48 protein-coding genes and 1 pseudogene (1 of these 49 cut by a window edge) are annotated in these 57,671 nt (G+C 58.3%); 18 read left to right on the top strand and 31 right to left on the bottom strand.

Going from position 1 to position 57,671, the window contains the following annotated elements; genetic code table 11:
• Positions 1-6,871: the 5' portion of an Ig-like domain-containing protein gene (locus tag L463_RS07965; RefSeq protein ID WP_032673213.1), read on the bottom strand. The gene continues 9,338 nt to the left of window position 1, outside the view; only the first 6,871 of its 16,209 coding nucleotides appear in the window; it begins with the start codon at positions 6,869-6,871; the stop codon falls past the left edge of the window.
• Positions 6,872-6,992: 121 nt separating this feature from the next.
• A complete protein-coding gene (locus L463_RS07970) occupies positions 6,993-8,330 on the bottom strand; it encodes a TolC family outer membrane protein (RefSeq protein WP_023296579.1) in 1,338 nt (445 codons plus the stop codon).
• 732 nt (positions 8,331-9,062) lie between these two features.
• Between L463_RS07970 and L463_RS07975 the strand changes: the two genes are divergently transcribed.
• Positions 9,063-9,806: a DeoR/GlpR family DNA-binding transcription regulator gene (locus L463_RS07975; RefSeq protein ID WP_015570569.1), complete on the top strand. Its 744-nt coding sequence runs from the start codon at positions 9,063-9,065 to the stop codon at positions 9,804-9,806.
• A gap of 13 nt (positions 9,807-9,819) precedes the next feature.
• The gene (locus L463_RS07980) at positions 9,820-10,887 is read left to right on the top strand and encodes an oxidoreductase (RefSeq protein ID WP_032103737.1); all 1,068 of its coding nucleotides are present in this window, start codon (positions 9,820-9,822) and stop codon (positions 10,885-10,887) included.
• A gap of 41 nt (positions 10,888-10,928) precedes the next feature.
• Here the strand turns inward: L463_RS07980 and cybB are convergent, their stop codons facing one another.
• The 3 genes from cybB to L463_RS07995 all read right to left on the bottom strand — a co-directional run bounded on the left by cybB (position 10,929) and on the right by L463_RS07995 (position 13,979).
• Positions 10,929-11,459, bottom strand: coding sequence for a cytochrome b561 (gene cybB / locus L463_RS07985; protein ID WP_032103739.1), 531 nt, complete (start codon positions 11,457-11,459; stop codon positions 10,929-10,931).
• 87 nt (positions 11,460-11,546) lie between these two features.
• A complete protein-coding gene (gene aldA / locus L463_RS07990; protein WP_032103740.1) occupies positions 11,547-12,986 on the bottom strand; it encodes an aldehyde dehydrogenase in 1,440 nt (479 codons plus the stop codon).
• A 198-nt stretch (positions 12,987-13,184) separates the two neighbouring features.
• Positions 13,185-13,979: a YdcF family protein gene (locus tag L463_RS07995; RefSeq protein ID WP_017384495.1), complete on the bottom strand. Its 795-nt coding sequence runs from the start codon at positions 13,977-13,979 to the stop codon at positions 13,185-13,187.
• A 214-nt stretch (positions 13,980-14,193) separates the two neighbouring features.
• Between L463_RS07995 and L463_RS08000 the strand changes: the two genes are divergently transcribed.
• The 3 genes from L463_RS08000 to L463_RS08010 are packed head-to-tail and all read left to right on the top strand — an operon-like array spanning position 14,194 to position 18,327.
• A complete protein-coding gene (locus tag L463_RS08000) occupies positions 14,194-15,846 on the top strand; it encodes an MFS transporter (protein ID WP_023303698.1) in 1,653 nt (550 codons plus the stop codon).
• Between the two features lie 22 nt (positions 15,847-15,868).
• Complete coding sequence (locus tag L463_RS08005; RefSeq protein ID WP_017693458.1) at positions 15,869-16,951, top strand: HlyD family secretion protein; 1,083 nt, start codon at positions 15,869-15,871, stop codon at positions 16,949-16,951.
• Positions 16,948-18,327 (top strand): efflux transporter outer membrane subunit, encoded by a 1,380-nt coding sequence (locus L463_RS08010; RefSeq protein WP_032103742.1) that lies wholly within the window; start codon positions 16,948-16,950, stop codon positions 18,325-18,327. The genes L463_RS08005 and L463_RS08010 overlap by 4 nt, the downstream gene beginning before the upstream one ends.
• 204 nt (positions 18,328-18,531) lie before the next feature.
• On the opposite strand, the gene hrpA is transcribed toward L463_RS08010, so the two are convergent.
• The gene (gene hrpA / locus L463_RS08015) at positions 18,532-22,434 is read right to left on the bottom strand and encodes an ATP-dependent RNA helicase HrpA (RefSeq protein WP_032103743.1); all 3,903 of its coding nucleotides are present in this window, start codon (positions 22,432-22,434) and stop codon (positions 18,532-18,534) included.
• 203 nt (positions 22,435-22,637) lie between these two features.
• On the opposite strand from hrpA, the gene azoR reads away from it, so the two are divergent.
• Together azoR and L463_RS08025 are read left to right on the top strand one after the other, a co-directional pair.
• Positions 22,638-23,243 (top strand): FMN-dependent NADH-azoreductase, encoded by a 606-nt coding sequence (azoR, locus tag L463_RS08020; protein WP_032103745.1) that lies wholly within the window; start codon positions 22,638-22,640, stop codon positions 23,241-23,243.
• A 90-nt stretch (positions 23,244-23,333) separates the two neighbouring features.
• On the top strand, positions 23,334-24,020 hold the full coding sequence (locus L463_RS08025; RefSeq protein ID WP_023296572.1) for an RluA family pseudouridine synthase: 687 nt from the start codon (positions 23,334-23,336) through the stop codon (positions 24,018-24,020).
• A gap of 7 nt (positions 24,021-24,027) precedes the next feature.
• Here L463_RS08025 and L463_RS08030 read toward each other — a convergent pair whose 3' ends face one another.
• On the bottom strand, positions 24,028-24,567 hold the full coding sequence (locus tag L463_RS08030) for a DUF2058 domain-containing protein (RefSeq protein WP_017384500.1): 540 nt from the start codon (positions 24,565-24,567) through the stop codon (positions 24,028-24,030).
• Between the two features lie 168 nt (positions 24,568-24,735).
• Here L463_RS08030 and L463_RS08035 point away from each other — a divergent pair, with 168 nt between their 5' ends.
• Together L463_RS08035 and L463_RS08040 are read left to right on the top strand one after the other, a co-directional pair.
• Positions 24,736-25,710 (top strand): DUF1852 domain-containing protein, encoded by a 975-nt coding sequence (locus L463_RS08035; protein WP_023296571.1) that lies wholly within the window; start codon positions 24,736-24,738, stop codon positions 25,708-25,710.
• Between the two features lie 25 nt (positions 25,711-25,735).
• Positions 25,736-26,764 (top strand): methionine synthase, encoded by a 1,029-nt coding sequence (locus tag L463_RS08040; protein WP_003857302.1) that lies wholly within the window; start codon positions 25,736-25,738, stop codon positions 26,762-26,764.
• A gap of 3 nt (positions 26,765-26,767) precedes the next feature.
• On the opposite strand, the gene L463_RS08045 is transcribed toward L463_RS08040, so the two are convergent.
• Positions 26,768-27,700 carry a LysR family transcriptional regulator gene (locus L463_RS08045; protein WP_023296570.1) on the bottom strand — a complete coding sequence of 311 codons (933 nt, stop codon included), beginning with the start codon at positions 27,698-27,700 and terminating at the stop codon, positions 26,768-26,770.
• Between the two features lie 98 nt (positions 27,701-27,798).
• Between L463_RS08045 and L463_RS08050 the strand changes: the two genes are divergently transcribed.
• Together L463_RS08050 and L463_RS08055 are read left to right on the top strand one after the other, a co-directional pair.
• Positions 27,799-28,233, top strand: coding sequence for a DMT family transporter (locus L463_RS08050; RefSeq protein ID WP_003857304.1), 435 nt, complete (start codon positions 27,799-27,801; stop codon positions 28,231-28,233).
• Positions 28,234-28,237: 4 nt separating this feature from the next.
• Entirely contained in the window at positions 28,238-28,696 is a 459-nt protein-coding gene (locus tag L463_RS08055) for a DMT family transporter (protein WP_023296569.1), read from the top strand.
• On the opposite strand, the gene L463_RS08060 is transcribed toward L463_RS08055, so the two are convergent.
• The 8 genes and pseudogenes from L463_RS08060 to L463_RS08090 all read right to left on the bottom strand — a co-directional run bounded on the left by L463_RS08060 (position 28,693) and on the right by L463_RS08090 (position 34,041).
• The gene (locus tag L463_RS08060) at positions 28,693-29,226 is read right to left on the bottom strand and encodes a DUF3833 domain-containing protein (protein WP_023303692.1); all 534 of its coding nucleotides are present in this window, start codon (positions 29,224-29,226) and stop codon (positions 28,693-28,695) included. The genes L463_RS08055 and L463_RS08060 overlap by 4 nt on opposite strands.
• A 23-nt stretch (positions 29,227-29,249) precedes the next feature.
• Positions 29,250-29,462 (bottom strand): annotated as a pseudogene (locus L463_RS24740) (hypothetical protein); the annotation flags it as partial.
• Positions 29,389-29,697 carry a DUF2878 family protein gene (locus L463_RS08065; RefSeq protein ID WP_032103746.1) on the bottom strand — a complete coding sequence of 103 codons (309 nt, stop codon included), beginning with the start codon at positions 29,695-29,697 and terminating at the stop codon, positions 29,389-29,391. The pseudogene L463_RS24740 and the gene L463_RS08065, both read right to left, overlap by 74 nt.
• Complete coding sequence (locus L463_RS08070) at positions 29,694-30,914, bottom strand: SAM-dependent methyltransferase (RefSeq protein ID WP_032103748.1); 1,221 nt, start codon at positions 30,912-30,914, stop codon at positions 29,694-29,696. Before L463_RS08070 ends, L463_RS08065 begins: the two co-directional genes overlap by 4 nt.
• Positions 30,911-31,633, bottom strand: coding sequence for a DUF1365 domain-containing protein (locus L463_RS08075; protein WP_023296566.1), 723 nt, complete (start codon positions 31,631-31,633; stop codon positions 30,911-30,913). The genes L463_RS08070 and L463_RS08075 overlap by 4 nt, the downstream gene beginning before the upstream one ends.
• A 1-nt stretch (position 31,634) precedes the next feature.
• Positions 31,635-32,894, bottom strand: a complete 1,260-nt coding sequence (locus L463_RS08080; RefSeq protein ID WP_017693469.1) for an NAD(P)/FAD-dependent oxidoreductase — start codon at positions 32,892-32,894, stop codon at positions 31,635-31,637.
• Positions 32,891-33,610, bottom strand: coding sequence for an SDR family NAD(P)-dependent oxidoreductase (locus L463_RS08085; RefSeq protein WP_017693470.1), 720 nt, complete (start codon positions 33,608-33,610; stop codon positions 32,891-32,893). The genes L463_RS08080 and L463_RS08085 overlap by 4 nt, the downstream gene beginning before the upstream one ends.
• Complete coding sequence (locus tag L463_RS08090) at positions 33,607-34,041, bottom strand: nuclear transport factor 2 family protein (protein ID WP_017384507.1); 435 nt, start codon at positions 34,039-34,041, stop codon at positions 33,607-33,609. Before L463_RS08090 ends, L463_RS08085 begins: the two co-directional genes overlap by 4 nt.
• Before the next feature lie 258 nt (positions 34,042-34,299).
• On the opposite strand from L463_RS08090, the gene L463_RS08095 reads away from it, so the two are divergent.
• A complete protein-coding gene (locus tag L463_RS08095) occupies positions 34,300-34,497 on the top strand; it encodes a hypothetical protein (RefSeq protein ID WP_003857318.1) in 198 nt (65 codons plus the stop codon).
• Position 34,498: 1 nt separating this feature from the next.
• A complete protein-coding gene (locus L463_RS08100) occupies positions 34,499-35,251 on the top strand; it encodes a hypothetical protein (protein ID WP_017384508.1) in 753 nt (250 codons plus the stop codon).
• Between the two features lie 57 nt (positions 35,252-35,308).
• Here the strand turns inward: L463_RS08100 and L463_RS08105 are convergent, their stop codons facing one another.
• Positions 35,309-37,285, bottom strand: coding sequence for an alkyl/aryl-sulfatase (locus L463_RS08105; protein WP_017693471.1), 1,977 nt, complete (start codon positions 37,283-37,285; stop codon positions 35,309-35,311).
• A 202-nt stretch (positions 37,286-37,487) separates the two neighbouring features.
• On the opposite strand from L463_RS08105, the gene L463_RS08110 reads away from it, so the two are divergent.
• Positions 37,488-38,123: a helix-turn-helix domain-containing protein gene (locus L463_RS08110; protein ID WP_032103750.1), complete on the top strand. Its 636-nt coding sequence runs from the start codon at positions 37,488-37,490 to the stop codon at positions 38,121-38,123.
• A gap of 42 nt (positions 38,124-38,165) precedes the next feature.
• Here L463_RS08110 and paaY read toward each other — a convergent pair whose 3' ends face one another.
• From paaY to paaA, 13 genes are all read right to left on the bottom strand, one after another.
• On the bottom strand, positions 38,166-38,771 hold the full coding sequence (paaY, locus tag L463_RS08115) for a phenylacetic acid degradation protein PaaY (RefSeq protein WP_006810541.1): 606 nt from the start codon (positions 38,769-38,771) through the stop codon (positions 38,166-38,168).
• A 9-nt stretch (positions 38,772-38,780) separates the two neighbouring features.
• Positions 38,781-39,716, bottom strand: coding sequence for a phenylacetic acid degradation operon negative regulatory protein PaaX (paaX, locus tag L463_RS08120; RefSeq protein WP_032103751.1), 936 nt, complete (start codon positions 39,714-39,716; stop codon positions 38,781-38,783).
• Positions 39,717-39,849: 133 nt separating this feature from the next.
• Positions 39,850-41,166, bottom strand: a complete 1,317-nt coding sequence (paaK, locus tag L463_RS08125; RefSeq protein ID WP_023303684.1) for a phenylacetate--CoA ligase PaaK — start codon at positions 41,164-41,166, stop codon at positions 39,850-39,852.
• Positions 41,167-41,192: 26 nt separating this feature from the next.
• Positions 41,193-42,398 (bottom strand): 3-oxoadipyl-CoA thiolase, encoded by a 1,206-nt coding sequence (gene pcaF, locus L463_RS08130; protein WP_032103752.1) that lies wholly within the window; start codon positions 42,396-42,398, stop codon positions 41,193-41,195.
• The gene (gene paaI / locus L463_RS08135; RefSeq protein WP_017693477.1) at positions 42,398-42,820 is read right to left on the bottom strand and encodes a hydroxyphenylacetyl-CoA thioesterase PaaI; all 423 of its coding nucleotides are present in this window, start codon (positions 42,818-42,820) and stop codon (positions 42,398-42,400) included. Before paaI ends, pcaF begins: the two co-directional genes overlap by 1 nt.
• Complete coding sequence (gene paaH / locus L463_RS08140; RefSeq protein WP_032103753.1) at positions 42,810-44,234, bottom strand: 3-hydroxyacyl-CoA dehydrogenase PaaH; 1,425 nt, start codon at positions 44,232-44,234, stop codon at positions 42,810-42,812. Before paaH ends, paaI begins: the two co-directional genes overlap by 11 nt.
• A 1-nt stretch (position 44,235) precedes the next feature.
• Positions 44,236-45,024 carry a 2-(1,2-epoxy-1,2-dihydrophenyl)acetyl-CoA isomerase PaaG gene (gene paaG / locus L463_RS08145; protein ID WP_026080707.1) on the bottom strand — a complete coding sequence of 263 codons (789 nt, stop codon included), beginning with the start codon at positions 45,022-45,024 and terminating at the stop codon, positions 44,236-44,238.
• Positions 45,024-45,791 carry a 2,3-dehydroadipyl-CoA hydratase PaaF gene (gene paaF / locus L463_RS08150; RefSeq protein ID WP_032673210.1) on the bottom strand — a complete coding sequence of 256 codons (768 nt, stop codon included), beginning with the start codon at positions 45,789-45,791 and terminating at the stop codon, positions 45,024-45,026. The genes paaG and paaF overlap by 1 nt, the downstream gene beginning before the upstream one ends.
• Positions 45,788-46,858: a 1,2-phenylacetyl-CoA epoxidase subunit PaaE gene (gene paaE / locus L463_RS08155; protein ID WP_032103755.1), complete on the bottom strand. Its 1,071-nt coding sequence runs from the start codon at positions 46,856-46,858 to the stop codon at positions 45,788-45,790. The genes paaF and paaE overlap by 4 nt, the downstream gene beginning before the upstream one ends.
• A gap of 7 nt (positions 46,859-46,865) precedes the next feature.
• Entirely contained in the window at positions 46,866-47,363 is a 498-nt protein-coding gene (gene paaD / locus L463_RS08160) for a 1,2-phenylacetyl-CoA epoxidase subunit PaaD (protein WP_003857347.1), read from the bottom strand.
• A gap of 11 nt (positions 47,364-47,374) precedes the next feature.
• A complete protein-coding gene (gene paaC / locus L463_RS08165; protein ID WP_015570597.1) occupies positions 47,375-48,121 on the bottom strand; it encodes a 1,2-phenylacetyl-CoA epoxidase subunit PaaC in 747 nt (248 codons plus the stop codon).
• 8 nt (positions 48,122-48,129) lie between these two features.
• Positions 48,130-48,417 carry a 1,2-phenylacetyl-CoA epoxidase subunit PaaB gene (gene paaB, locus L463_RS08170; RefSeq protein WP_003857353.1) on the bottom strand — a complete coding sequence of 96 codons (288 nt, stop codon included), beginning with the start codon at positions 48,415-48,417 and terminating at the stop codon, positions 48,130-48,132.
• A gap of 12 nt (positions 48,418-48,429) precedes the next feature.
• The gene (gene paaA / locus L463_RS08175) at positions 48,430-49,359 is read right to left on the bottom strand and encodes a 1,2-phenylacetyl-CoA epoxidase subunit PaaA (RefSeq protein WP_032103760.1); all 930 of its coding nucleotides are present in this window, start codon (positions 49,357-49,359) and stop codon (positions 48,430-48,432) included.
• A 285-nt stretch (positions 49,360-49,644) separates the two neighbouring features.
• On the opposite strand from paaA, the gene paaZ reads away from it, so the two are divergent.
• The 4 genes from paaZ (at position 49,645) to L463_RS08195 (ending at position 57,454) form a co-directional block, all read left to right on the top strand.
• A complete protein-coding gene (gene paaZ, locus L463_RS08180; RefSeq protein ID WP_032673209.1) occupies positions 49,645-51,684 on the top strand; it encodes a phenylacetic acid degradation bifunctional protein PaaZ in 2,040 nt (679 codons plus the stop codon).
• Positions 51,685-51,880: 196 nt separating this feature from the next.
• Entirely contained in the window at positions 51,881-54,154 is a 2,274-nt protein-coding gene (gene tynA / locus L463_RS08185) for a primary-amine oxidase (protein WP_023296556.1), read from the top strand.
• A gap of 168 nt (positions 54,155-54,322) precedes the next feature.
• The gene (locus L463_RS08190; RefSeq protein WP_023296555.1) at positions 54,323-56,296 is read left to right on the top strand and encodes an alkyl/aryl-sulfatase; all 1,974 of its coding nucleotides are present in this window, start codon (positions 54,323-54,325) and stop codon (positions 56,294-56,296) included.
• Positions 56,297-56,347: 51 nt separating this feature from the next.
• Positions 56,348-57,454 (top strand): GGDEF domain-containing protein, encoded by a 1,107-nt coding sequence (locus tag L463_RS08195; protein WP_023296554.1) that lies wholly within the window; start codon positions 56,348-56,350, stop codon positions 57,452-57,454.
• A 31-nt stretch (positions 57,455-57,485) separates the two neighbouring features.
• On the opposite strand, the gene L463_RS24490 is transcribed toward L463_RS08195, so the two are convergent.
• Positions 57,486-57,671, bottom strand: a 186-nt coding sequence (locus L463_RS24490; protein WP_219810774.1) for a hypothetical protein, incomplete at its 5' end; no start/stop codon positions are given.

Below are 57,671 nucleotides of genomic sequence, written 5' to 3'. Positions count from 1 at the left end.
TAATCTGCGCCTGATTGTGTTCAGCCACGTTAATCACATCGTCACCTGCAACGGTGTGGATGGTCACCGCAGGTACGGTGACGTCCACCGTCAGGGTGTGGTCAACCGACGCCGGGTTACCCGCCTTGTCGCTGACGGCCGCGGTCACGGTGACGCTGCCGTCGGTTAATCCTGCAAGGTCAGCTGCCGGCACGTTCAGCGTCCAGCTGCCGTTCGCGCTGACGGTTGTGGTGTAATCTTTGCCGTTCAGCGATACGGTCACCGTCTGGCCTGCTTCGGCGGTGCTGGTGCCGGAGATTGCCAGGTCGGACTGCGCTTCTGAGGCGTTCAGGATATCGTCGGTGGCAATCGTGTTGATGGTCACGGACGGCGCGGTAGCATCCACGCTGTACTCGCGGCCCGCAGACGCGCTGTTGCCGTTCACGTTGGTGACGCTGACCTGCACGCTGGCGTCGCCGTCTTTCAGTCCGCCCAAATCGGCAGACGGTACGGTCGCCGTCCAGTTGCCGCTGGCATCCACCGTCGCGGTGTACAACTTGCCGCCGAAGGTGATGGTAACGGTCTGGTTTTCTTCCACGTTGGTGGTCGAGCCAGACAGCACCAGATCCGCGCCTTTCTCAGCCGCGTTGATTACGTCGTCAGAAGCAATCGGATTAATGCTGATGGCGACTGCCGCCAGATCCACTTTCACGTCGTGGCTGATGGAAACCGGGTTACCCGCCGCGCTCTGGCCGTCAACGGTCACGGTGATCGTGCCTGCGCTCAGCGCGCCGACGTCCGCCGCCGGAATAGCCGCCGTCCAGGTGCCGTCCGCCAGCACGGTTGCCGCGTAGATTTTGCCGTTGACGGTGACCGTCAGCGCCGATCCGCTCGCCAGCCCGTCGCTGGAGCCGGTGATAATCAGGTTTTGACCATGTTCGATGCTGTTGATCACATCGTCGCCTGCTACGGTATCCACGCGCAGGCCCGGCAGGCTGGCATCAATCGTGATGTCGCGTTCGCCGGTGCCGGTGTTGCCGTGGCCATTGGTCACGCTCGCTGTTACGGTGAGATCGCCGTTACCGATAGCGGTTAAGACGTCAGACGCCACGTTAACCGACCAGCTCAGGTCGTCCTGAACCGTCGCGGTATAGGTGTTGCCCCCGATACCGATCGTGACAGTGTCACCGCTCGCCGCGCCGCTCACTTTCCCGCTCAGGGTTTGTCCGGAAGCCACTTCCGCCCCGTTAATCACGTCGTCGGTGGCAACCGCATTAATGGTGACCTGCGGCAGCGCGCTGTCGACCAGCACGCTATGGCTGGTATTCGCGCTATTACCCGCGGTATCGGTCACGCTGGCCGTCACGCTGTAGCTCGCTTCGCCCAGTACCGAGACGTTTGCCGCCGGAACGGTGACGCTCCAGTTACCGCTGGCATCGGTGGTGGCGGCGTAACTGATACCGTTCAGGGTTACGGTGATGCGGGTCCCGTCCGGCTGGTTGCTGGTGCCGGAGATCAACAGGTCCTGGCCTTTTTCGGTCGCGTTGATCACGTCGTCAACCGCCAGGGTATTGATGGCAATCACCGGCGCGGTCAGGGAGACGTCAAACGCGTGCGTCGCGCTGGTGCTGTTGCCCGCTTTATCGGTGAGTGTCGCGGAGATCGTCTGATCGCCGTTAGCCAGCGCGCCCACGTCCGTCGCCGGAACGCCCACGCTCCAGTTGCCGGACGCATCCAGCATCGCGGTGTAGTCTTTCCCGTTCAGGCTCAGGGTAATCACATCGCCCGCCTGCGCGCCCGTCACCTTGCCGGTGACAATCAGCGCCTGGCCGTGCTCGGCAATATTAACAATGTCGTCGCCCGCCACAATGTTGAAGATAATCTGCGGCACGGTAGTGTCGACCAGCACGGACGCCCCCGCGCTGGCCGGGTTGCCCGCTTTATCGGACACAGTCACCGTGACCGCCGCGCTGCCGTCGGCGATCCCCGCCAGATCCGCCGCCGGAACGTCCAGCGTCCAGCTGCCGTTCGCCTGCACCTGGGCGGTGTACTGATTGCCGTTGAAGGTCACGGTGACCGTCTGGCCTGCTTCGGCAGTAGACGTCCCGCTCAGGGTCAGATCCTGCGCCGCCTCTGCCGCATTCAGCATGTTGTCGCCGCTGATGGTGTTGATGGTGACCGCTGGCGCGGCGGTATCGACGCTGAATGCCTGCGAGGAAGAGGCCGCGTTGCCGTTCACGTTGGTGACGCTGACCTGTACGCTGGCGTCGCCGTCCTTCAGGCCGCTTAGATCGGCAGCCGGTACGGTGCAGGTCCAGTCGCCGTTGGCATCGACCGTCGTGGTCCAGGTTTTACCCGCTAAGATAATGGTAACGGTCTGGCCCGCTTCAACGTTCGAGGAGGAGCCGGACAGCACCAGATCCTGGCCTTTTTCTGCCGCGTTAAGCACGTTGTCGTCCGTCACGCTGTTGATGCTTATCGCCACCGGGGCGAGATCGACATCCACAACGGTACCGATATTCACCGGGTTGCCGGAGGTATCCTGCGCGCTGGCGCTGATGGTGAGCGACCCGTCTGCCCACCGGGAGACGTCGGCGGCCGGAACCGCAGCCTGCCAGGTGCCATCCGCCAGTACCGAGGCGGAATAACTCTTGCCGTTGATGGTCACGGTGACGGTGCTACCCGCCGCCAGGTCGGTGCTGGTGCCGGAGATAACCAGGTTCTGCGCGTGTTCAATAACGTTAATGACGTCGTCACCGGCGACGGTATCAATGCGCAGGCCGGGCAGCTGGGCGTCAATGGTGACATCCAGGGAAGACGATCCGGTATTGCCGTGCGCGTTCGTTACGCTGGCCGATACGGTCAGGTCGCCGTTGCCGAGCGCGGTTAACTGACTCTGGGTTAACGGCAGGCTCCAGGTGAGATCGTCCTGTACGGTGGCCGTGTATGTCTGCCCGCCGAGGATAATCGTGACGGTATCGCCCGATGCCGCGTTAGAAACCTTTCCGGTCAGGGTTTGCCCTGCGGCCACTTCCGCCGCGTTGACGATATTGTCGCCCGCGAAGTTGTTGAGGGTAACAACCGGCAGCGAGCTGTCCACCAGTACATCGTGCGTGGCAGCGGCGCTGTTGCCCACATTATCGGTGACGCTCGCCGTCACGGTGTAATTGGCTTCACCCAGCGCGCTCACCGCAGAGGCGGGGACGGTAACGCTCCAGTTGCCGCTGGCGTCGGTGGTGGCGGTGTAGTTGATACCGTTCAGATTAACGGTGATGGTGGTTCCTTCCGGCTGGTTGCTGGTACCGGAAAGCAGCAGATCTGCGCCCTTCTCTGCCGCATTGATCACGTCATCCGCGGCCAGCGTGTTAATACCGATAACGGGCGTCACAGTATTGACCACCACATCCACTGAACTGCTGCCGGTGTTGCCGGATTGGTCGGTCACGGAGACGTTAATGGTCCAGGTGCCGTCCGTCAGCCCCTGAACGACGGACGCAGGCAGGCCGAGGCTCCAGTTGCCTGCCGCATCCACCACGGTGGTGTAGTCCACGTTATTGATGGTGATGGTGACCAAATCGCCCGCCGCCGCGCCGGTGACGGAGCCGCTCAGGATCTGCGCCTGAGCATGGGCCAGCTGGTTAACGGTGTTGGTGTCGGTGACGAAATCGTTGATGGTCACCTGCGGCACGGTGGCATCCACCAGCCCAACGCGGTCCGCGCTGCTGCTGTTGCCCGCCACGTCACTGACGGTGGCCGTCACGGTGACATTGCCATCGGTCAGCGCGCCTACGTCGGCGGCAGGCACGTTCAGCTGCCAGCGACCGTCCGCCTGTACCGTGGTCTGGTAAGATTTACCGTTCAGCGTCACGGTGACCGTCTGGCCCGCTTCAGCGGTTGTGCTGCCGCTGAGCACCAGATCCTGCTGCGCTTCTGCCGCATTAATGATGTTGTCGTCGGTCAGGTTATCAAGCGTAATGGCTGGCGGCTGCGTATCGACGATCACCACGCGTGAGGCGTCCGCGCTGTTGCCGTTGACGTTAGTCACGCTGACGCTCACCTGCGCACGCCCGTCGTTCAGCGTTTCCATCGCGCTCGCCGGAACGGTCAGGTGCCAGGAGCCGTCCTGCTGCACCTGTGCAGTAAAGGTTTGATCCGCGAATTTCACCACCACGGTCTGCCCGGCCTCCACGCCCTGCGTCTGACCAGAAAGCGTGACATCCGCACCTTTTTCCGCCGCGTTGAGCATATCGTCAGTGGTTACGGTATCGATGGTGACGGCCACCGCATTCAGGTCAAGCTCGATCGGGTGTTCAGCCGCCACAGTGTTGCCCCAGGCATCTTCCGCGCTGACGCTGACGGTCATGCCTCCCGCCGTCCATGCCTGAAGGTCCGCCGCCGGCACGCCAATCTGCCAGTTGCCGCTGGCGTTAACCGTGGTGACGTATTCGACATTATTGATGGTAACGGTGATCTGTGTGCCTTCGGCCAGATGAGTGCTGGAGCCGGTTACGGCCAGATCCTGCTGCTGCTCGATGGCGTTAATCACGTCATCGCCAGAGATCGTGTTCACGCGCAGGCCCGGCAGTTCGGCGTTGATGTTGATATCACGTTCGCCGGTGCCGGTATTGCCGTGCGCATTGGTGACAGAGGCGCTGAAGGTTAAATCGCCGTCGCCAAACGCCTGGAGGTCGGCCGATGGGATTGTCACGCTCCATTTCAGGTCGCTGCCAACCGTCGCGGTATAGCTCTTGCCGCCCACGGTGACAGAGACGGTATCGCCCGCCGCCGCGCCGGTGACGCGTCCACTGAGGGTTTGGTCAACCGCCGCTTCGGCGTTATTGACCAGGTTATCCCCGGCAAAGGTGTTGACGATCACCTGCGGCAGCACGGTGTCTACCAGCAGATTCGCCTCGGCGGAGCCGCTGTTACCCACGCTGTCGGTGCCGCTGACGCTGACGGTGTAAAGGGTATTCGCCAGATCCAGCACGTCGGAAACCGGCACCTGAACGGACCAGCGACCGTTCTCAACGGTGGCCTGATAGTTAACGTTGTTCAGCGTCACGGTGACAGCGCTGCCGTTCGGCAGATTACTGGTCCCGCTCAGGCTCAGGGGCTGCATGGCCTCCTGCGCATTCAGGACGTTATCCTGGCTGATGGGGTCAAGGGTAAATTCCGGCGGGTTGCCGCTCAGCGTAATGCCGTGCGTCGCGCTGCCGGTGTTGCCCGCCGCATCGGTCACGGAGACCGAAATGCTGTGGCTACCTTCCCCCAGCGCGCCAATGACGGAGGCAGGCACACCGACGCTCCAGCTGCCGTCCGCCTGGACGGCACCGGTAAAGGTCTTGCCGCCAACGGTCACGGTGACAATGTCGCCCTCCGCCGCGCCGTTCGCCTGGCCGGAAATAATCTGCGCCTGCCCCTGCTCGCTGGTGTTCAGAATGTCGTCGCCCGCGACGGTGTTGATAGTGACCACTGGCGCTGCGGTATCGACCGTGAAATCGGCGGTGGTGGATGACCCGTTACCCGCTTTGTCGCTGACGTTTACCGTCAGGGTGTGCTCGCCGTTAGCCAGCGCCTGTACTTCACTGGCCGGAAGCGTAACGGACCAGCTGCCGTCGCTGCCCACGGTCGCCGTGTGATTTTTGCCGTTCAGCGTGACCGTCACAATCTGGCCCGCTTCCGCATCGGTTTTCCCGGTCAGCGTCAGCGGCTGATTATGTTCAGCCGCGTTGATGATGTTGTCCTGGGCGATCGTGTCGACAGAGATCACTGGCGAGGCGGTATCCACGCCAATCGTCTGGCTGCCGGACACGGTGTTGCCCGCCGCGTCTTTTCCGCTGACGTTGACCGTCCAGGTACCATCGCCCAGCGCCTGTGCGTCGGCAGCAGGGACCTTCACGCTCCATGCGCCGTTTGCCCCCACTTCTGCGGTATAGGTTTTACCGTTGAGCGTGACGGTAAGCGCCGTTCCCTGGGCCAGGTTTTTGCTGGTGCCGGACAGCGTAAAGCCAGCGGCCTGCTCGCTGGCGTTGATCACGTTATCGCCCGCCGTGGTGGCGAGCGTCACGCTGGTATCCGCTGTAGAAACGGTTACGGTAATACTGCCCGCAGAGGTCGTTTTATTGCCGTCGATCTGTACGACGGACCAGGTATGTTCCCCGTCCGCCTGGGTCGGGAGTGTTACCGTCCAGGTGCCGTCCTTCGCAACCATGGTGCTGGCGATGGTGCTGCCGTTGCCGTCTTTAACCTGAATGGTCGCGCCCGGCTGCCCGGTACCGCTGAAGGTGGGGGTGTTGTCATCCGTGACCTCTTTTGCACTCAGCACGCCCTGCTTGTCACCCGCGTTGTCCGTCAGCAAAAATGTCGGCGTGGCGCTTTCGACTTCTTTTGTATTATCAATAACCCTGGTTTTGGTTTCACCATCGCCGCCGTGAGCCAGCAGTGCGCCGATCGCACCGCCCCCTAACGCCGCACCGGCAATCCAGCCCCACGGCGCATCGCTTAAGACGCTTCCCTGCTCCAGGAAAGGTTCAATGCTGCTAATGGGTGCAGCCTGTGCGGTTAATTCGGTGGCGGCAACGCCTGATGCTTCCCCGGCATCGGCAAATGAAATATGCGTCAACGCCTGGTTATCGTTAAATACCAGCTCGGAATGATTATGGGTTTCCGTGTCTTCGACAAAATAATTATTGCAGCGGATCACGCTGCCATCTTTCATATAAATGAGGAGGTCATTCCCCTGGCGGACATAACGCACCACGTCCTGAGCTGAACCCTGAATTTCAATCACGCTCGGTGAGGAAATAGAGACCGAGAGATTCCCTTCACCGGTTAATTTCGTCTTCTCTGCCGTTTTGCGAATGATGACATCAACAACTTTTGCGGTACTCATATTCTTCTCCTTGCAGGTGCGCGTATTCCTGTGGATATGTCCACCAGAGGGATGTAGCTATCCTTGGGAAAAATCACCCATTATTGTCTGACTTATTTCGCGCAGAAAGGCGCGCCTTTTTTTAACTTAAATCAGGTAATTTCGCGGCAGCGTTTTTCTCTATTCCGATAAGCGGCAAGAGATTATCCACCGCAGAGGCGTAATTAATCGCCGCACTCCAGCCATCGTATTCAGCCATTATTTTCGCTGAGGTGGCAGACCAGACATCCTGCTCCACGCTGAGCAGATCGTTAATGCTGCGCTTGCTCAGGGTATATTCATTTTTGTAGACATCGCGGGCGCGCAACGCATTTTCCAGCTGACGCTTCCCGGCTTCCATTCGTCCACGCGCCCCGGTCCAGTCGGCCTGTGCGACGGAGGCTTTTTGCAGGACATCAAAACGGGCCTGATCGACCTGGGACGATGCCATTGCCCTTGCGCCCTCGGCCTGACGGACGCGCGCCGAGACCGCGCCGCCCTGATAAAGCGGTGCGTCAATATTGAGCTGGATCTGATCATCCCAGTACGCGCGATTATCAGACTCATAGCGGGTGCGGCCCCCTTTCAGGCTTAAGGTCGGCCAGTGCTGAGACCTGGCGGTTTCTACGCCGTACTGGGCTGAACGCTCCATGTTCTGCGCGGCCATCACCGTTGGGATCAGTGAATAATCAATCCGATTGAGAGAATCCGGCTCCACGGCCAGACCTCCCGGAACCGGTGAATAGCGTTCAGCCTGTATGCCAGTTAATACCGCCAGCCGCGCGCGGGCGCTGTTCAGAGACGCATTATACTGCTCTACCGTCGCCTGCATCCCGGCGATACGGGTGCGGGTCTGAAGCTCATCAGAGGTGGAGCTTACGCCAGCATCGGCGCGGAGTTTTGCCAGTTGCTCAACGTTTTTAAGCGCCTGCACGTTCTCTTTTGCCGCCTGCAACAGATCGCTGTAGCGTTTTACTTCCACATAGCTGAGGGCCGTTTTTTCCGCGACGGCAGACATCGTGCTCATCAGCTGGTAGCGATAGCTGTCACGCTGAGCTGAAGACTGGCTGATGCTGTTATTGGTCTTGCCAAAATCGTACACCAGCTGCGTCAGGCTCAGGCCCCAGGCTGCGGAATTTCGCAACGAGCCGCTTGAATCGGTGGTCTGGCTGTGACCCGTACTCCCGTTCAGGGCTATTTGTGGCATCCAGCCACTGCGCGCTTCGTCTATTTGTGCCTGGCCGATCCCCAGTTGCGCTGCCTGCTGGCTCACCGAGGGGTCGCGATCGAGAGCGAAAAGAATACTTTCTTTCATCGTCATTGCCGCAACGGGAGATATCCCCGCCTGGCCGTTATTTGCATTAGCCGCAGTCACCACCAGCGAAATTAAGGTCAGGGATGCAGATAGTCTGATTAACCTGTTATTGCATTTCATCTTCATAATATCCCCCGACTCCAGGTTATAGCCAAATAAATACCCAGGAAGAGGTACAAATAATTCTTCAGAAATCCCTCACCTCTTCTCGATTAATTTGGGTAATAGTTCCCCAAGCCCATTTCAATTGAGATGAGAGCCGTTCAATCTCTTTTTTTCTTTTAAGAATTTACTTAAATATTTATTGATTCGCAGCATAACAAAATGTGATATGAGCAACCACACCCGCAATGTTAATGCGGTGTTACAAATAAGAAAAAAGATGGGGTTTCTGGACAAAACGTTATAAAAGGCCTTTCAGATGAAACAAATAAACCCCCTGTAATATAAAGAAAATTCTAAAATGCCCCGGTGTACATTTTTGCGTTAATTTCACCCCGAATCAGACACAAGGATTTTCAAAGAAATGTCAACTTAAGTAATACACCGAATAAAATTGAATTATTTTACTTTAAAAATAGAAACTAATAGATATATGCACTAATTTATAATTACAAATTAGTTAAACATTCTGGTTAGAGCCAATAATCCGGCAGCTTAAGCCAAATTTTCAAGTAAAACATAGCGATAACAACATACCTAAAAGATACATACATGTTTTTGATGACTGATTAATGCGATATCAATAATCACATCATTAAACTGTTTTTGGATAACATCCCGCACCTGTCGCGATTCCCTTTCCTGCAAAATGCTGTAAACTGCGATTTATTGCGACATTTTGCAGGATACTGCCCCATGCATAAAACCGCCAGACAGAAATATGTGCTTGATATCATTACTGAGCAAGGCCAGGCCAGCATTACCGAGCTGGCAGAGCGATTGCAGGTTTCGGCGGACACCATCCGTCGCGATCTGACCGACCTGGAAAAACAGGGACTGGCACAAAAAAACCATGGCGGCGCCATCGCGCTGAATCTCTCGACGATGACCCGAGTAAGCAGGAATAGCTTGCTCCCTGAAATTAAGCAGCGGCTGGGTAAACAGGTTGCGCAATGCGTGCCTGCGGGCTCGACGCTTTTTCTGGACGCCGGAAGCACACTGCTGGCCGTTGCCTCTTTCCTTCAGGGGCCGCTGACCATCATCACCCCTTCTCTTGATATCGCCCAGCAGGTTAGCGATCGGGAAGATATTGACCTGATCCTGCTCGGTGGAAAGTGGGATCAGAAACAACGCCTGTTTGCCGGAAGCGCCACCCTTTCCCTGCTCTCTCGCTACCGGGCGGATATTGCCATCCTTGGCGCATGCGCCATCCATGCCGAACTCGGATTGAGCGCCAGTCAGGAGGCGGATGCCGAAGTGAAGCGTGCCATGCTGGCCGCAAGCCAGGCGCACTGGGTAGTCGCCGACCATCTAAAACTCAACCAGTGCGAACCGTATCTGGTGTCAGGGTTATCCGAGATTCATCAACTGTTTTTAGATCGTCCCTGGGCAGAGCTCGGGGACCATAGCGCCTTGCAGGTTACCGTTGGCGCGCATTAACGTGGAGAAGGTCATGAATAAAGTGAAGACAATGAATATTGCGCTGATCGGGTATGGTTTTGTAGGTAAGACGTTCCATGCCCCGCTGATCCAGTCCGTCGACGGCCTGAAGCTGGCGGTGGTCTCATCCCGGGATGAAGAGAAAGTGAAACGCGACCTGCCGGACGTCCTCGTTGTCGCCACGCCGGAAGAGGCCATTCAGCACCCGGATATCGACCTGGTGGTTATCGCCTCCCCTAACGCGACCCATGCGCCGCTGGCCACCCTGGCGCTCAATGCCGGCAAGCATGTGGTAGTGGATAAGCCGTTTACGCTGGATATGCAGGAAGCGCGAGATCTGATTGCGCTTGCGCAAGAAAAACAGCGCCTGCTCTCGGTCTTCCATAACCGCCGCTGGGATAGCGATTTTCTCGGCATTAAGCAGGTGATTGAGCAAGGCCGTATCGGTAAGGTGAAACATTTTGAGTCGCATATCGATCGTTTCCGTCCGGAGGTTCGCGTGCGCTGGAGAGAGCAAAACGTGCCCGGCAGCGGCCTGTGGTTCGACTTAGGCCCGCACATGATTGACCAGACGCTACAGCTTTTTGGTCTGCCGCAGTCGGTACAGGGCAACATCGCCACCCTGCGTGACGGCGCGGAGATTAACGACTGGGCGCACGTGGTGCTGAATTATCCGGAACACAAAGTGGTCCTCCATTGCAGCATGCTGGTGGCGGGTGGCGTTGCCCGCTTTACCGTCCACGGCGATAAGGCCAGCGTGGTGAAAGCGCACATCGATCAGCAGGAAGCCCAGCTGCTGGCAGGCGTCGTTCCGGGTAGCGAAAGCTGGGGTGAAGACAGCGACGCTATGGTGCTGTTTAATGCCCAGGGGGAAGCCAGCGCTATCCCTGCGCCAAAAGGCGACCAGCGGCAGTACTATATAAACGTGCGCGATGCCCTGAACGGCAAGATTGACAACCCGGTCCATCCGGTGGAAGCCCTGGCGGTGATGGCGGTGCTGGAAGCGGCGGTAAAATCTTCGGAAACGGGTTCAACTCATGAACTGGACTTAACGGCGCAGGAGCGCGCGCAACTGCAATAAGCCGCAAAAAAATGCCCTGCGGGTTAGCAGGGCATTATCGGTTACTGACGCTTTTTCGGCATCATGCGCAGCAGCGTGTTGTCCTTCCAGAAGTAGTGATGCATCAGCGCGGCAAAGGCGTGCAAACCAATCACGAAGTACCCCAGATTCGCCAGCGTTACGTGCCACTCCTTTAGGGTATCCACCAGGTCAAAATTCCCCTCCGCCGCATGCGGCATCGTCAGGCCAAACGCAAACCAGTCATTTCCCCGGTTATACATCATCATCATGCCGATCAGCGGCAGCGCAATGAACAGCAGATAGATTACCAGATGCCCGAGATGGGACAGCCCGGTGATCATCGCTTTTGGTTTCGGTTGAATAGGCGGAGCCGGGAATTTGAGGCGGATAAGCAGGCGCGCCACCATCAGCACCAGGATGCTGATCCCGCAGGAAACGTGGATCATATTAATAAGCGGACGATCGGTTCTTGGGAACCACCCTCTGAACTCCATGGCGCAATAGGCCATAATGACTAACAGAAAAACCAGCCAGTGAATGCTGATTTGCAGACCCGTATATTTTGTGCGCATGTTGTTTCCCGATAAAGAATCATTATCGCGCCAACATAACCACCTTTCCTGAAAATGTGAACCCCCTCGCATGGAGGGGGCTCCTGATTACGACTGCAAATAGACAACCTGCGTCTGCAAATACTCATTCAGACCGTGTTTGCCATCCGCCCCGCCGATACCGGATTTACGCCAGCCTGCATGGAAGCCCTGCATCGCTTCAAAGTTTTCGCGGTTAATGTAGGTCTCGCCGAACTTAAGCCCCTTAATGGCTTTCATGGCGACGTTCAGGTCCTGCGTATAAACAGACGAGGTTAAACCGTAGTCGCTGTCGTTGGCCATGTTCAGCGCCTCTTCCAGAGTGTCGAATGCCACCACTGGCAGCACCGGGCCAAAGGTCTCTTCGTGCATGATGGCCATATCCTGACGTACGTCCAGCAGCAGCGTTGGGGGATAAAAATACCCTTTGCCTTCTGCCGCTTTACCGCCAAGGACCACTTTAGCCCCCTCCTGCACCGCGCGCGCCACCTTCTGCTCCACGCGCTCCAGCGCGGCGGCGTTGATCAGCGGCCCCATGGCAATATCCGTTCGCTCAGCCGGATTGCCAAACTGGACGGCTTTCATTGCCTCGCCCAGACGATTCACAAAGCGGTCATAGATCCCCTTCTGGACATAGACACGTTCCGCGCAGTTACACACCTGTCCGGTATTGATGACGCGTGAATCCACAATGGCCTTCACGGCCAGCTCGAGGTCGGCATCGTCCATCACGATGGCCGGGGCTTTACCGCCCAGCTCCAGCCCCACTTTGGTGATGTTTTTCGCCGCCGCAGCCATGATCTTTTCACCTGCCCCGACGCTGCCGGTCATGCTGACCATCGCCACTTTCGGGTTCCCGGCCAGCTCCTGTCCGACGGTTTCACCCCGGCCCAGCACCAGGTTAAAGACGCCTTTCGGCAGGCCAATCTCATCGACGATTTTGGCAAACGCAATGGCGTTGTTTGGGGTAAATTCGCTCGGCTTGATAACGATGGTGTTACCGGTGAGCAGCGCGGGAGCGAGCTTACGGGCAATCAGGAAGAAGGGAAAGTTCCACGGCAGAATGCCGGTGGTGACGCCCAGGGCACGCTTAAACACCAGAATATTTTCGCCCGGACGGTCGCTCTGAATGATTTCCCCTTCATAACGGCGCGCCCACTCGGCCATATAGTCGATATAGTCAGCGGTAAAGTTCACTTCCACTTCCGCCAGCTGCTGGATCTTGCCGCCTTCGGCCACAATCAGCGCGCTGATTTCACTGACGCGCTCGCGGATCACGGCGGAAATTTTGCGTAGCCAGCTGGCGCGTTCAATAGCAGGCAGCGCCTCCCAGCCAGCCTGCGCGCGATCTGCCGCGTCAATGGCCTTGCGGGCGTCCTCGGCGCTGCCGTCGGGGATACGGGAAATGACCTCTTCCGTGGCCGGATTGATCACGTCAATCCATGCATCACCCTGCCAGGCAACAAACTGTCCATCAATATACATAGGATGTTGTACGGGTACTGTCATAACCTGCTCCTGTAATCACACTGTTTTTAACAAGTAAACTTAATGTTAAAAACTATAATTACCGGGGCAATTGCCTACTCTATGAGTCTGTTTTTGTGAGATATCTCATAAAAGAAACGGGTCAGCCCGTTTCCAAAATCACAAATCGGCAACACAGGATGCCCGTTTGCGTAAAAGATGGCGCAAACGGGCAGAGCATCACAGCAGGGAACGGCTCACCAGCGCGTCGGTGAGAATGACGTCGTTTCGCAAGATCTGCCACGCGGCGTCCACATCGGCAGGGATATCGACATGGGCAATGAAATCACGTCCCGCCGGACCATAGCCGTTGATGTCGTCCCTGAGTCGCGGAAATTCACCCAGCACCAGCGACAAGTAGCGCTCTACCGGCCATAACCCCTCGACCGGGCCGCTAAACACCAGACCGTCGTCGCTGTTTTGCAGCACGGGCGTCAGGCCGGGATGACTCACCCATGCGGGCGATGCGGCCTCGTCGCGGCAAACGCGGGCAAACGTAGCCATTGTGCGACGCTGCATTGTCGGGTCCTGCACCACCAGCACCCGGGCGGCGTTCAGTCCGGATTGTTTCATCAACGCCCGGCTGAAGCGGGCGTTTTCGCCACAGTTGGTCGACTGATCCTCAACGTGAAGATGCTCGGCCGGAATGTTCCAGAATTCACGGGCGATGTCGGCCAGAATAGCCGCCTCAGCACGTCCGGTGGTGGGTATCCTGTTATAGCGGGGGTGTTTCGCAATCGCGGCGTAGAGGAAGGTCGTCGAGTGACCGATCCCGCCGCTGATGATCAGAGGAACACCCTGTTCAGCCGCGATTTTACAGGCAGCATCAATCGCGGGGATCACCGCATTACCCGCCAGAATCACCAGATCAACGGGCTGGTTGTCCTGATAGTCGTCCTGAGCAAGCCACGCCCCAACGGTATTCACGGCGTCGAGGGTTGTGCCAGGCAGACAGGGAAAAAGTGCCATTGTCATCGTTACCTCCTTACAGCATACAGAGCCTTCGATTATCCCCCTTTCTTCGCGTCATGCTATGGCATGAATGCTGAAAAAACGGGCCGGGATGTGCTCAAAAAGCACTCACATTTGATTAACATGAGAAAATCGTATTCACTTGAATTATGATTTGCGTCAGCCTTAGAATCATTAGCCCGCTCACAATTCAACTTTTTGAAAGGTAAACCCCGTTATGCGCCTGCCCCAACGCGACCCTTATGCTCCTCGCGAGTGGCAGCCACACGAGAAACCCGCCCTGCTGGGTTCCCCTTCCACCCCGGAGCATCCGACGTCGAAACGAATCGCCTATGGCGTGGTCGGCCTGCTGGTGTGTCTGACCGGGGCGCTGGGTAACGCGGTCGTCACCGCCAATCTGCAAAACCTGCAAGGCACCTTTGGCGCCTGGTCGACTGAAATCGCCTGGTTGCCTGCCGTCTATGTCATGACCAACGTCTCCATCAACCTGCTGCTGGTAAAGTTTCGCCAGCAGTACGGTTTGCGCGCCTTTACGGAAGGCTTCCTGGTGTTGTATGTGCTGGTCACCTTTTTCCACCTGTTTGTGAACGATCTCAGCTCGGCGCTGATGGTACGTGCGGCACACGGGATGGTCGCCGCCGCGCTCAGCTCGCTCGGCATTTATTACCAGATCCAGGCCTGGCCCGCGAAGCACCGACTGAAGGCGCTGACCATCGGCATAACCGGGTCGTCGCTGGCGATCCCGCTGGCGCGGCTGTTCTCCACCGAGCTGTTACAGCTTGATGAGTGGCGCGGGCTGTACTTCTTCGAGCTGGGTCTGGCCCTGATCTCCCTGGCCTGCGTGATGGCGCTCAAGCTGCCGCCGGGCGATCGACGCAAGGTCTTCGAGAAGAAAGATTTCATCACCTTCTTTTTGCTTGCGCCCGGCATGGCGCTGCTGTGCGCGGTTCTGTCGTTAGGGCGTCTGGACTGGTGGTTTGAAGCGCCGTGGATCGGCTGGGCGCTGGCTCTCTCGCTGGTGCTGATTGTCTCCGCGATCGTGTTTGAACATAACCGCAACAACCCGCTGCTTAATACCCGTTGGCTCTCCAGCGGCAGCATCGTACGCCTGGGGCTGATTATGCTGCTGATCCGCATCGTACTGGCGGAGCAGAACACGGGCGTCATCGGCTGGCTGCAATATGTAGGCTTACAGAATGAACAGATGACCCATCTGGCGTGGGCTATTTTCGCCGGGATCGTCTGCGGTATCGTCACCAGCTGTCTGACGATTAAGCCCACTAAACTGGCCTGGCCGATTATCACCTCGCTGGCGCTGATGATCGTTGCCTCGCTGCTGGACAGCCAGTCCAACAACCTGACCCGGCCGGATCAGCTTATATTCAGCCAGTTCCTGCTGGGCTTCGGCAGCGCGTTCTTCCTGGCACCTGCGATGCTGGCCGCCATTGGCGGGGTGATCGCCGATCCGCGCAATCTGGTCAGCTTTTCCGTGATGTTTGGTATGAGTCAGAACCTTGGGGGGCTGCTGGGGTCCGCGATCCTCGGCACCTTCCAGACCTGGCGCGAGAAGTACCATTCCAGCCTGCTGGCTGACCAGCTCACCACCCTTAACCCGCTGGTGAACGAACGGATTCAGCTTTACACCCAGATGTACAAAAGCCTGATTGGCGACAGTTCCCTGCTGGGAACTCAGGCCATTACCCAACTCCAGACGGTGACGGCGCTTGAGGCAAACATCCTGGCTTACAACGATACTTATCTCCTGACGGCGAGCATTGCCACTGCCACGCTGGTCTGGATTTTATGGCGCTTGCTACGCCTGCGCATCACCGCCCGTATGGCCCTTAAGAACGCCACTGGCAACAAGTAATGACTATTTATCAGGAGAAGTTATGAGTCAGCAGGATGCCGCCAAAGAGCAGGCCAACACCCGCAAAAATGTGCGCGTCGTTTCCATCTTCACCGCCGCGGCTATCGGCATTGTCGGGGTACTGGTGATCCTTTATGCCTGGCAGCTGCCCCCGTTTACGCGTCATGCCCAGTTTACCGATAACGCCTACGTGCGCGGCCAGACCACGTTCATCAGTCCGCAGGTAAACGGCTACATTACCGAGGTCCATGTTCAGGATTTCGCGCAGGTTAAAAAAGGCGAGCTGCTGTTGCAGATAGATGACCGCATCTATCGCCAGCGCGTCCATCAGGCCGAGGCGCAGCTGGCAATGAAAATTGCAGCCCTGAATAACAACCTGCAACAGCGCAAAAGCGCGGAAGCGGTGATTGCCAAAAACGAGGCGGCGCTGAAAAACGCCCGTGCCCAAAGTCTGAAAACCCAGGCGGATTTGAAACGCGTGAAAGAGCTGACCGCGGACGGCTCCCTCTCCATTCGCGAGCGCGATTCGGCGCTGGCCAGTGCCGCCCAGGGGAGCGCCGATATCGACCAGGCGAAAGCAACGCTTGAGATGTCGCGTCAGGATCTACAAACGGTCATCGTCAATCGCGGTTCGCTGGAAGCGGACGTTGAGAATGCGAAAGCCGCGCTGGAGCTGGCGCAGATCGATCTGCAAAACACCCGCATTGTCGCGCCGCGTGACGGTCAGCTCGGGCAGATTGCGGTGCGTCTGGGGGCGTACGTCACCGCCGGGACGCACCTTACCACGCTGGTCCCGCCGCAGCACTGGGTGATCGCCAATATCAAAGAGACGCAGCTGGCGAATTTACGCGTCGGACAGCCGGTGAAATTCACCGTCGATGCCTTAAACGATAAAGCCTATCAGGGCCGCGTGGAGAGCATATCCCCGGCCACAGGGGTCGAGTTCAGCGCTATCACCCCGGACAACGCCACGGGCAACTTTGTTAAAATCGCCCAGCGCATCCCGGTACGCATTGAGGTACTCGGTGAGCCGGAGGCGTACCGGCTGCTGCGTCCTGGCATGTCGGTGCAGGTGACCATCGACACGCGGGAGGCGAAACAATGACGCTTCGCCCGATAGCCGGCCTGCTGATAATGACTATCCTGGCGGGATGCCAGTCGGTAGACGTTGAGCCCGCCAAATCGTCCCTGCACATACCGGCCCAGTGGCGCGCGACGTCGGGGCCAGCCAGCCCGACAGAGCAGCTCTGGTGGCGAAATTTTCACGACAGCAATCTGAATCGCTATGTGGATCAGGCGCTGAAGAATAACAGCGACGTGCTGATTGCCCGCGAGCGGATTAACGAGTACCAGGCCCGGGTGTACGCCGCTGACGGCAGCCTGTTCCCGTCGCTTGACGCGGGCGTGACCGGGACGCGCGCGCGCTCGCAGTCCGCCGCCACGGGGCTTCCGGTATACGGTACGTTGTACAAAGGCAGCCTGACCGCCAGCTACGACGTGGATATCTGGGGCGTAAACCGCAGCACCTCCCGTGCCGCTGAAGCGTCGCTGGAGGCACAAAAGGCGGCGGCTGCGGCGGCTGATCTTACCGTCGCATCCTCGGTGGCCTCCGGGTACGTCACCCTGCTGTCGCTGGACGAACAGCTTCGCGTTACCCGGTCCACGCTGAAGTCGCGTGAAGAGGCGTTCAACCTCGCCAAGCGACAGTTTGAGACGGGATACAGCTCTCGCCTTGAGCTGATGCAATCGGATTCTGAGCTGCGCGCCACCCGCGCCCAGGTTCCACTGCTTCAGCACCAGATTGCGCAGCAGGAAAATGCGCTTAGCCTGCTGCTGGGCAGCAACCCGGGTGACGTTGCGCGCGGTGAAAGCTTTGATGCCCTGACGCCGCTGAAACTGCCCTTCCAGCTGCCGTCGACGCTACTGAACCGGCGCCCGGATATCGTCCAGGCTGAACGTCAGCTGATTGCGGCGGACGCGACGCTGGCGGCATCGCGCGCCAGCCTGCTGCCGTCGATCAACCTCACGGCCACGGGATCGGTGCAGGATCGCACGCTGTCGGGATTGCTGGATAACCCGCTACAGCTCTGGAGCGTGGGCGGCAGTATTCTTGCGCCGCTGCTGAACCGTCAGGCGCTGAATGCGCAGGTAGATATCTCTCAGTCCCAGCGGAATCAGGCGCTGTATAGCTACGAAAAAACCGTGCGTAACGCGTTTGCTGAGGTGAATGACAGCCTTGATGCCATCACCCGCTATCAGGAACAGCTTACCGAGCTGCTGGCACAGCAGACGGTCGCGCAGGAGACGCTGCGGATTGCGCAAAACCGCTACCGCAACGGATACTCTTCTTATCTGGATGAGCTCGATGCGCAGCGCACGCTGTTCTCGGTGCAGACCAGCGTGGTACAGGTGAAAAACAACCTGCTGCTGGCGCAAATTGATTTGTATAAAGCGCTGGGCGGCGGTTGGGTCAGTGCGTGAAAACATGCCGGGTGGCGGCTACGCCTTACCCGGCCTACGTGCTCTACATGCTCTCCCGTAGGCCCGGTAAGCGCAGCGCCACCGGGCAACGGTTTTAACCGGAGAAACGATAAAAAGCCGGGTGGCGGCTACGCCTTACCCGGCCTACATGTTCTACATATTCTCCCGTAGGCCCGGTAAGCGCAGCGCCACCGGGCAACGGTTTTAGCCGGAAATCTGCTCCATCGCCTGCAAGATACGCTTATCCGAAATGGGATACGGCGTTCCCAGCTGCTGAGCGAAGAAGCTGACGCGCAGCTCCTCGATCATCCAGCGGATCTCCCGCACGTCGTCGTCATCGCGACGCGCCGGCGGCAGTTTGTTGAGCCACTGCTGCCACGCCTGCTGCACGTTTTCGACTTTCAGCATCTGCGCACGATCGCGATGCGGATCGACCGCCATTTTCTCCAGACGCTTCTCTATCGCCTGCAAATAACGCAGCGTATCGCCCAGACGCTTAAAGCCATTGCCGGTGACAAAGCCGCGATACACCAGCCCCGCCATCTGCGCCTTGACGTCCGACAGCCCCAGGGCCATGGTCATATCCACCCGCCCCTTCAGGCGCTTGTTGATATTGAACACGGCGGTGAGGATCTGCTCGACCTGTCTGGCAATCTCCACCACGGTGTCGTTCAGCTCCGCGCGCACCTTTTCATGAAGCTGAGCAAAGCCCTCTTCCGTCCAGACCGGACCGCCGGCCTCGTGGATCAGCTTATCCACACCGCAGGAGATGCAGTCGTCGATCAGGTCCAGCACCTTACCGTACGGGTTAAAGTAGAGCCCCAGCTTGGCTTTGTTCGGCAGCTTCTCGTGCAGATACTTAATCGGCGACGGGATATTGAGCAGAAGCAGTCGACGCAGCCCGCGCCACATCATCTGCTGTTGCTCCTGCGGATTGTCAAAGAGCTTAATCGCCACGCTGTCGCGCTCATCCACCAGCGCGGGCCAGGCTTTGACCTTATAGTTCCCGCGCTTCTGCTCGTAGCTTTCCGGAAGCTGACCAAAGCTCCAGATGTGCAGCCCGCTCTGCTCAATGCCGTCATCGGCCACCGCAGAGAGCGTCTCCTGGACTTTACCTTTCAGCGCCTCTTTCAGCTCCGTCAGAGAACGGCCTTCGAGCAGCTTTTTGTTTTTATCGTCCACCACGCGGAATGTGATTTTCAGGTGATCGGGCACCTGATCCCAGTTCCAGTCGTCGCGGTCGATGGTGGTCCCGGTCATGCGGCGGAACTCACGCTCCAGGGCGTCCAGCAGCGGCAGCTCCAGCGGCGTGACGCGGCCTAAAAACGCTTCGGCGTAGTTCGGCGCCGGCACAAAGTTACGCCGCACCGGTTTAGGCAGGGATTTGATTAACGCAATGACCAGCTCGCGGCGCAGACCGGGGATCTGCCACTCAAACCCGCTCTCTTCCACCTGGTTTAACAGCGGCAGCGGAATGTGCACCGTCACACCATCGGCATCCGCGCCCGGCTCAAACTGATAGGTCAGACGCAGCTTGAGGTTGCCCTGATGCCAGAAGTTCGGGTAATCGAGCTTGCTGACCGACTCCGCGCCCTCTTTGATCAGCATGCTCTTTTCGAAGTTGAGCAGGTCCGGGGCCTCTTTGCTGGCTTTCTTCCACCAGCTGTCGAAATGGCGCGCCGAGATCACATCGTGACTGATGCGCTGATCGTAAAACTCAAACAGCGTCTCGTCGTCCACCAGAATGTCGCGACGGCGGGACTTGTGCTCAAGCTCTTCCACCTCGGCGCGCAGCTTCAGGTTTTCGCGGAAGAAGGCATGACGCGTCTGCCAGTCGCCTTCCACCAGCGCGTGGCGGATAAACAGCTCGCGACTCAACGCCGGATCGATCTGGCTGTAGTTAACCTTACGCGCGGCCACCACCGGCAGGCCGTAGACGGTGACTTTTTCCGTCGCCATCACCGCGCCCTGCCCGCGCTCCCAGTGCGGCTCGCTGTATGAGCGTTTCAGCAGGTGCTGCGCCACTGGTTCAACCCACTCCGGATCGATACGCGCGGCGATACGCCCCCACAGACGGCTGGTTTCCACCAGCTCGGCGACCATGGTCCACTTCGGCGGCTTCTTAAACAAACCGGAGCCCGGGAAGATGGAGAAACGCGCGTTGCGTGCGCCGGTATATTCCTGCTTATCCGCATCCTTCATCCCGATATGAGACAGCAGGCCAGTCAACAGGGCGATATGAATTTCGCGGTACTCCGCCGGTTCACTGTTCACCGGGATACCCAGCTCTTTCACCACCTGGCGCAGCTGGGTGTAGATATCCTGCCACTCGCGTACGCGCAGATAATTGAGGAAATCCACCCGGCACTGACGGCGGAACTGGTTCGAGGAGAGCGCTTTTTGCTGCTCGCCAAGGTAGTTCCACAGGTTCACAAAGCCGAGGAAATCGGACTCTTTATCGTGGAAGCGACGGTGTTTTTCATCCGACGCCTGCTGCTTATCCATCGGACGCTCGCGCGGATCCTGAATGGAGAGCGCCGAGGTGATGATCATCGCCTCGCGCACGCAGCCGTGTTTTTGCGCCTCCAGCACCATGCGCGCCAGACGCGGGTCGACCGGCAACTGGCTAAGCTGGCGGCCCAATGGCGTTAGCTTGTAGGCCGTCGCCTGTTCGTCGGTGGTGATGGCCCCCAGCTCTTCCAGCAGCCGCACCCCGTCCTGAATATTGCGCTTATCCGGCGCTTCCACAAACGGGAAGGCGGCGATATCGCCCAGCCCCAGCGCGGTCATTTGCAGAATAACGGATGCCAGGTTGGTCCGCAGGATCTCCGGATCGGTAAACTCAGGGCGCGACAGGAAATCGTCTTCCGAATAGAGACGAATACAGATCCCTTCCGACACGCGGCCGCAGCGGCCCTTACGCTGATTAGCCGACGCCTGCGAAACCGGCTCAATCGGCAGGCGCTGAACTTTGGTGCGGTAGCTGTAGCGGCTGATGCGCGCCGTACCCGGGTCGATCACGTATTTAATGCCCGGTACGGTCAGCGAAGTTTCGGCCACGTTGGTCGCCAGCACGATGCGGCGCCCGCTGTGCGGCTGGAACACGCGGTTCTGCTCGCTGTTCGACAGGCGCGCGTACAGCGGCAGGATCTCAGTATGGCGCAGATCGCGCTTGCTGAGCGCATCGGCGGTATCGCGGATCTCGCGCTCGCCGCTCATGAAGATCAGAATGTCGCCAGAACTCTCGTTGCCCAGCTCGTCGACGGCATCAAAGATGGCCTGAAGCTGGTCGCGCTCGGTATCGTCCGCCTCTTCCACAATCGGGCGATAGCGCACTTCCACCGGATATGTGCGTCCTGACACCTCGATAATCGGCGCATTGTTGAAATGTTTTGAGAAGCGCTCCGGGTCGATGGTCGCGGAGGTGATGATGATTTTCAGATCGGGACGCCGGGGCAGCAGCTCTTTCAGGTAGCCGAGCAGGAAGTCGATGTTCAGGCTGCGCTCGTGCGCTTCATCGATGATGATGGTGTCGTACTGCATCAGCAGACGATCCTGCTGGATTTCCGCCAGCAGGATACCGTCGGTCATCAGCTTAACCATGGTGTTATCGCTGACGTGGTCGCTGAATCGCACCTTGTAGCCGATGCAGCCGCCCGGCTCCGTTTGCAGCTCTTCCGCAATACGGTTCGCCACGGTGCGCGCCGCCAGACGACGCGGCTGGGTGTGACCGATCAGCCCTTTCACCCCGCGGCCCAGCTCCATGCAGATTTTCGGCAGCTGAGTGGTTTTACCTGAACCGGTTTCCCCCGCGACGATCACCACCTGGTGGTCGCGTACGGCCTCAAGAATGTCCTGTTTCTTCTGGCTGACGGGCAGATTTTCCGGATAGGTAATCTCCGGACGTGCGGCTTCACGCAGCACAACTTTCCCTGCCGCCTGTTCAATCTCGTTGGCCATCTCCTGGTAAATGGCCTGTTGTGCATCAGGATTTTTAACCTTCTTAACGCCGTGCAGACGGCGCGCAAACCGCTGTTTATCGCGCAGCATCAGCGAATCAAGCTTTTGCATCAGCATCGGGAAGGTCAATTTTTGGTGTTCTGTCATAGCGTTAACGGGCAGTGCACTGCCGGATAAAATCTCTTTTTAATGATTGGTATAGAGTACCACATCAGCGCTTTTCGCGCCTTATTCAAAAAATTCGAACATAGGCTTCGATATATTGCGCTATCCCTGTGGCAGGATTGTGAATAAAGTGTCAACAAGCAACGGGGCAACCCCCTCAATCAAATACAAAACAGGAATTTCCCATGAGCAAAGTATTAGTGTTGAAATCCAGTATTCTGGCAGGGTATTCACAGTCTGGTCAGCTGTCTGACTATTTCGTTGAACAGTGGAGTGAACAGCACAGCGCGGATGAAATCACCGTGCGTGACCTGGCGGCAAACCCAATTCCTGTGCTGGACGGCGAGCTGGTTGGCGCGCTGCGTCCGAGCGATGCGCCTCTTACGCCGCGTCAGCAGGAAGCCCTGGCGCTCTCCGACGAGCTGATTGCTGAGTTGCAGGCGCACGACGTTATCGTGATCAACGCCCCAATGTACAACTTCAACATTCCTACCCAGCTGAAGAACTACTTCGACCTGGTGGCACGCGCTGGCGTAACCTTCCGTTACACCGAGAACGGCCCGGAAGGTCTGGTGAAAGGTAAACGCGCTATCGTCCTGACCAGCCGCGGCGGTATTCACAAAGATACCCCTACCGACCTGGTCGCACCGTACCTGACGCTGTTCCTGGGCTTCATCGGCATTACCGACGTGAACTTCGTGTTCGCTGAAGGTATCGCTTACGGCCCGGAAGTGGCCACCAAAGCGCAGACCGACGCGAAAGCCGCTATCGACAGCCTGGTCGCTGCCTAAGTTTTCCCCCTCTCACCGCCCGGTGGGAGGGTTTTTCTTTTCCCCCGTATTTCGTTATCATCCGCACCCACTCTCCAGCCCGGCGGCCTGATGTCTGTCATTATAGATACGTTTATTGCACCACCCTGTCACGACAACATTGAGATCCTCTGGCAGGACGAGCATCTGCTGCTGATCAATAAACCTTCCGGTCTGCTCAGCCTGTCGGGGAAAAATCCGCAAAACCTCGATTCCGTCCACCACCGTCTTGTTCAAACCTTTCCCGGCTGCACGCTGGTGCATCGTCTTGATTTTGGCACTTCGGGTCTGATGGTCATTGCGCGTAACAAAGCGATCAACGCCGCGCTTTGCCACCAGTTCAGTCAGCGCGCCGTGAACAAGGTTTACACCGCCCTGCTGTGCGGACATGTGGAACAGGACGAAGGGACCGTGGATGCGCCGATTGCCAAAGATCCGGCGCTGTTTCCGCTGATGACGATCTGTGCCCGCACCGGTAAGCCCGCTCGCTCCCGCTATCGGGTGGTGGAACGTATTTACCAGGATACGACAATGCCGCTGACGCGGGTTGAGCTTACCCCGGAGACCGGGCGCACCCACCAGCTGCGCATTCACTGCCAGCAGTTAGGCCACCCTATTCTGGGGTGCGATCTGTATGGTGGTCTGGAATGGCCGGGGGCGGAAGAAACGCCCCGGCTGATGCTGCATGCAAGCGCTCTGAATTTTATTCATCCGCTGAGCGGCGAGACGATAAACGCCCGTCACGCCGCGCCGTTCTGAGCGGGGATTACCACATTAAATCGTCAGGGATTTTGAAGTCTGCGTACGGATCGTCTTCGTCCTGCTCTTCCTGACTCAGGGCGCTGTTTAGCACAATGCTGTCCGCATCGCGCTGGGCAATTTTATCCGCCACTACCGCCGGGATAATCGCGTAATCACAGTCGCCATTCGCGTTAATCACCAGTCGGGCAATCGCCAGACGGCCGTTGATCAGCTGGGTTTGCGTCTGCTTATCGACCTCGATTTTTTTGATAAGGTTGCCGTCGGTAAAGTTAAAGGTAATGTTGCCCTTCGCCACGGTGATGCGGTTCATCTCAATCAGCTGCTTCACCTGCGCCCTGAACTCTTTTGCCAGCACCGCCTGTTTTTGCTGTTCGCTCAGCTGCTTATCACGCTCCAGCTGGGCTTTCTTGTTCTCTTCAACAGCCTCTCTCGCCTCGCGAGCCTGGACGCGGGATTTTTTCGCCGTGCGCTGGACCTTCGCCATCTTTTTACTGCTGACTAAGCCCGCTTTCAGCATCTGCTCTTGTAGGGTGAGTTTTGTCATGTTCGTTTAAACCGGTTGGAAATGTCGGGGGATTATACCTGAATCGCGCAGTTCATGAAGAACCCTCATGTTGCAGTGAAATTAAGTCACTTCCCCTGCGCCAGTGGCTCAGGCATAAATTATGCATTGATAACGTTCCGGCAACATGAACTTAGGATGCATAACCAAATGAGTCAGGCTTTCACATTTACCCTTAAGCGCAGTTGCTTTGATGAAAATTATAACCCGTCAGAAAACACGCGTACCACCACCAACTTCGCCAACCTGGCGCGTGGCGAGAAGCGTCAGGAGAACCTGCGCAATACGCTGGTGATGATCAACAACCGCTTTAACGCGCTGGCGAGCTGGGATAACCCGAAAGCTGACCGCTATGCCGTCGAGCTGGAGATTATTTCAGTCGATATGAATATCGGCGGCGATTTTACTTTCCCGGCCATCGAAATTCTGCAAACGACGATCGTGGATAAAAAAACCCACGAGCGCATCGAAGGCATCGTCGGAAATAACTTCTCATCGTATGTTCGTGACTATGATTTCAGCGTCCTGCTGCTGGAGCATAATAAAGACCGGGCCCGTTTCTCCCTCCCCGAGAATTTTGGCGAGCTGCACGGCAATATTTTTAAAAGCTTCGTTCATTCTGCGGAATATCAGGCGAACTTTAAAAAAGCGCCGGTGATCTGCCTGAGCGTCTCCAGCAAAGACACCTATCGTCGTACCGGTAACCACCACCCGGTGCTGGGCTATGAGTACCAGCCGGACGGCGAGTCGCTAACGGAACAGTACTTCGCGAAGATGGGCCTGAAGGTTCGCTATTTCATGCCGGAAAACAGCGTCGCGCCATTCGCCTTCTTCTTCACCGGCGATTTACTGCGTGATTACACCAATCTGGAACTGATCGGCACCATCAGCACCATGGAGACGTTCCAGAAGATCTATCGACCAGAAATTTACAATGCCAATTCCGCTGCGGGACAGTGCTATCAGCCCGACCTGAATCAGCAGGATCACTCATTAACCAAAATCGTCTATGACCGTGAAGAGCGCAGCCGGCTGGCCATTGAACAGGGTAAATATACCGAAGAGCGGTTTATCAAACCCTATAAAACCCTTCTTGAGCAGTGGTCTCAACACTTCACGCTTTAATTTAATACGGATAAAAGGTTCTTTTATGAAAACATTGCTCCCGACATCAACGGCTGGCAGCCTGCCGAAACCCACCTGGCTTGCGCAGCCGGAAACGCTCTGGTCGCCGTGGAAACTCCAGGACGAGGAATTACTGGCAGGGAAACAGGATGCGCTGCGTTTGTCTCTGGATGAACAGATTCGCGCCGGGATTGATATCGTCAGCGACGGGGAACAAACCCGCCAGCATTTTGTCACCACCTTTATTGAACATCTCAGCGGCGTGGATTTTGAGAACCGTCAGACGGTACGCATCCGTAACCGTTACGATGCGAGCGTGCCGACCGTGGTAGACGCGGTGGCGCGCCAGAAGCCGGTGTTTGTTGACGACGCTAAATACCTGCGCCAGCTGACTGACAAGCCGATCAAGTGGGCGCTGCCCGGCCCGATGACCATGATCGACACGCTATACGATGCCCACTATAAAAGCCGCGAAAAGCTGGCCTGGGAGTTCGCTAAAATTCTCAATCAGGAGGCCCGCGAGCTGGAAGCGGCCGGCGTCGACATTATTCAGTTCGACGAACCTGCCTTTAACGTCTTTTTCGACGAGGTGAATGACTGGGGTATCGCCGCGCTGGAGCGCGCCATTGAAGGGCTGAAATGCGAAACCGCGGTACATATCTGTTACGGGTACGGCATCAAAGCCAATACGGACTGGAAAAAGACGCTCGGCTCCGAGTGGCGCCAGTATGAAGAGGCATTTCCAAAGTTACAGACCTCGAAGATCGATATCATCTCGCTGGAGTGCCACAACTCGCGCGTGCCGATGGATCTGCTGGAGCTTATCCGCGGTAAAAAAGTGATGGTCGGGGCAATTGACGTGGCCACCCAGACCATCGAAACGCCGGAAGAAGTGGCCGATACGCTGCGCAAGGCGTTGCAGTTTGTTGATGCAGACAAGCTCTATCCGTCCACCAACTGCGGTATGGCCCCCCTTTCCCGCCAGGTCGCCAACGGTAAGCTGAAGGCGTTAAGCGCCGGGGCTGACATTATCCGTCGCGAGCTTGCCCGCTAACCTTCAGGTTTGCCAGTACAGTGGCGTACCGAATCGCTCAATATAGTAATCAATCACCGCCCTGACGTTCAGGGGCGGATGACGCGCGTTCGGGTAAATCGCCGCAATCGTCAGTGGCTCCGTATTAATTGAACACTCCATTTCCGGCAGCAGTGCCACCAGCTCACCGCTTTTGAGCCGTTCGCTCACCATCCAGTCCGGGAAAAGCACAACGCCCATGCCGCCCAGCGCCGCAATCAGGAGCGTTTCCGCGTTATTGGAAGTCATCAGCGGTACAATGGGATAGTGAACCCACGCCTCGCCCGGCTGCCGGATCAGCCAGCGGTTAGGCCCGGACGAACCGCGGTAAACCAGACAGTGGTGACGGCTGAGATCGTCCGGCCCCTCGGGCGCGCCATGTTTTTGCAGATAGTCCGGCGAGGCCGCCAGATGGTAGAACTGCTGCCCGAACACCCGGGCGTGAAACGAGGAGTCCGTCAGCGCGCCGATGCGGAAGATAACGTCCGCGGCGTCACGGTGCGGATCGATAAAATCGTCGGTGAGGGTCAGTTCAATGGAGAGACGAGGGTAACGCGCCAGAAGCCCCGGCAGGCCCGGCGCGATGTGCCTTTGTCCGAAAAAGACCGGGCCATTGATACGCAGCGTGCCCGACGGCTCGCGGGCGCGTTCATCCAGCTCGCGTCGCGCGTCCTCCAGATTTCCGGCCATCGCCCGGGCATAGCGCACAAAAAGATGCCCACTCTCTGTGGGCATAATCGCCCGCGTGTTGCGGTAGAAAAGCTGTTGCCCGAGGGCGTCCTCAAGCTGGTGGATCACGCGGGAAACCTGCGACGCAGAAATCCCTTCCCGCCTCGCCACCACGGAAAAATTCTGCGTTTCATATACGTCGATAAAGATTAGCAGCGCGCGAATGCTGATATGTCCGGCATCCATCATTAATGCATTTCCTGCAAAGGTGTTTCCTGCATTATGGCATTTTTCTCAATGATGTTCAGACGTAATCTTCTCCGCCTGGAAAAAGGAGAAAAAGCGTTATGCACATTATTTTAATTTTACTGGTGATTGCTGGTGGCATGGGGCTGTCCGTGGAAGCCGGGCTGCTGGGGCCGCTGGGCGCAGAGGTGGGCGACCTGTGGGCGGCGTTCAGCATATTCAGCGTGGGAACGGGGCTGACGTTTCTGCTGATGCTGTTTTTCAGCCCGCGCAACAGTCCCTCATTTTTTGCGCAGCCTTCATGGCACCTGTTGGGCGGCGTGCTCGGCCCGGTTTACGTCATCATTCTCACCATTGCCACGCCTGCGATCGGCATTGCCATGACGATGATCGGCATTCTGGCAGGCCAGGTTTTTAAAAGCCTGATTATTGACCACTATGGCCTGCTGGGTACGCCGCACCGCAGGATCGATACAAAACGCATTATTGCGCTGGGATTTATCATCGCCGCGCTCATTCTCGTGGCGCAGGGGTAACGTTATGACAGTAATTATGATTATTCTGGCGGTGATTGGCGGCGCTACGCTGAGCATTCAGGCTGCCATTAACGGGCAATTAGGCAGCAGCGTGGGGGTATTTAAAAGCGCGTTTCTGACGTTTTCCGTCGGCGCGCTGGTGACCGCCATGCTGATCTTCTTTTTTGAGCCGAAACAGGCGGTCAGCCTGATGGATGTGCCCAAATGGCAGCTTCTGGGGGCCCTGTGCGGCGTGCCCTATATCGTGATTATGGTGCTCGCAGTGCAGCGCATCGGGACCGCCGTTGCCACGGTAGCGGTTATCCTGGGCCAGCTGGCCATGAGCATGCTGATTGATAACTTTGGCTGGCTGAACAATGAAGCCATTCCGTTTTCAGTGAGCCGTTTCGGGGCCGTCGTCTGCCTGAGTATTGCGCTCTTCTTCATCTACTCAAGCAGTAAACCTCAGCCCGAAGAGGATTAACCGCCCTCTTTGCGGGTAAAGAACAGCGTCACCGTGGCGACGGTGACGCCAAATTTCTTCATCTCGGTTTTATTAAACAGACGGGTGCTGTCCTGCAAATACATCCAGTCATCAAAGTGCAGCAGCCAGGTTTTGCCGTCCGCCTTCACGTTCATGCTGTAGCGCCAGTTAAGGGCATTGCCCGCCGCCTGGCCTGTCGCGCCACCTTCTATGTCACCCGCCGTGCCTTCATAGCGATTCTGCCCAACGCGGCGGATATGCCAGACGCGCTGCTGCTTCTCGCCGTCATCGTAGACAAAATGTTCATTCAGGGTCAGCGTATCGCCGATAACATCCCCGGCGATCTCGACGTGAAAACGACGGATCTGCTTACCGCTGCGATCCTGCACCATCCCCCACGCCTCGGTTTTCCCCTGGAAGTAAGTAAAAATATCAAGCCGTGGCTGCTGCTGACGATACTCTGTCACCTCGGTGCTACATCCGGCCACCAGCATCGTCAGGGCAAGCGCCATTAACAGGAAACGTTTCATTGTGGTCCTCCGATTAACTGCTGACGCAGTTCAGGATACTCGCTCAGCCAGGCTTCACTCTGCGGCTCCTGCTGCAAAATGCCCTGCGCCTGCCACTGGTCGCGGGTCGCCTCAACCAGGTCGTCACCATCGATGTCCCGGGCATAGGTGATAATCAGCGCATTATCGCCGTCTAACCCTGTATAGCTGCCGTCGTGCGTCAGAAGCTGAGAGGTATAAACGGTAAACGGCCCCCAGACGCTCGCCGATCAGGTAGGCCACCGGCCCGCCCAGGGTCGCCAGTACCGTCAGCAACCAGCCCGGCAAGGTGGTCGTGCGGGTCAGTTGCGTCCAGACGGTGGCAAACATTAGCCACAGCGCCACCATCCATAGCGGCATCAGGGACGCGCCCGTGAACGCAATCAGCCCCGTCAGCGTCCAGTAGAGATCAAACCCGATGGCCAGCAGAAATACCTGCCCGTAGCGCTTCACACGCGTTCCGCAGTCAGCTGCACCACGCTGATGGTGCGGGCATTAAACCCGGCTTCACAGTAGCCGAGGTAGTACAGCCACATCCGGCGGAAACGGTCATCAAACCCGAGCTTTTCAATCTCCTGCCAGGCGTGAACGAACCGCTGACGCCAGTGCGCCAGCGTGCGGGCGTAGTCCGGTCCCATATCGAAGAGGTTACGCACCACAAAATCGGTATGGCGGGTCATGAGTTCATTCATGGCGGTGATGCTGGGCAAAAAGCCGCCGGGGAAGATGTAGCGCTGAATAAAATCGACGCTTTTGCTGTAGTCGCGATAGCGTTGATCCTGAATGGTGATGGCCTGAATCGCCATCCGCCCGCCCGGACGCAGACGCGCCTGGCAGGTGCGGAAAAATGTTGGCAGGTAGCGTTGACCGACGGCCTCAATCATCTCAACCGACACCAGCTTGTCGTAGACCCCGGTCAGATCGCGGTAGTCGCAGAGCAGCACCTCAACACGATCCTGCAACCCTGCCCGGGCGATGCGCGCGGTGGCCCAGTGGTACTGCTCCTGCGACAGCGTGGTGGTGGTCACCCGGCAGCCGTAATGACGGGCGGCATATTCCGCCATCGCCCCCCAGCCGGTGCCAATCTCCAGCAGATGATCGTTTGCCGTGAGCGCCAGCTGGTCACACAGCCTCGCCATTTTCGCCTGCTGAGCCGCGGTCAGATCCTGCTCGTCCCCGCTAAACAGCGCGCTGGAGTACAGGAGATGTTCATCAAGGAAATGGGCGTAAAAGGCGTTGCCCAGATCATAATGGGCGGCAATATTTTCCCGCGCCTGCGCGCGGGAGTTGCGCCGCATCCAGTGCCGCAGCCGCTCCACCGGTTTCCCGAGCAGGCGAAACCCTTTTTCCAGCTTTCCGAGGATTTGGCTATTGCGCGCAATCAGCTCCAGCAGCGGCGTCAGGTGGGGCGTCTCCCAGTCGCCATCCATCCACGCTTGTGCCGCGGCGAGGCTGCCCCCGGTTAAAATGCGCCAGTAGACGCCCGGAGCAAGTACCTGCACCTCAGCGTGAAGCGCGGCGGAAGCGTCGCCGAACTGGAACGTCTGCGCGCCTTCACGCAGCGTCAGCGAGCCACCGTGCAGGCCATTCAGCAGGCGGAAGAGCAACCATCGCGCGACGCGGACGTTGCGCGGGAAATCGGGTTCAAGCGCAAAGACGGGATTGGTCATGAGCGTTCACTCCTGCTGAGGGGATGGTTATGCAGCGGTACGCGCTTCAGCCACAGCCTGAGCGCCTGCCAGTAAATGGCGAAAACGGTTTTGAGGGTCATCAACGGGATCCGCGCCAGCAGCGAACGCAGCGCCGTGCGCGTCAGCGGGACCCGGCGCAGCGTCAGGGTGGCATCAAACACCTTCGTCTCCTGATGGTTTTCGATATGCATGCGCAGCGTGCTGTCCGGGCTGTTGAAGCGCCAGTGGTAGATCATGTCCATCGGATTAAAGGGCGAGACGTGAAACGCTTTCTCCGTCGGCGGGGCGTCCCGCCCCGCTACCGCGTAGTAATGTCGTTCATTCCACGGCGTGTTACGGACTTCGGCGAGAACCCAGCGCAGGGTGTCTTCCCCGTCATAGCAGTAGTAGAAATTGACCGGGTTGAAATGAAAACCGAAATAGCGCAGCTGAGTCAGAAGCATGACCCGCCCCGCCGGACGTTCGCCGGTCAGATTTTCCAGACGCTCAAGGACACGCGCTTTGAGCGGCGTGCCCAGCGGGTAATCCGCATCATAAAATGCCGCGGGCGCAACGCGGTTACGACGCACGCCGACAGAGGGCAGCGCGTCCAGCTCATCCAGATCGAGCCAGGCCATAAACACGCTGTAGGTAAAGTGGTGCGCTTTCGGCGCAAGCCGACGATGGCGCAATGTACCGTGGTAAAGGCAGCTGTTCATCTCAGTTGCCCTCCCCGGTCGCGATAGCGTTGACCACGTCCAGCGCACTGCGCACGCCATCTTCGTGGAAGCCGTTGTACCAGTACGCGCCGCAGAACCAGCTCCGCTGGCGACCGTTTATTTCGCCGCGCCGGGCCTGAGCTTGCCAGCTTTGCGGGTTAAAAAGCGGATGCTCATAGACAAAGCGGCGCAGCACAAACCGTTCCTCCACCGGCGTTTCCGGGTTGAGGGTGACGCAAAACAGCGGGCAACCCGGCGGCAGTCCCTGCAAGATATTCATGTTGTAGGTGACGCAGGCGCTGGCCTGATCCTGCTCGCTGAGGCGGTAGTTCCAGCTCGCCCACGCGCGTTCGCGCACCGGCAGCCAGCGCGGATCGCGGTGAAGCACCACCTCGTTACGCTGCCAGCCGATATCCCCCAGCACCTCGCGTTCAGCCTGCGTTGGGCTGGCGAGCATCGCCAGCGCCTGAGCGGAGTGGCAGGCGAAGATCACCTGATCAAAAGTGTCTGTTACGCCCTCACGCGCAATATCAACCCCACGATCGTGGCGAATAACCTGCTGCACCGGCGCGTTAAGGTGCAGCGTCAGGCGATCGCCGAGCGTATCCAGCATCGCGCGGATATACTCCCTGGAGCCGCCTGGCACCACGTACCACTGCGGACGATGGGTAATGTCCAGCAGACCGTGGTTTTCAAAAAAGCGTAAAAAGAGCGGCAGCGGAAAGCGTTTCATCTCCTGTAGCGACGACGACCAGATAGCCGCCCCCATTGGCAGGATGTAGTGGCGCGCAAAAAAGGGCGTAAAACGGTGCTGGCGCAGGAACGTTTCCAGCGTGGCGGAACCATCGACTTCGCCCCGGAGCGTCTGTTTCGCCAGCCGGTTAAAGCGCACGATCTCCTTCAGCAGCGTCCAGAAAGCCGGGTTGAGCAGATTACGTCGCTGGGCGAACAACGACGTCAGCGTGTGCCCGTTGTACTCCAGCCCGCTCTGCGGGTTGTGCACCGAAAAGCTCATCTGCGTTTTTTGCCCGCAGATGCCCAGTTCGCTGAGCAGCCCCATGAAGCGCGGATAGGTGCGGTCGTTGTAGACGATAAAACCGGTATCGATGGCAAAGCTGCCCTGCGGCGTATCGACATCCACCGTTGCGGTATGGCCGCCCGGCGTGGCCTGCGCCTCAAACAGCGTGACCTGATGATGTCCGGCGAGCCGCCAGGCACAGGTTAACCCGGCGATGCCGCTGCCGATAATTGCGATTTTCATGGTCGCACCATCCTGCGCAGCAGTGCGCGCTGAAGTACATCGGGCAGGCCGGAAAGCAGGCGCAGCGCCAGGCTGAACCCGGCGGGAAACGCGATGTGATCCTTCCCTTTTGCCAGACCGCGACGAATGGCGTGGACGGCGTCCCCCACGCTGACCCGGCCCGGCATCGGGAAATCGTTTTTGCGGGTCAGCGGCGTGTCGACAAAACCGGGTGAAACGACCGTGACGGCAATCCCTTTCGGTTCCCAGTCGAGGCGCAGCGTATCGGCGAACCAGGTTAACGCCGCCTTGGAGGCGCCATACGCTTCGGCTCGCGGGAAGTGAAGCCAGTGCGCCATCGAACTGACCAGCACCACGCGGTTGCCGGATACCAGCTGCGGCTGCAACGCCGCAAGGCAGTTTACCGGCCCGATGAAATTGGTGGTCATGACCCGCGTCACCAGCTCGGCATCCACCTCGCCGCGGTCGAGATACTCGCAGGTTCCGGCGCAGAGAATCACCGTGTCGGCAGTACAGTCCGCCAGCGCCTGGCGACAGGCGTCCCTGTCTGTCATATCGAACAGGCGCACCGTAATGTTGGGGCTGTACTGATGCACGGCTGCCAGACGTTGCGCATCGCGCCCGCAGGCAATCACCCGGTAACCATCGTCGGCAAAAGATTTCGCCAGCCCCACCCCGATGCCCGAGCTTGCGCCGGTGATCAGAACCGTTTTCATGATTTCACTCTTCGCTTCACGCCGCGCACGGCCCAGCCGAGTATCGGGAGATGTTCGTAAATCATCTCTCCGGCATCGTAGTAATCCCGCTGGCGAACAATGCGATCGTCGCGCATGTCTACCACGGAGCAGCCCGGCAGCTGGCGCATTGCCCCCCCGGCGATACGCGGGTGCGACCAGTGCATCATCCAGGTGACCACAAAGCGATCGCCCTGCTGCAACGGTGCATCGACGGTAAAGCGACAGTGCTGGACGTTAGCCAGCAGATGGGTGAAATAGCGTTGAATCGCGAACACCCCGCTGTGTTCGCCAAAGGGATCGATAAGCGTGGCATCGGCGCGATAAATCCCCGCCAGCGCCGAAGGTGGCTGGGTATCCAGCGTGGCGTAGTAATCAACGAACCGACTGATGACGGACGGCAACGTGCTCATGGGTCACATCCTGGGTGTAAACAACGTAGCGGAATCGCATAATTTAAACTTACACAATTAACTTTATTTGTCCAAGTTTGCGCAGAAATATTTTTTATTCTTATTATTTTTCAGTTATATGGAATATCACCACGCACAACCATTTTGTGAAAAATATGAATTTCGCCGCCAGGCTGCCGATTTTTTAGGGATAACCTTAAGGCAAAGGTGCCATTTATCTTCCAGACTTATCCTTTTAATTCATAAGGATGTCACGCGATGAAACATTTACTGATGACGCTCTTTTCCAGCCCGGAATCCTTGTTGCAGGTCATGAGTCACCAGGAAATTATCGAAGCCGTAGAGGATGGCGACCGCATCATCATCGATCAGGATGGAAACGCCTCGGTTAACTACAAAAGCCACGAGGTGCGGCAGGACTTTCTGCGCCATGTCAACGCGCTGAAGAGGGCCTGAAATGGGAACGGCAATATTCATGGTATTGATGGTATGCGGGTACTGGTACACCAGCCGCGACCTCTCAACACGGTTTAAAATCAAGCGATCCTTTGGCTGGGACGTCTATTTTCTTGTTGCACTGTATGGCTGTATTTTTGTTCTTCAGGGGGTGATCGCCACCGGCCTGCTGTGGCTGCTGTTGTTCGCCCTCTCCGCCGCCGATAACACGTTCCATTTCACGTCAGCAAAATATGCCGACTGGCAAATTGATTTTATGAACTGGAGCTTCCTGGGGATTCAGGCCCCGGTGGTGGTGATGCTGACCTTCGCGATCCTGTTTTGTCTCTACCGATCGAACTGGGCCGGAAGCGCGCGGCTGGACGGCGATGGCCGGAAAAAATTGTACAAGCGGCTGGCGCAGTCGAGCGGGATTGAACAACTGCTCTATCAGTGCATGGAGGAAGGTGAACTGGCGCACGTCACGCTGAAATCGCGGCGGATCTATATTGGCATGATCCATACCGCCACGCTGGAGTATGAAAAAACGGCCAATATCGTGCTTATTCCGATGCTGAGCGGCTACCGTGACGGGAAGAACATGCAGCTCTGTATCGAACATAACTACAGCAAATGGTATGCCGAGCATGACATTACGCTCGATTCGGAGCCCAAAAGCGCCATGGATTTTCGCAAAGTGATCATGCTGGATCAGATCGAGAGTATTTCGCTGTTCGATCCGGCAAGCGCCAGCGCGCTGGCGATGCGTGAATGAAAAAAATAGCGCCTTATCGTAATAAGGCGCCAGGATTAACCAGGATGAACGCTAAACTTATGGCGTGACAATATTGAACCAGAAGTCAAATGTGTCCATGTAGCTCAGCATCTCTTCCAGCTTCGCTCCGTCTCCGCTCACCTTGACGTCACCCTTGTCCATCGCCTGCTTGAGCGTCTCTTTCTTAAGGATGATGTCATTCAGCGTGGTGCGGTCCAGGGTGATGGTTGCGTCGGCATCCTTCGCCTGCGCGTTGGCGGTATGGTTCAGCACGCCGTTTTCCAGCTCCAGCTTGTATTTGCCGCCATCCTTACCGAGATCGATGTTAAAGACCGCTTTCGCGTTACCGGCCCGCACCCCGTTGATGTGCACGCCCAGGTAGTCGAAGAACATTTCCGGGGTCATCGCCCGCACGGTATCCGGGCTGGCGGTGTTCGGCGTCGGCAGCTTCTTCACGCCATTACGCAGTTCCTGCGCGCCGGTCAGGTAGAAGTTACGCCAGGTGCCCGCTTCCGCCTGGTAACCTAACTGCTCCAGCGCGTCGGCTTCCAGATTACGTGCCGCAGCGTTCTGCGGATCGGCGAAGACAATTTTGCTGGTCACCTGCGCCACCCAGCGGTAGTTGCCCTGCTGATAGTCAGCTTTGGCTTTCTGCATGATGGCATCGGCCCCTCCCATGTATTCCACAAACTTCTTCGCAGCCTGTTCAGGCGGCAGTTCGTCGAGGGTAGCCGGGTTGCCGTCGAACCAGCCGAGATAAAACACGTAGGTGGCTTTGACGTCGTGGCTGACGGAACCGTAATAGCCGCGGCTAGCCCACTGTTTTTCCAGCGATTCCGGCAGTGTAAATTCAGCGGCGATCTCGTCGCGGGTCAGCCCCTTGTTTGCCATACGCAGGGTCTGGTCGTTGATGTAGCGATACATATCGCGCTGGCCTTTCATCAGCTTGACGATATTCTCGTTGCCCCAGGTCGGCCAGTGGTGCTGCGCAATAATCACTTCCGCGTCCGCGCCCCAGCGCTCAATGGCGGCGTTGATGTACTTGGACCAGGCCAGCGGATCGCGGATTTTCGCGCCGCGCAGGGAGTAGGTGTTGTGCAGGGTATGGGTCACGTCCTCTGCGGCTTCGATCATTTTCTTCTCTTTGACATACCACAGCATTTCGGACGGGGCTTCTGAGCCCGGCGCCATCATAAAGTCGTAGGTCAGCCCGTCAATCACTTCCTGCTGGCCGGTATGGGTAATGTAGTTGGTCGGCGGGATCAGGGTCACCGTACCCGCAGAGGTGGTGGTGCCAAGACCCGCCCCCACCTGGCCTTTTGCATCCGGCTTCAGCAGGTTGCCGTACATATAGCTCGCACGGCGGCTCATCGCATTCCCGGCCATAATGTTTTCGGAAACCGCTTCTTTCATAAAGCCTTCCGGGGCGTAGATCTTCACTTTGCCGGACTTCACGTCGGCTTCGTCAACCACACCGCGCAGGCCGCCGTAGTGGTCGACGTGACTGTGGGTGATCACCACAGCGACGACCGGTTTCTTGCCGCGGTTTGCATAGTAGAGATCCAGCGCTTCTTTCGCCGGTTCAGCGCTTAACAGCGGGTCGATAACGGTGATGCCCTTCTCGCCTTCAATGATGGTCATGTTGGAGAGATCGAGATTGCGGATCTGATACACGCCGTCGGTGACCTTAAACAGCCCGCCAATGTTGATCAGCTGTGACTGACGCCACAGGCTCGGGTTTACCGTATCCGGGGCTTTTTCACCCTCTTTCACGAAATCATATTTCGCCGGGTTCCAGATAACGTTCCCCTGCTCGCCTTTAATCATGTTTTGTGGCAGCGGGGCGATAAAACCTTTATGGGCGTTCTCAAAGTCGGTTTTATCGGCAAACGGTAATTTGTTATACAGGGCGTTATTTGCCTGCCGGGTTGTGGCAGTGGCATCCTGCGGCTGCACTTCCGCAAACGCGGAAAGCGACAGCGACGTTAACACACCGGCAAGCGCCAGATGTTTAGCAATTAGGGTTAATTTCATTGAATGGCCTCATAGATTAATTGCGCCGCCTGGATATTTACTGTTGGCGGATAATTTTAATGCGAACTCATTGACGACCATTCTAATCAGAATACTTTCTCATCATAGTCCCATATGGGACTGGTTATTTATCGGTTCGTAATCCGGGGGCTATTGCTGCTATACTCGTTACCACGGCAGACGTTGCGGGGAGAGGCTTAGCGTGAATTTTCAGGATATCCATACCTATTATCAGCAACTCAATATTGGGCAATTCTTTCCGCACATGCTTTGTAAAGGCGAGGCCTTAACCGTTGCCGCAAATAAAAAATTCACCGTCGAGCCTGGCTATATCTATTTTTGCACTGAAGGGTCGCTGACAATATTAATGCCTGATGATGGCCTAAATATTGGCAATACTATCGAGTATATGCCGATAGGGTTAATGGAAAGGTATTGTCCACTGGCGAAGTATGAATATCGCAGCAGTGCAAAGGTGAAGCTGGTGAGAATAGCCTGGGCCGACTTCGACCAGCTATTTTTCGAGGGCGGGTCTGAGCGCATGCAGGCGCTGGCCACCATACTGACCTACATGTCCATTTTCACCATCGACCTGCGCAATGAACGCAGGCAGGTCACCAGCTACCAGACCATAAAACCGATGCTGTACCGCTATCTCTATCGGCAGGAGACCCACACGGGAGAGAATGAGGGCCTGGCGCTGTTTATCATTAAGCGCACTAACCTGTCACGCACGCATGTCTTTCGCGTGCTGGCAGATCTCAAAGCCGGGGGCTATATCACCATGAAGCGCGGAAAGCTGGTGTCGATTGACCGGCCCCTGCCGGAAGCGTATTAAGCTCATCTTCACGCCTTGAGCAACATGCGGGAACGAACGGCCTTATTTATCCCGGCCAGCCGACTTGGGCCGTAAATTCTCATCGAAGACCAGCCGTTTGCGTCCGGGCTCTTCTTCCCGCAGCGGCTCCACCTGATGCAGCGTCTGCTTACAGCGATCCACCAGTACCTGATACTCCCGCGTGCCCTGCTTTTTCCACTCTATTTCCTGCGCGCTTAACTCACGAATCGCTTTCGCCGGACTGCCAAGAATTAAGTGATTCGCAGGCATCTCCGCTTTGGCCTTCACAAACGCCGCCGCCCCGACGATGCTGTTTTCGCCGATCGTCGCCCCGTCCATCACGACCGCATTCATCCCCACCAGCGCATTACGGCGGATAATGCAGCCGTGCAGGATCGCGCTGTGGCCGATATGCCCGTCCTCTTCCACCACCGTGTCCTGCTCCGGAAAACCGTGCATCACGCAGTTATCCTGGATGTTCGCGCCGTCTTTCACCACGATCCGGCCAAAATCACCGCGCAGGCTGGCGTTAGGGCCCACGTAAACACCTTTTCCGAGGATCACGTCGCCAATCAGCACCGCGGTCGGGTGAACATAGCTCTCTTCAGGCACGACCGGCGTCAGACCATCAATTTGATAAACAGGCATACCCTCTCCTTATGTGATATTCAGACCACCAAAACGCTGGTGATAAAGCGTGCCGGGAGCGGGCAGCTCGCCCACGGAGGTTTCCCCCTTCTCACTGACAAACGCCAGGGCTCCCGCCGCCACGCGCTGGTAGATGTTAATACACAGCTGTCGCGCGCTCTGTCCCGCCCAGTGCGCAGGAAGTAACTCCTCCGGCAACAGCGGATCTTTCAGCACCACGCGACGATAAAAATGAATGAGTAACAGCTGGATCTGGAAGCAGCGTTCCGGAGTCAAATCCTCAGGCGGCGCCTCTTTCAGCAGCGGCAGCAGCGGACGGAACGAGTTGATAAACGTTTCGTACATCGCATTTTGTTCGGTCAGCTGCCAGCACTCTTCCACGCGGGATCGTAGCGCCGCGCGTGACAAGGCCAGCGGCGAATGGGCTTCAAAGAAAATGACGTTTTCCGCCACGCCCGCGTCATGCAGCAGAGACTGCACGTCCGCCAGGTTCTGCGACGGCGAGGCCATCAGGCTCGGCGCCAGCGTGCCGAACCCTTGCCAGATGAGCTGTTTTTTCACGTCCGCGAGCGTGGTTTTATCCAGCCCCTCGGAAAGCAGCAGCAGCCATTTACCATCCCACGCCGGCAGTTCCGCACGGTAGATTTTATTTTCCGCGCGGCGGGTCAAACGCAGCCCCTTGTCGCTGAGACGGTAAAAGCTGCGGCGGCCAATGCGGGACACGTCCAGCCAGCCCTCTTTGTTGAGGCGAAACAGCGCGGTGCGCACAAAGCGCTCCCCGAAACCCATCCCTTCCAGCAGGGCCGCCAGGCTGCCGAGCCAGATCTCTCCGCCGCGATGGGAAAGCGCATCGCCATACAGCGAGGAGATAAGCGACGTTCCGCTGACGGGAACAGAGCTGACTGCGTGCTGGATAAAGGCATCAAGTTTATTCATGTGATTCATTCTGTTGTTATTTTTTTCCTGGATGAATCATAGCATACGAATCTGGGGTGTACCCTCACCCTAACTCTCTCCCAAAGGGAGAGGGAACTTAATACACCCTCTCCCTTTGGGAGAGGGCTGGGGTGAGGGAAATTCAACCGTTGGCTGCCACTTTACGCAAATCAAACACCCGGCTGGCTTTACCCTCGGAGCGCGGTATACTGCCGCAGTTCACGATCATCACGTCGGTCGAGATCCCCACCATCGATTTAATCCGATGACGCAGCTGATGGCAGACCTGACAGCGCTGTTCATGGGTCAGCGTTAAGCTGCTCTGTTTCAGCTCGACCTTCACCGAAAGTGAATCAAGATGCCCGCGGCGGTTCACCTCCAGCTGATAGTGCGGCGAAAGGTGTTCGAACTTAACGATCTCCTCTTCCAGCTGTGACGGGAAGACGTTAACCCCGCGAATGATGAGCATGTCGTCGCTGCGCCCGCTGATGCGATCCATCCGGCGCATGGTGCGTGCGGTGCCCGGCAGCAGGCGCGTCAGGTCGCGGGTGCGGTAGCGGATCACCGGCAGCGCCTCTTTGGTCAGCGTGGTGAACAGCAGCTCGCCCTGCTCGCCGTCGGCCAGCGGCGTGCCGTCATTCGGGTTGACGATCTCCGGGAAGAAGTGATCTTCCCAGATGGTCGGGCCGTCGGCGGTTTCAAGACACTCCATCGCCACGCCCGGCCCCATCACCTCGGAGAGACCATAGATATCCAGCGCGGTAATGCCCAGCCGTTTTTCAATTTCGCGGCGCATCGCCTGCGTCCACGGCTCGGCGCCAAACACGCCGACGCGCAGGGAACAGGCGCTGGCATCGCCGCCCATCTGACGCTCCAGCTCTTCAATGAGGTTCAGGCAGTAAGACGGCGTCACCATGATCATATCCGGCTGGAAATCGCGGATCAGCTGCGCCTGCTTCTCCGTCTGGCCGCCGGACATCGGGATCACCGTCGCTCCCAGACGCTCGGCACCGTAGTGCGCCCCCAGCCCGCCGGTGAAGAGCCCGTAACCGTAGGCGACGTGAATTTTATCCTTCGCGCTGCCCCCGGCGGCGCGCAGGGAACGGGCGACGATATTGGCCCAGTTGTCGATATCATTCTGGGTATACCCCACCACGGTCGGCTTTCCGGTGGTGCCCGACGAAGCGTGGATGCGCACAACTTGCTCCATCGGCACCGCAAAGGTATCAAACGGGTAGTTGTCGCGCAGATCCTGCTTGGTGGTGCACGGGAATTTTTGCAGGTCCGCCAGCTCGGTGAAATCGTCAGGGTGAACGCCCGCGGCATCAAACTTGCGTTTGTACATCGGAACGTTGTTGTAGGCGTGGTGCAGCGTCCACTTCAGGCGCGCGGTCTGCAACGCCTGCAATTCATCAATGGACGCGGTTTCGATCGGATCAAGCTTTGTTGTATTTATCATCGCAGGGTACTCACATTATTGTTCGCTCAAACACGCTCAAGGATCATGGCAATGCCCTGACCCACACCGATGCACATCGTACACAGCGCGTAGCGCCCGCCGCGTCGGTGCAATTCATTGCTTGCGGCCAGCGCCAGTCTGGCACCGCTCATTCCCAGCGGATGACCTAGCGCGATCGCCCCGCCGTTCGGGTTGACATGCTCGGCGTCATCCGGCAAGCCCAGCTGACGCAGCACGCCCAGCGCCTGTGCGGCGAAGGCTTCATTAAGCTCAATGACGTCCATATCGGTGATACTGAGTCCGGCACGCTCCAGCACCTTGCGGGTGGCGGGCACCGGGCCTAATCCCATCAGGCGCGGCTCGACGCCCGCTGTCGCCATGGCCACAATGCGGGTGCGCGGGGTTAACCCCTGGGCAAGCGCCATCGGCTCGCTGGCGATAATCAGCGCCGCCGCCCCGTCGTTGACGCCAGAGGCGTTCCCCGCCGTCACCACACCGTTCTTACGGAACGGGGCTTTCAGCGCGGCAAGCTGTTCCAGGGTGGTTTCGGCGCGCGGATGCTCGTCCACGCTCACTTCCGTTACCGCACCTTTTTTGCCCGCCACCTGTACCGGGATAATCTCCTGCGCCAGAACGCCATTCTGCTGCGCCCGCGCGGTGCGCTGCTGGCTGCGCAGGGCAAATGCGTCCTGATCGGCACGGCTTATATTTAACAATTCCGCTACATTCTCTGCCGTTTCCGGCATGCTGTCAGTTCCGTATTGCTGATGCATGAGCGGATTCACAAATCGCCAGCCGATGGTGGTGTCGAAGATCTCCGCCTGACGCTGAAACGCCGCCGTGGCTTTGCCCATCACGAACGGCGCACGGGACATGGATTCGACGCCACCTGCGATCAGCAGATCGCCATCCCCGGCCCTGATGGCGCGCGCCGCAAAGCCAAGGGCATCCAGACCGGAGCCGCACAGGCGGTTAATGGTGGTGCCGGATACCGTCTGCGGCAGCCCGGCCAGCAGCGCCGACATGCGCGCCACGTTGCGGTTATCCTCTCCGGCCTGATTCGCGCAGCCGAAGATCACGTCATCTATGCGCTCCAGATCGAGCTGCGGGTAACGCGCCAGCAGCGCACGCAGCGGCACGGCCCCTAAGTCATCGGCGCGCACGCTGGATAATCCTCCGCCGTAGCGACCAACCGGGGTACGCACCCCCTCACAAATAAATGCGTCACGCATCAGGCTTCTCCTGTCACACTGCCGCCGGTGCGGTGCGATTTCCCGCGAAAAAGAGCGACGGTTTTCTGGTGTTGGTTCTGAATTTCAATGTCGTAGACGCCGGTCAGTTTGCCCTGATGCTTCACCCGCGCGGTGGCGGTGAGCTTATCTCCGGCAAAGCCCGGACGCAGAAAATCGATGGCGCAGCCTGAGGCCACCGCCGCCAGCCCCTGACTGTTGCAGGCGTAGGCAAAGGCGGTATCGGCCAGCGAGAACAGCTGTCCGCCGTGGCAGGTTTTATGCCCGTTGAGCATCTGCGGGGTGATGGTCATGGTCACCACCGCGTAGCCCTCGCCCATGTCGATAATGTCCATCCCCATCGCCTGCGCGCAGGCGTCCCGTTCGTACATCGCGCGGGCGTTATGCCAGGCGTTATGACTCATAGCTACTCTCCAGAAGCGCACGCTGGCGCAGCAGTGAACAGGGGCGATAGCGTTCCTCGCCGTAGTGACGTTGCAGGTTTTCCAGCAGCGTTAACAGACGCTGCCAGCCAAGGCGTTCGCCCCAGGCGATGGGCCCGCAGGGATAGTTAACCCCTAAGCGCATGGCGGTATCGATGTCTTGCTCGCTGGCGACCCCTTTTTGCAGGGCGTCCAGCGCTTCGTTGGCAATCATCGCTACCGTGCGCCAGACCAGCAGGCCGGGGTAATCGGCAATCTGTACCACCCGTTTCTCCTGGTGCTGCAACCAGTAAATGGCTTTCTGCGTGGCGGCGTGCGGGTTGCCGGGTGCGGCGGCTATCACGGCCACATCCCGCTCGATGCGGTCGACCACCACCACCGGGCAGCCGTGGCGCAGCGCCAGCGACTGCGCGGTTTCACCCTGCGTTTCGATCAGCAACAGATCGTCAATTTCCGTGACACCGTCACTTCTTCGCTGTACGCGCATCGGGCTGAAGCTGTCGCTGACCGGGGCGAGCCAGCTGACGGCGGGTTTCTCCTCCAGCCAGCGGTAAACGCCCTGCCCGCTTTTCTTGCCCAGACGCCCGGCCAGCACCAGCTCCTGCTGCACCAGCGACGGCAGAAAACGACGCTCCTGCCAGAAGGCGTTAAACACGGAGCAGGTCACGGCAAAGTTGACGTCCTGACCAATCATGTCCGTCAGCTCAAGCGGCCCCATCGGGAAGCCCCCGCCGTCTCGCAGGGCGGCGTCGATCACCTCGGGCGTTGCCACCTGCTCCTCCAGCGCGCGCCAGGCTTCCGAGTAGAACGGGCGCGCCACGCGGTTGACGATAAACCCCGGCGTGGACTGGCAGCGTACCGGCTGCTTTCCCCAGCTCAACGCCAGCTCGCACAGTGCATCGGCCACTTCGGGAGAGGTCGCCAGCCCGCTGACCACTTCCACCAGCTTCATCACCGGGGCAGGATTGAAGAAGTGCAGCCCGGCGACGCGTTCAGGGTGGTTTATCTCCGCTGCAATCGCGGTAACGGAAATGGACGAGGTATTGCTGGCAAGCAGCGTCTGCGGCGGGCAGATCTCAGCCAGCTGGGTAAACAGCGCTTTTTTTACCTCAAGCCGCTCGGAGGCCGCCTCGATCACCAGATCGGCTTTCGCCAGAGCACTGATATTCGTCACCGGCGTCAGGCGGGCGAGGATCTGTTCCCCGGCGTCGGCAGAGAGTTTTCCGCGCGCAACGCGAGAGGAGAGCCGCTGACGAATGCCGTCGATGGCGCGGGAAATCGCCGCTGCATCAATGTCGTACACCAGAACCGGATGACCGTGGCTGGCTGCCACTTCGGCAATCCCGGCGCCCATGGTGCCGCTGCCAATGACGGCGACCGTATGGATATTCACCATCTTATTTCCCCGTAAAGTTCGGCGCGCGTTTTGCCAGGAACGCGCTGACGCCTTCCCGGTAGTCGTCGCTGCGTCCGGCCAGACGTTGATAGTCGCGCTCCAGATCAAGCTGGGCGTCGAGGGTATTGGTTTCGGCGGCGTTAATCGCCTGCTTGATCAAGCCCAGGCCAAAGGTCGGCTGCGAGGCAAAATGCAGCGCCATCTGCTGTGCGGTGGCGGAGAGCTGCTCGTCGTCCACCACCTGCCAGATCATTCCCCAGGCCTGTGCCTGCTCGGCGCTGAGCTTATCACCCAGCAATGCCAGCCCCATGGCGCGGGCGCGTCCGGCCACGCGCGGCAGCAGCCAGGTGCCGCCGCAGTCCGGTACCAGCCCGAGCTTGCTGAAGGCCATCACAAAACTGGCGGAGCGCGCCGCAATCACCATGTCGCAGCCGAGGGCCAGCGTGGCACCCGCCCCCGCCGCCACGCCGTTAACCGCGCAAATCACCGGCTTCGGCAGTTTTGCCAGGCGGCGCACCAGCGGGTTGTAAAAAGTCTCAACGGACATGCCCAGATCGGGCGCGGGGCCGTTCGGGTCCACGTTACGGTCGTTAAGATCCTGCCCGGCGCAGAAACCGCGTCCTGCCCCGGTGATCAGCAGGCAGCGGATGGCGTCATCACGCTCGGCCTGCTTCAGGCATTCGGAAAGCTGCTGGTGCATGACGTCGTTAAAGCTGTTCAGGCGCTCCGGGCGGTTCAGCGTAATGGTCATTACGCCCTGCTCAACATGGCTCAGAATAGATTCCACAATTAGCGTCCTTTAAAGTCTGGGGTGCGTTTTTGTAAAAAGGCGTTGATACCTTCCCGGCGATCGTCGGTGGCCGCGAACAACGCAAACAGCTGACGCTCCTGCGCCAGCCCGGCCTGAAGCGGGACTTCCTGCGACTGGCGAAGCGCCTGCTTCGCCGCCTGTAGCGCCAGCGGCGAGTGGCGCGCCATCCGCGCCGCCTGCTTCAGGGCGTACTCCAGCGTCAGCGAGGCCGGATAGACGTCGCTGACCAGCCCGGCGCTGTGCGCCTGAACCGCCGTGATGCTTTCGCCCGTCAGCACCATTTTGCTGGCCAGCGATTTACCCACGCTGCGGATCAGCCGCTGGGTGCCGCCTGCGCCCGGCATGATCCCGAGGGTGATTTCCGGCAGGCCAAAACGGGCGTTATCGCCAGCAATCACGACATCGCAGAGCAGCGCCAGCTCACAGCCTGCCCCCAGCGCGAAGCCGTTCACGGCGGCAATCAGCGGTTTGGTGAAGGCGTTGATCCGCGCCCACAGCTGCGGGCGGATATCGTTCAGGGTGGCGGGCAGGTCTTTCTCCGCCATTTCGTTGAGATCGGCCCCGGCGGCAAAGCAGCGTTCGTTGCCGTACACCACGCAGACGGCGATCTCAGCATCCGCGGCGGCGGCCTCAAGCTGCTCCGCGATTTGCAGGAGCAGCGCATTGTTGAGCGCGTTGCGCGCCGCCGGACGGTTAAGCGTCAGCTGCAACACGCGGCCGTGACGGGTGACAATCAGTTCGCTCATGCCATCCCCTTCGCATCAAAATCGACGATAACGTCGGCGGTTAACGGCAGCGCCTGACAGCTCAGCACATAGCCTGCGGCCAGCTCGTCCGGCTCCAGGCTGTAGTTGGTCGCCATATCGACTTTTCCGCGCAGCACTTTGCATTTGCAGGTGGCGCATACGCCGCCCTTGCAGGCGTAAGGCAGATCCGCCCCCTGACGCAGGGCCGCGTCAAGAATGCTTTCGTCGTCCGCCGTCAGGGTGATTTCACGGTCGCGCCCGTCCTGGCGGACGGTGACCTTCTGCCCGTCGGCCTGCACGCTGACAGTCCGTTTAACGGGTGTACCCGGCGTGTTAAAGCGCTCAAGATGGATCGCTTTTTCCGGCATACCCAGCGCTTTTAGTGCCGCCTCAGCCTCGTCCATCATCGCCGACGGGCCGCAGATGAAGGCTTCATCGTACTGGCGGAAATTCACCAGCGTTTTTGCCAGCGCCTGGAGCTTTTCCCCGTCAATGCGGCCATGGAGCAGATCGCTGTCGAGCGTCTCCTGGCTGAAGATGGCGATCAGCTGCAAACGCTGCGGGTATTTATCTTTCAGGTCCGCCAGCGCCCGGCGGAACATCATGCTCTGGCTGCTGCGGTTGCCGTAAATCAGGGTGAAGTGGCTGTGGGCTTCAGTGGCCAGCGTAGCGGACATAATTGCCAGCATCGGGGTGATCCCGGACCCGGCGGCAATCGCCAGATAATGGCCTTCGCGTTCGGCCTGCGGCTGATAGCCAAACTGCCCCTGGGGCACCATCACCTCCAGCGCCATGCCCGGTTTGATCTCGTCCCGGGCATAGCGGGAAAAACGTCCGCCCTCGATGGCTTTGACCGCCACGCTGATCTCACCGCACGCGGTGCTCCGGCAGATGGAGTAGCAGCGGCGCAATTCATCCCCGCCAGGACTGGCTTTCAGGGTCAGATGCTGACCGGGACGGAAGCGGTACGCCTCCTGTAACGCCTGCGGCACCGCGAAGGTAATGGTCACCGCGTCGCGGGTTTCGGGTTCTACTTTTGCCACTGTTAATGAATGAAACGTTGTCATGGCAGCCTCAAATACATTTGAAATAGTCGAAGGGCTCACGGCAGGTATTGCAGCGGTAGAGCGCTTTGCAGGCCGTGGAACCAAATTCACTGATGAGCGAGGTATCGGTGCTCGCACAGCGCGGGCAGCTCACCTCCGCGGGAACGTGGGCATGGCAGCTATGGCCGACAGGCGGGCTGATGCCATATTCACGCAGGCGCCTGCGGGCATCGTCGGTCATCCAGTCGGTGGTCCAGGCGGGCTCCAGTTGCAGCACAATATGTACCGGGCTAAAGCCGTTTCCGGTCAGGGTTTCGCGGATCGCCCCCAGCAGATGCTCTGTTGCCGGACAGCCCGAATAGGTTGGCGTGAAGCCGATGACCCAGCCTTCCCCCTGCGCCTTCACGCTGCGCACCATGCCCAGGTCGGTGATGGTCAGCACCGGCACTTCCGGGTCGGGGATCTGGCTTAACAGCGCCCAAATCTGCGGGATTTGTGCAGGCGCGATGTCGACGAGGCGTTGCATGGCGTCCTCCTTTACCACTGCTGGCCGGGGTAAACGCGCTGGAGATACTGCATCTCTGCCAGCATCGGCCCGAGGTGTTCGGTATGTAGCCCCTTCTTGCCGCCCGTGCGATACGCCACCTCTTCGGGCACGCGGAGGGTGGCTTCCGCCAGGCCAGCAAACACTTCGCGCTCCCACGGGTCCCGCAGGTCGCGCGGATCAACCGCCACGCCGTCATCAATTAGCGCCAGCTCGACGTCGTCGGCGTCGAACAGTTCAGCCGTAAAGCGCCACAGGCTATCCACCGCCTGCTGCATTTTTTGTGCGGAGGTCTCTGTTCCGTCCCCCAGCCGCACCAGCCAGCCGCGGCTAAAGCGCAGGTGATAGCGTGCCTCCTTAATGGCTTTTGCCGCGATGGCGGCAAGCTGACTGTCGCTGCTATGGATCAGCCGCTCGTAGAGCGCCACGTTCCACGCATCCATCAGATACTGACGGGCAATGGTGTCAGCGAAGCTGCCGTTTGGTTGTTCCACCAGCAGCAGATTGCGGAACTGACGCTCATCGCGGCCATAGGCCAGGGTGTCTTCATCGCCCTTACCCTCCCGTTCAGCGGCGTAGGTCAGGAAATTGCGCGCCTGCCCGAGCAGATCAAGGCCGATATTGGCGAGCGCCAGGTCAATTTCCAGCTCCGGCGCGTGGCCGCACCAGGCACCCAGACGCTGTGAGAGCACCAGACCGTTGTCGCCCAGACGCAGGGCATAAGCAGATACGTTGTTCATCCCCAACCTCACATATGCTCGATGCCATCAGGGATGGTGTAAAACGTCGGATGGCGGTAGACCTTGCTTTCCGCCGGATCGAAAAACTCCCCGCTCTCTTCCGGCTGGGAAGCGACGATTTCACTCGCCTTCACCACCCAGATGGAACAGCCTTCGCTGCGGCGGGTATAGGCATCGCGCGCGTTTTCCAGCGCCATGCGGTCGTCGGCAGCGTGAAGGCTGCCCACATGCCGGTGCGACAGCCCCTGCTTCGAACGGACAAAAACTTCGTATAACGGCCAGTAAACATTGCTCATGGTTGATTCCTCTTATGCGGCCTGGCGGGCGCGTTGTTTTTCCGCGTGGGCCAGAGCGGCTTCACGCACCCATGCGCCGTCGTCCCAGGCTTTACGTTTTGCGGCCAGACGTTCGTGGTTGCAGATCCCGCGCCCGGTGATCACCTCGTCAAATTCCTGCCAGTCGATTTCGCCGAAGCGGTAGTGGCCGCTCGCTTCATCGAAACGCAGGTCGGGGTCCGGCACGGTCATACCGAGCATCTCCACCTGAGGCACCGTGTTGTCCACGAAGCGCTGGCGAAGCTCATCGTTGCCAAAGCGTTTGATCTTCCAGGCCAGACTGCGGGCGCTGTTTGGGGAGTTGTCGTCGTTGGGTCCAAACATCATCAGCGCGGGCCACCAGAAACGGTTGATGGCGTCCTGCAACATCTGCCGCTGGGCTTCGCTGCCCTGCGCCAGCGCCATGCAGGCCTCAAAACCCTGACGCTGGTGGAAGCTCTCTTCTTTACAGATTTTCACCATCGCCCGGGCATACGGACCGTAAGACGTACGACACAGCGCCACCTGGTTCACAATGGCCGCCCCGTCCACCAGCCAGCCAATGACGCCGATATCGGCCCAGCTCAGGGTCGGATAGTTGAAGATGGAGGAGTATTTCATCTTGCCGTCGAGCATCTTTTGATAGATGTCCTCCCGGGCGCAGCCCAGCGTTTCCGCCGCGCTGTAGAGGTACAGGCCGTGTCCGGCTTCGTCCTGCACCTTCGCCAGCAGAATGGCTTTCCGGCGCAGCGTCGGCGCGCGGGTGATCCAGTTTCCTTCCGGCAGCATGCCGACAATCTCAGAATGGGCGTGCTGTCCAATCTGGCGGATCAGCGTCTTGCGGTAGGCATCCGGCATCCAGTCCTGCGGCTCGATGGCCGTCTCCTGTGCGATGCGTTGCTCAAAGCGTTGTTCTTGCGTCACATAACCACCTTTGTGATTCGTTAAATCACCACAAATAGCAAAATGGTGAATCATTTGGTTTCTTAAAAGTTACACAAAGGTTAAATATAACCCCAAGAAGCGTTTGTTTATTTTGTGACGACGCTCGCAAGCCTTTTGATGAAAGGCCGATAACGCAAGACTTTCGGGTGGTCAGGCTAAGCAATACAGATCACAACGTTAACAATTCATTAAAACTCAGCTTGATTTTTATGATTCACGATCAAACTATTGATAGTGAAATCACGAAACATCTGGAGAGAAGAAATGCAGCAGTTAGCCAGCGTCTTGTCCGGCACCTGGCAATCAGGCCGGGGCCGCGAGCGCAACATCACCCACGCCATCAGCGGGGAAACGCTCTATGAAGTGACCAGCGAAGGGCTGGATATGGCGGCCGCGCGCCGTTACGCCATTGAACACGGCGGAGAAGCGCTCCGTGCAATGAGCTTTATCGAGCGCGCCGCCATGCTGAAGGCGGTGGCCAAACATCTGCTGAGCCAGAAGGATCGCTTTTATGCCCTGTCAGCCCAGACCGGCGCGACGAAGGCCGACAGCTGGGTGGATATTGAAGGCGGTATCGGCACCCTCTTCACCTACGCAAGCCTCGGCAGCCGTGAGCTGCCGGACGATACCCTGTGGCCGGAGGATGAACTGATCCCGCTGTCGAAGGAAGGCGGCTTTGCGGCACGTCACGTGTTAACGTCGAAATTCGGCGTGGCGGTGCATATCAACGCGTTCAACTTCCCGTGCTGGGGGATGCTGGAAAAGCTCGCGCCCACCTGGCTTGCCGGGATGCCCGCCATCATCAAGCCCGCCACCGCCACCGCGCAGGTGACTCAGGCGATGGTGAAAGCGATCGTCGAGAGCGGGCTGGTGCCGGACGGCGCCATCAGCCTGATCTGCGGTGGCGCGGGCGATCTGCTGAACCAGCTCGACAGCCAGGACGTGGTGACGTTTACCGGATCGGCCAGCACCGGGCAGAGTCTGCGCGTCCACCCGAATATCGTCGCGCATTCCATTCCGTTTACCATGGAAGCAGATTCTCTCAACTGCTGCGTGCTGGGTGAGGACGTGACGCCGGAACACCCGGAGTTTGCGCTGTTTATCCGAGAAGTGGTGCGCGAGATGACCGCCAAAGCCGGACAAAAATGTACCGCCATCCGCCGCATCATCGTGCCGGAAGCGCAGGTTGACGCCGTCAGCCAGGCGCTGATTGCGCGGCTGGAGAAAGTGGTCGTCGGCGATCCGGCCCAGGAAGGGGTGAAGATGGGGGCCCTCGTCAACGGTGAGCAACGTGCTGACGTGCAGGAAAAAGTCGATCATCTCCTTGCCGCGGGCTGTCAGATCCGTCTGGGTGGTAAAGCTGATTTGCAGGCGGCTGGCGCATTCTTCCCGCCCACCCTGCTGTTCTGCCCGCAGCCGGACGAAACCCCGGCCGTCCACGCCATCGAAGCCTTTGGCCCCGTTGCAACCCTGATGCCCTGCCGTAACACCGAACACGCCATGCAGCTGGCGCGGGCGGGCGGCGGCAGCCTGGCGGGAACGCTGGTTACGGCAGATACCCGCGTGGCGCGGCAGTTTATTGCCGGGGCAGCGCGCGCCCACGGACGTATTCAGATCCTCAACCAGGAATCCTCGAAAGAATCCACCGGCCACGGTTCACCGCTGCCGCAGCTGGTGCACGGTGGTCCGGGACGTGCGGGCGGCGGCGAAGAGCTGGGCGGCCTGCGCGCGGTGAAGCACTATCTTCAGCGCACGGCCATTCAGGGCAGCCCGTCCATGCTCGCCGCGATCGGTAAACAGTGGGTCCGTGGCGCGGAGGTGCAGGAAGATCGCGTTCATCCGTTCCGTAAATACTTCGAGGAGTTACAGCCGGGCGACAGCCTGCTGACCCCGCGTCGTACCCTGACGGAAGCGGATATCGTGAATTTTGCCTGCCTGAGCGGAGATCATTTCTACGCTCATATGGACAAAATTGGCGCGGCGGAGTCGATTTTTGGTGAGCGCGTGGTACACGGTTATTTCCTGATTTCCGCCGCGGCGGGGCTGTTTGTCGATGCCGGGGTTGGGCCGGTTATTGCCAACTACGGCATGGAAAACCTGCGCTTTATCGAGCCGGTCAAGCCGGGCGATACCATTCAGGTGCGCCTGACCTGTAAACGTAAAACGCTGAAGAAACAGCGCACTGCCGAGGAAAAACCCACCGGCGTGGTGGAATGGGCGGTGGAGATCTTCAACCAGCACCAGCAGGCCGTGGCGCTCTACTCCATCCTGACGCTGGTGGCGCGCCAGCAGGGTGACTTCTGACGCACCTCTTTCTTGCCGGGTGTCGCTCCGCTTACCCGGCCTACAACTACCTGACCGGGGTGTGATGCACCCCCGCTCTTTTTTTAACCTGGCAAGACTGACAAACAACCTGGCAGATGCAGGCAAACGCTTTTCGTGCGCGCCTGTCAGGATAAGGCTGACACAACACAATAAACACAACAAGATGAGGTCTGCGATGGGAAGCAATTCTTCTTTTTCTGCCCGTAGAACGGCACTGGCCATGGCCGTTGCGCTCTGTTGCGCCTGGCAATCCCCTGTTTACGCTCACGGCAGCGAGGCGCATATGGTCCCGATGGACAAAACGCTTCAGGCGTTTGGCGCGGACGTGCAGTGGGATGATTACGCCCAGATGTTCACCATCGTCAAAGACGGTGCCTTTGTGAAGGTCAAACCCGGCGCAAACACCGCCATCGTTAACGGCAAACCGCTGACGCTCCAGGTGCCCGTGGTGATGAAGAACAATAAGGCGTTTATCCCGGAGACCTTTATCAACGATGTCTTTCAGTCCGGTCTTGATCAGACATTCCAGGTTGAAAAAAGCCCCCACCCGTTAAACGCGCTGACGGCTGATGAAATCAACCAGGCCGTAGCCATTGTGAAAGCCTCTGCGGATTTTAAACCCAATACCCGCTTTACCCAGATTGCGCTGGCGGAGCCAGAAAAGGCCAAAGTCTGGGACTTTGTGCTTAACGGCACGGCGGTGGATGCGCCCCGCCAGGCCAATATCATCATGCTTGATGGTAAACACATCATCGAAAGCCGGGTGGATCTGAAGGACAAAAAGATCCTCCGCTGGGAGCCGATCAAAGACGCGCACGGCATGGTGCTGCTGGATGACTTCAATACCGTGCAGCAGATCATCAATGAAAGCCCGGAGTTTGCCGCCGTGCTGAAAAAGCGCGGCATTACCGACCCGAAGAAAGTGATCACCACTCCGCTTACCGTCGGCTTTTTTGACGGCAAGGATGGGCTGAAACAGGAAGACCGCCTGCTGAAAGTGATCAGCTATCTCGACGTGGGCGACGGTAACTACTGGGCGCACCCGATCGAAAACCTGGTTGCGGTGGTGGATCTCGAGCAGAAGAAAATCCAGAAGATTGAGGAAGGCCCGGTCGTGCCGGTTCCGCTCACGCCGCGCCCTTATGATGGCCGCGACCGCGTTGAAACGGTGAAAAAACCGCTGGAAATTATCGAGCCGGAAGGCAAGAACTACACCATCACCGGGGATAGGGTGCACTGGCAGAACTGGGATTTTCATCTGAGCCTGGACTCACGCGTCGGCCCGATAATCTCCACCGTGACCTATAACGACAACGGCAAAAAGCGACAGGTGATGTATCAGGGATCGCTCGGCGGCATGATTGTGCCGTACGGCGACCCGGATATCGGCTGGTACTTTAAAGCCTATCTGGACTCCGGCGATTACGGCATGGGTACCCTGACCTCCCCGCTGGTGCGCGGCAAGGATGTTCCGTCTAACGCCGTGATGCTCAACGAAACCATCCCGGATTACACCGGCGCGCCAATGGAGATCCCCAGGGCGATCGCCATTTTCGAGCGTTACGCCGGGCCGGAATATAAGCATCAGGAATTAGGTAAACCCAACGTCAGCACCGAACGCCGCGAGCTGGTGGTGCGCTGGGTCAGCACCGTGGGTAACTACGATTACATCTTCGACTGGGTATTCCACGAAAACGGCACTATCGGCATTGATGCAGGGGCTACGGGCATTGAAGCGGTGAAAGGCGTGCAGACGAAAACCATGCATGATGCCACCGCGAAGGATGACACCCGATACGGAACGCTGATCGACCATAATATTGTCGGTACCACCCACCAGCACATCTACAACTTCCGTCTGGATATGGACGTGGACGGCATCAACAATAAGCTGGTGGCCATGGATCCGGACGTCAAACCGAACACCGCTGGCGGACCGCGCACCAGCACCATGCAGGTTAATCAGTATGATATTGATACCGAACAGCAGGCGGCGCAGAAGTTTGACCCGGGCACCATCCGCCTGCTGAGCAATACCAGCAAAGAGAACCGCATGGGCAACCCGGTCTCGTATCAGATCATCCCTTACGCGGGCGGCACACACCCGGTAGCGTCCGGCGCGAAGTTTGCCCCGGACGAGTGGATTTATCACCGCCTGAGCTTTATGGATAAACAGCTGTGGGTGACGCGTTACCATCCCGACGAGATGTACCCGGAGGGAAAATACCCGAACCGTTCCACGCACGATACCGGCCTCGGCCAGTACAGCAAAGATAACGAATCGCTGAACGACCAGGATAACGTCATCTGGATGACCACCGGCACCACCCATGTCGCCCGCGCCGAGGAGTGGCCGATAATGCCGACGGAATGGGTGCACACGTTACTCAAGCCGTGGAATTTCTTTGACGAGACGCCAACGCTCGGCAAGAAAAAAGAGCAGAAATAACCCACCGACCGGGCGTAATGCCCGGTTTTTCATCCGCTTACTTGCTGAATTACTCTCCCCGATTATAGTTATTGTTACCTCGCTTAATCCTTTTGCATTTCTTGACACACTTTCACCAGGATTCGGAGTCTCCACAAACAACGTCACAGTTTACTGAGAGGTTTTAGGATGAGAATCAATGAGATCGTCAGGAGTCTCGCGCTGGCGGGATGTTTTATTTCTGCCAGTTCCGCCTGGGCCGCAGAAGCACCTAAGGATGCCACCGCAGCAACGCAACAGGCCAACAACGCACTCTTCAACCAGCTTCCTTTCTCCGATAACACCGATTTTACCAACGCCCACAAAGGGTTTATTGCCCCGCTGCCTCAGGACATTATCAAAGGTGAGCAAGGCAACACCGTCTGGGATCCGCAGCAGTACGCTTTTATCAAAGAAGGCGATAAGGCGCCCGACTCGGTTAACCCGAGCTTATGGCGTCAGTCCCAGCTGATTAACATCAGCGGTCTGTTTGAAGTGACCGAAGGCGTCTACCAGATCCGTAACCTCGACCTGTCAAACATGACCATTATTGAAGGTAAAGAAGGCATTACCGTGGTCGACCCGCTGGTGTCGGCGGAAACGGCCAAAGTCGGGATGGATCTTTACTATAAAAATCGCGGTAATAAGCCTGTGGTCGCCGTTATTTACACCCACAGCCACGTTGACCACTATGGCGGCGTGCGCGGCGTGGTGGATGAAGCAGATGTGAAGTCCGGTAAGGTGAAAATCTACGCGCCCGCCGGATTTATGGAGGCCGCCGTCGCGGAGAATATCATGGCGGGTAACGTCATGAGCCGCCGCGCCAGCTATATGTACGGCAACCTGCTGAAGCCGGATGCGAAGGGCCAGGTCGGCGCGGGTCTCGGCACCACCACCTCCGCCGGGACGGTGACCCTGATCGCCCCGACCAATATCATCGAGAAAGATGGTCAGAAAGAGGTGATCGACGGCCTGACCTATGATTTTATGCTCGCGCCGGGATCGGAAGCGCCTTCTGAGATGCTCTGGTATATCGAAGAGAAAAAGCTGATCGAGTCAGCGGAAGATGTCACCCATACCCTGCACAACACCTACTCCCTGCGCGGCGCGAAAATTCGTGAGCCGTTGCCATGGTCGAAATACATCAACCAGGCGATTGTACGCTGGGGTGATAAAGCCGAAATCATTATGGCGCAGCACCACTGGCCGACATGGGGCAACGACAACGTGGTTAACCTGCTGAAAAGCCAGCGCGACCTGTATCGCTACATCAACGACCAGACCCTGCGCATGGCGAACGAAGGGCTGACCCGTGACGAGATTGCCGCCAACTTCAAACTGCCAAACTCCCTGGCCAATACCTGGGCAAACCGTGGCTATTACGGTTCTGTCAGCCATGACGTTAAAGCGACCTACGTGCTCTATTTAGGCTGGTTTGACGGCAACCCGGCGACCCTGGACGAACTGCCGCCTGAAGAAGCCGCGAAGAAATTTGTGGACTACATGGGCGGTGCGGATGCCATCCTGAGCAAAGCGAAAACCGACTTTGACCAGGGGAACTACCGCTGGGTGGCTCAGGTGGTCAGCAAAGTGGTCTTTGCCGATCCAAATAATCAGGCCGCGCGAAACCTGGAAGCGGATGCGCTGGAGCAGCTGGGTTATCAGGCTGAATCAGGCCCGTGGCGTAACTTCTACCTGACCGGCGCCCAGGAGCTGCGTAACGGCGTGGTGAAAGGACCGACCCCGAACACCGCCAGCCCGGATACCGTGCGCGCGATGACGCCAGAAATGTTCTTTGACTATCTGGCGGTGCACATTAACGGTGAAAAAGCGGCGGATGCAAAATCGGTGTTTAACATCGACCTCGGCAGCGACGGCGGTAAATACAAGCTGGAGCTGGAAAATGGCGTGCTGAACCACACGGCGAACGCCGAAGCGAAAGACGCTGACGCGACCGTGACCCTCAACCGCGATACGCTGAATAAAATCATCCTGAAAGAAGTGACGCTTAAACAGGCGCAGGATAACGGCGATATCAAAGTGACCGGCGATGCCGCAAAACTTGATGCCATGCTCGGTTACATGGATAAATTTGAATTCTGGTTTAACATTGTGACCCCGTAAAGGCAGCACTCGCGGGCGGACGTTCCGCCCGCTCAAGGAAAATTCTCTTCAATGGAAAAAAGACATCCAGCCACACCCGAACCCGCGATATGGCCTACCCGTAAATCAATGGTTGTTCACGGGCTGGCCGTGAACCTGCCGTGGCTCGCCTTTGTGAATGCCAGCTTTGCCCTTATGGTCCTGCTGCGCAATTCGCTGTTCGGCCATATCGATGCCCTCCTGCACATCAGCCCCCCTCTGCGGCAGATGATTGACGCCTCCATGCTGGGCGTGGTGATCCTTTCCGTAGCGCTGGTGATCATGGCCTGGCGCCACATCCGCGGCGTCAGCGCCGTTTTGTTTATGTGCAGCCTGCTGTGGTCGATAAGTTGTTACTGGTTTATCAACGTGTTACAGCTTCCTCATCCCTGGCCTATATTCGTTACCCTGCTGATGGCCGGTATGACCGCGCTCTATTTTCACCCGGTTGCACTGCTCTGCTTCACCGTTCCGCTATGGGTAAGCCTGCCCGTTGCCAGCATGCTGCTGAATCAGGAAATTAATTATCGCTTTGCCGGGCTGTGGGTGGTGTTCACGTTCATTCTCGTGTGCGGGCGCTATATCCTGTTGAGCTGGTTTGAAGAGGCGTGGCGTCGCAACCAGCAGAATCAGCGTTTAATTTCACGGCTGGATGCGCTGGCCCATCAGGATCCGCTGACGAAAACGGCCAACCGCCGGGCGATGGAGCTGGTGCTGGAAAATGCCGTAGAGCAAGGCAAACGCTTCGCGGTGCTGATGCTGGATGTCGATTACTTCAAACTGTATAACGACACCTACGGTCACCAGGCCGGAGATGCGTGTCTCGCGCGGGTGGCAGAGGTGCTGAACACCTCGGTGCGCACGCCAGAGGATGTGGTTTCGCGCTACGGTGGCGAGGAGTTTGTGGTGATCCTCTTTGACTGCGAAGAAAGCGTTGCTGAGAAAGTCGCCGCGCGGATCCAGGCTGGCCTGCGCAACGCAGCCATTCCGCACAGCGCGTCGAAGGTTAGTGAATGTGTGACGGCGAGTATGGGCATTGCAGGCTATACCGCAGGGCTGGCCGGCCCGGAAATCATCGCCCGCGCCGATGCGGCGCTGTACAGGGCGAAGGAGGCCGGGCGGAATCGGTGGTCGCTGTAAGTTACGCAGGGTGGCGCTGCGCTTACCCGGCCTACAAAACCAACCTTTTCCTCGATCCCGTAGGCCGGGTAAGGCGTAGCCGCCACCCGGCGTTTTTTTTAATACCGCACACACACACCGACTTGGTTTCACACCAGCCATCCAGCCAGTCGGGGCGGAAATCATTGCCCGCGCCGATGCGGCGCTGTACAGGGCGAAGGAGGTCGGGCGGGATCGG

The organism is Enterobacter sp. BIDMC 27, assembly GCF_000534415.1.
Taxonomy (GTDB): Bacteria; Pseudomonadota; Gammaproteobacteria; order Enterobacterales; family Enterobacteriaceae; genus Enterobacter; species Enterobacter hormaechei_C.
Note: the sequence above shows the minus strand (reverse complement) of the source record. Positions and strands in the feature narration are given on the sequence as shown.

Coding starts and splice junctions, on each gene's coding strand:
- L463_RS07970 (WP_023296579.1), bottom strand. CDS start 8,330: ATGAAGATGAAATGCAATAACAGGTTAATCAGACTATCTGCATCCCTG.
- L463_RS07975 (WP_015570569.1), top strand. CDS start 9,063: ATGCATAAAACCGCCAGACAGAAATATGTGCTTGATATCATTACTGAG.
- L463_RS07980 (WP_032103737.1), top strand. CDS start 9,820: ATGAATAAAGTGAAGACAATGAATATTGCGCTGATCGGGTATGGTTTT.
- cybB (WP_032103739.1), bottom strand. CDS start 11,459: ATGCGCACAAAATATACGGGTCTGCAAATCAGCATTCACTGGCTGGTT.
- aldA (WP_032103740.1), bottom strand. CDS start 12,986: ATGACAGTACCCGTACAACATCCTATGTATATTGATGGACAGTTTGTT.
- L463_RS07995 (WP_017384495.1), bottom strand. CDS start 13,979: ATGACAATGGCACTTTTTCCCTGTCTGCCTGGCACAACCCTCGACGCC.
- L463_RS08000 (WP_023303698.1), top strand. CDS start 14,194: ATGCGCCTGCCCCAACGCGACCCTTATGCTCCTCGCGAGTGGCAGCCA.
- L463_RS08005 (WP_017693458.1), top strand. CDS start 15,869: ATGAGTCAGCAGGATGCCGCCAAAGAGCAGGCCAACACCCGCAAAAAT.
- L463_RS08010 (WP_032103742.1), top strand. CDS start 16,948: ATGACGCTTCGCCCGATAGCCGGCCTGCTGATAATGACTATCCTGGCG.
- hrpA (WP_032103743.1), bottom strand. CDS start 22,434: ATGACAGAACACCAAAAATTGACCTTCCCGATGCTGATGCAAAAGCTT.
- azoR (WP_032103745.1), top strand. CDS start 22,638: ATGAGCAAAGTATTAGTGTTGAAATCCAGTATTCTGGCAGGGTATTCA.
- L463_RS08025 (WP_023296572.1), top strand. CDS start 23,334: ATGTCTGTCATTATAGATACGTTTATTGCACCACCCTGTCACGACAAC.
- L463_RS08030 (WP_017384500.1), bottom strand. CDS start 24,567: ATGACAAAACTCACCCTACAAGAGCAGATGCTGAAAGCGGGCTTAGTC.
- L463_RS08035 (WP_023296571.1), top strand. CDS start 24,736: ATGAGTCAGGCTTTCACATTTACCCTTAAGCGCAGTTGCTTTGATGAA.
- L463_RS08040 (WP_003857302.1), top strand. CDS start 25,736: ATGAAAACATTGCTCCCGACATCAACGGCTGGCAGCCTGCCGAAACCC.
- L463_RS08045 (WP_023296570.1), bottom strand. CDS start 27,700: ATGATGGATGCCGGACATATCAGCATTCGCGCGCTGCTAATCTTTATC.
- L463_RS08050 (WP_003857304.1), top strand. CDS start 27,799: ATGCACATTATTTTAATTTTACTGGTGATTGCTGGTGGCATGGGGCTG.
- L463_RS08055 (WP_023296569.1), top strand. CDS start 28,238: ATGACAGTAATTATGATTATTCTGGCGGTGATTGGCGGCGCTACGCTG.
- L463_RS08060 (WP_023303692.1), bottom strand. CDS start 29,226: ATGAAACGTTTCCTGTTAATGGCGCTTGCCCTGACGATGCTGGTGGCC.
- L463_RS08070 (WP_032103748.1), bottom strand. CDS start 30,914: ATGACCAATCCCGTCTTTGCGCTTGAACCCGATTTCCCGCGCAACGTC.
- L463_RS08075 (WP_023296566.1), bottom strand. CDS start 31,633: ATGAACAGCTGCCTTTACCACGGTACATTGCGCCATCGTCGGCTTGCG.
- L463_RS08080 (WP_017693469.1), bottom strand. CDS start 32,894: ATGAAAATCGCAATTATCGGCAGCGGCATCGCCGGGTTAACCTGTGCC.
- L463_RS08085 (WP_017693470.1), bottom strand. CDS start 33,610: ATGAAAACGGTTCTGATCACCGGCGCAAGCTCGGGCATCGGGGTGGGG.
- L463_RS08090 (WP_017384507.1), bottom strand. CDS start 34,041: ATGAGCACGTTGCCGTCCGTCATCAGTCGGTTCGTTGATTACTACGCC.
- L463_RS08095 (WP_003857318.1), top strand. CDS start 34,300: ATGAAACATTTACTGATGACGCTCTTTTCCAGCCCGGAATCCTTGTTG.
- L463_RS08100 (WP_017384508.1), top strand. CDS start 34,499: ATGGGAACGGCAATATTCATGGTATTGATGGTATGCGGGTACTGGTAC.
- L463_RS08105 (WP_017693471.1), bottom strand. CDS start 37,285: ATGAAATTAACCCTAATTGCTAAACATCTGGCGCTTGCCGGTGTGTTA.
- paaY (WP_006810541.1), bottom strand. CDS start 38,771: ATGCCTGTTTATCAAATTGATGGTCTGACGCCGGTCGTGCCTGAAGAG.
- paaX (WP_032103751.1), bottom strand. CDS start 39,716: ATGAATCACATGAATAAACTTGATGCCTTTATCCAGCACGCAGTCAGC.
- paaK (WP_023303684.1), bottom strand. CDS start 41,166: ATGATAAATACAACAAAGCTTGATCCGATCGAAACCGCGTCCATTGAT.
- pcaF (WP_032103752.1), bottom strand. CDS start 42,398: ATGCGTGACGCATTTATTTGTGAGGGGGTGCGTACCCCGGTTGGTCGC.
- paaI (WP_017693477.1), bottom strand. CDS start 42,820: ATGAGTCATAACGCCTGGCATAACGCCCGCGCGATGTACGAACGGGAC.
- paaH (WP_032103753.1), bottom strand. CDS start 44,234: ATGGTGAATATCCATACGGTCGCCGTCATTGGCAGCGGCACCATGGGC.
- paaF (WP_032673210.1), bottom strand. CDS start 45,791: ATGAGCGAACTGATTGTCACCCGTCACGGCCGCGTGTTGCAGCTGACG.
- paaE (WP_032103755.1), bottom strand. CDS start 46,858: ATGACAACGTTTCATTCATTAACAGTGGCAAAAGTAGAACCCGAAACC.
- paaD (WP_003857347.1), bottom strand. CDS start 47,363: ATGCAACGCCTCGTCGACATCGCGCCTGCACAAATCCCGCAGATTTGG.
- paaC (WP_015570597.1), bottom strand. CDS start 48,121: ATGAACAACGTATCTGCTTATGCCCTGCGTCTGGGCGACAACGGTCTG.
- paaB (WP_003857353.1), bottom strand. CDS start 48,417: ATGAGCAATGTTTACTGGCCGTTATACGAAGTTTTTGTCCGTTCGAAG.
- paaZ (WP_032673209.1), top strand. CDS start 49,645: ATGCAGCAGTTAGCCAGCGTCTTGTCCGGCACCTGGCAATCAGGCCGG.
- tynA (WP_023296556.1), top strand. CDS start 51,881: ATGGGAAGCAATTCTTCTTTTTCTGCCCGTAGAACGGCACTGGCCATG.
- L463_RS08190 (WP_023296555.1), top strand. CDS start 54,323: ATGAGAATCAATGAGATCGTCAGGAGTCTCGCGCTGGCGGGATGTTTT.
- L463_RS08195 (WP_023296554.1), top strand. CDS start 56,348: ATGGAAAAAAGACATCCAGCCACACCCGAACCCGCGATATGGCCTACC.